The 57671-nt window shown below is 58.2% G+C and carries 45 protein-coding genes (2 of these 45 cut by a window edge); 5 read left to right on the top strand and 40 right to left on the bottom strand.

Annotation, left to right across the window (positions count from 1 at the left end):
- The 17 genes from uup to H598_RS0109175 all read right to left on the bottom strand — a co-directional run.
- Positions 1-1535, bottom strand: partial view of an ATP-binding cassette ATPase Uup gene (gene uup / locus H598_RS0109255; RefSeq protein ID WP_028112775.1) — the 5' portion only. 379 nt of this gene lie to the left of the window's left edge; 1535 of the gene's 1914 nt are visible here — the first part of the coding sequence; the start codon lies at positions 1533-1535; its stop codon lies beyond the left edge, outside the window.
- Positions 1532-1765: a glutaredoxin family protein gene (locus H598_RS0109250; protein WP_028112774.1), complete on the bottom strand. Its 234-nt coding sequence runs from the start codon at positions 1763-1765 to the stop codon at positions 1532-1534. The genes uup and H598_RS0109250 overlap by 4 nt, the downstream gene beginning before the upstream one ends.
- Positions 1758-3878, bottom strand: a complete 2121-nt coding sequence (gene rlmKL, locus H598_RS0109245) for a bifunctional 23S rRNA (guanine(2069)-N(7))-methyltransferase RlmK/23S rRNA (guanine(2445)-N(2))-methyltransferase RlmL (RefSeq protein WP_028112773.1) — start codon at positions 3876-3878, stop codon at positions 1758-1760. Before rlmKL ends, H598_RS0109250 begins: the two co-directional genes overlap by 8 nt.
- A gap of 166 nt (positions 3879-4044) precedes the next feature.
- Positions 4045-4584, bottom strand: a complete 540-nt coding sequence (locus tag H598_RS0109240) for a cell division protein ZapC (protein WP_028112772.1) — start codon at positions 4582-4584, stop codon at positions 4045-4047.
- Between the two features lie 202 nt (positions 4585-4786).
- Complete coding sequence (pyrD, locus tag H598_RS0109235; protein ID WP_028112771.1) at positions 4787-5809, bottom strand: quinone-dependent dihydroorotate dehydrogenase; 1023 nt, start codon at positions 5807-5809, stop codon at positions 4787-4789.
- A 59-nt stretch (positions 5810-5868) separates the two neighbouring features.
- Entirely contained in the window at positions 5869-10695 is a 4827-nt protein-coding gene (locus H598_RS0109230; protein WP_028112770.1) for an NAD-glutamate dehydrogenase, read from the bottom strand.
- Positions 10696-10950: 255 nt separating this feature from the next.
- Positions 10951-13314: an efflux RND transporter permease subunit gene (locus tag H598_RS0109225; protein WP_028112769.1), complete on the bottom strand. Its 2364-nt coding sequence runs from the start codon at positions 13312-13314 to the stop codon at positions 10951-10953.
- 9 nt (positions 13315-13323) lie between these two features.
- Positions 13324-14334, bottom strand: a complete 1011-nt coding sequence (locus H598_RS0109220; RefSeq protein ID WP_051252622.1) for a WD40/YVTN/BNR-like repeat-containing protein — start codon at positions 14332-14334, stop codon at positions 13324-13326.
- Between the two features lie 67 nt (positions 14335-14401).
- Positions 14402-15766: a DUF1329 domain-containing protein gene (locus H598_RS0109215; protein ID WP_028112767.1), complete on the bottom strand. Its 1365-nt coding sequence runs from the start codon at positions 15764-15766 to the stop codon at positions 14402-14404.
- 15 nt (positions 15767-15781) lie between these two features.
- Positions 15782-17857 carry a DUF1302 domain-containing protein gene (locus tag H598_RS0109210; RefSeq protein WP_028112766.1) on the bottom strand — a complete coding sequence of 692 codons (2076 nt, stop codon included), beginning with the start codon at positions 17855-17857 and terminating at the stop codon, positions 15782-15784.
- 309 nt (positions 17858-18166) lie between these two features.
- Positions 18167-18388 carry a DUF2835 family protein gene (locus tag H598_RS0109205; protein ID WP_028112765.1) on the bottom strand — a complete coding sequence of 74 codons (222 nt, stop codon included), beginning with the start codon at positions 18386-18388 and terminating at the stop codon, positions 18167-18169.
- Positions 18389-18424: 36 nt separating this feature from the next.
- Entirely contained in the window at positions 18425-21022 is a 2598-nt protein-coding gene (gene pepN, locus H598_RS0109200) for an aminopeptidase N (protein WP_028112764.1), read from the bottom strand.
- A gap of 247 nt (positions 21023-21269) precedes the next feature.
- Positions 21270-22637, bottom strand: a complete 1368-nt coding sequence (locus H598_RS0109195; RefSeq protein ID WP_028112763.1) for a sodium-dependent transporter — start codon at positions 22635-22637, stop codon at positions 21270-21272.
- Positions 22638-22998: 361 nt separating this feature from the next.
- On the bottom strand, positions 22999-25056 hold the full coding sequence (prc, locus tag H598_RS0109190) for a carboxy terminal-processing peptidase (RefSeq protein WP_156896986.1): 2058 nt from the start codon (positions 25054-25056) through the stop codon (positions 22999-23001).
- A 51-nt stretch (positions 25057-25107) separates the two neighbouring features.
- On the bottom strand, positions 25108-25752 hold the full coding sequence (proQ, locus tag H598_RS0109185) for an RNA chaperone ProQ (RefSeq protein ID WP_028112761.1): 645 nt from the start codon (positions 25750-25752) through the stop codon (positions 25108-25110).
- Positions 25742-26041, bottom strand: a complete 300-nt coding sequence (locus H598_RS23865; RefSeq protein ID WP_051252621.1) for a hypothetical protein — start codon at positions 26039-26041, stop codon at positions 25742-25744. The genes proQ and H598_RS23865 overlap by 11 nt, the downstream gene beginning before the upstream one ends.
- Positions 26042-26527 carry a GAF domain-containing protein gene (locus H598_RS0109175; protein ID WP_371878122.1) on the bottom strand — a complete coding sequence of 162 codons (486 nt, stop codon included), beginning with the start codon at positions 26525-26527 and terminating at the stop codon, positions 26042-26044.
- Between the two features lie 235 nt (positions 26528-26762).
- On the opposite strand from H598_RS0109175, the gene H598_RS0109170 reads away from it, so the two are divergent.
- The 3 genes from H598_RS0109170 to H598_RS0109160 are packed head-to-tail and all read left to right on the top strand — an operon-like array spanning position 26763 to position 30490.
- Entirely contained in the window at positions 26763-27305 is a 543-nt protein-coding gene (locus H598_RS0109170; protein WP_245595580.1) for a paraquat-inducible protein A, read from the top strand.
- Positions 27283-27906: a paraquat-inducible protein A gene (locus tag H598_RS0109165; RefSeq protein ID WP_028112758.1), complete on the top strand. Its 624-nt coding sequence runs from the start codon at positions 27283-27285 to the stop codon at positions 27904-27906. The genes H598_RS0109170 and H598_RS0109165 overlap by 23 nt, the downstream gene beginning before the upstream one ends.
- Positions 27896-30490 (top strand): MlaD family protein, encoded by a 2595-nt coding sequence (locus H598_RS0109160; RefSeq protein WP_028112757.1) that lies wholly within the window; start codon positions 27896-27898, stop codon positions 30488-30490. Before H598_RS0109165 ends, H598_RS0109160 begins: the two co-directional genes overlap by 11 nt.
- Positions 30491-30535: 45 nt before the next feature.
- Here H598_RS0109160 and H598_RS0109155 read toward each other — a convergent pair whose 3' ends face one another.
- A complete protein-coding gene (locus H598_RS0109155) occupies positions 30536-31765 on the bottom strand; it encodes a nucleoside recognition domain-containing protein (RefSeq protein ID WP_028112756.1) in 1230 nt (409 codons plus the stop codon).
- Between the two features lie 69 nt (positions 31766-31834).
- Here H598_RS0109155 and rsmF point away from each other — a divergent pair, with 69 nt between their 5' ends.
- The gene (gene rsmF / locus H598_RS0109150; protein WP_028112755.1) at positions 31835-33250 is read left to right on the top strand and encodes a 16S rRNA (cytosine(1407)-C(5))-methyltransferase RsmF; all 1416 of its coding nucleotides are present in this window, start codon (positions 31835-31837) and stop codon (positions 33248-33250) included.
- A gap of 268 nt (positions 33251-33518) precedes the next feature.
- Here the strand turns inward: rsmF and H598_RS0109145 are convergent, their stop codons facing one another.
- The 9 genes from H598_RS0109145 to apbC form a co-directional block, all read right to left on the bottom strand.
- Positions 33519-34283, bottom strand: a complete 765-nt coding sequence (locus H598_RS0109145; RefSeq protein ID WP_028112754.1) for a TatD family hydrolase — start codon at positions 34281-34283, stop codon at positions 33519-33521.
- A 42-nt stretch (positions 34284-34325) separates the two neighbouring features.
- Positions 34326-34649 carry a PilZ domain-containing protein gene (locus tag H598_RS0109140; RefSeq protein WP_028112753.1) on the bottom strand — a complete coding sequence of 108 codons (324 nt, stop codon included), beginning with the start codon at positions 34647-34649 and terminating at the stop codon, positions 34326-34328.
- A gap of 21 nt (positions 34650-34670) precedes the next feature.
- Positions 34671-35576 carry a DNA polymerase III subunit delta' gene (holB, locus tag H598_RS23860; protein WP_051252620.1) on the bottom strand — a complete coding sequence of 302 codons (906 nt, stop codon included), beginning with the start codon at positions 35574-35576 and terminating at the stop codon, positions 34671-34673.
- Entirely contained in the window at positions 35573-36205 is a 633-nt protein-coding gene (tmk, locus tag H598_RS0109130; protein WP_028112752.1) for a dTMP kinase, read from the bottom strand. Before tmk ends, holB begins: the two co-directional genes overlap by 4 nt.
- Positions 36205-37215: an endolytic transglycosylase MltG gene (gene mltG, locus H598_RS0109125; RefSeq protein ID WP_028112751.1), complete on the bottom strand. Its 1011-nt coding sequence runs from the start codon at positions 37213-37215 to the stop codon at positions 36205-36207. Before mltG ends, tmk begins: the two co-directional genes overlap by 1 nt.
- Positions 37209-38021 (bottom strand): aminodeoxychorismate lyase, encoded by an 813-nt coding sequence (pabC, locus tag H598_RS23855; protein WP_051252619.1) that lies wholly within the window; start codon positions 38019-38021, stop codon positions 37209-37211. The genes mltG and pabC overlap by 7 nt, the downstream gene beginning before the upstream one ends.
- Positions 38021-38605: a dCTP deaminase gene (gene dcd, locus H598_RS0109115; RefSeq protein ID WP_028112750.1), complete on the bottom strand. Its 585-nt coding sequence runs from the start codon at positions 38603-38605 to the stop codon at positions 38021-38023. Before dcd ends, pabC begins: the two co-directional genes overlap by 1 nt.
- 52 nt (positions 38606-38657) lie before the next feature.
- Entirely contained in the window at positions 38658-39296 is a 639-nt protein-coding gene (gene udk / locus H598_RS0109110; RefSeq protein ID WP_028112749.1) for a uridine kinase, read from the bottom strand.
- Between the two features lie 65 nt (positions 39297-39361).
- The gene (gene apbC, locus H598_RS0109105) at positions 39362-40474 is read right to left on the bottom strand and encodes an iron-sulfur cluster carrier protein ApbC (protein WP_028112748.1); all 1113 of its coding nucleotides are present in this window, start codon (positions 40472-40474) and stop codon (positions 39362-39364) included.
- A gap of 157 nt (positions 40475-40631) precedes the next feature.
- Between apbC and metG the strand changes: the two genes are divergently transcribed.
- The gene (gene metG, locus H598_RS0109100) at positions 40632-42686 is read left to right on the top strand and encodes a methionine--tRNA ligase (protein WP_028112747.1); all 2055 of its coding nucleotides are present in this window, start codon (positions 40632-40634) and stop codon (positions 42684-42686) included.
- Here metG and H598_RS23850 read toward each other — a convergent pair.
- The 13 genes from H598_RS23850 to serC form a co-directional block, all read right to left on the bottom strand.
- Positions 42679-43365, bottom strand: coding sequence for a hypothetical protein (locus H598_RS23850; protein ID WP_211227280.1), 687 nt, complete (start codon positions 43363-43365; stop codon positions 42679-42681). The two genes, metG and H598_RS23850, sit on opposite strands and share 8 nt — an antisense overlap.
- Before the next feature lie 169 nt (positions 43366-43534).
- Positions 43535-45346, bottom strand: a complete 1812-nt coding sequence (locus H598_RS0109090) for an AMP-dependent synthetase/ligase (protein ID WP_035415742.1) — start codon at positions 45344-45346, stop codon at positions 43535-43537.
- Between the two features lie 322 nt (positions 45347-45668).
- Positions 45669-47231: a long-chain-fatty-acid--CoA ligase gene (locus tag H598_RS0109085; RefSeq protein WP_028112745.1), complete on the bottom strand. Its 1563-nt coding sequence runs from the start codon at positions 47229-47231 to the stop codon at positions 45669-45671.
- A 231-nt stretch (positions 47232-47462) separates the two neighbouring features.
- Positions 47463-48317: a beta-keto acid cleavage family enzyme gene (locus tag H598_RS0109080; protein ID WP_028112744.1), complete on the bottom strand. Its 855-nt coding sequence runs from the start codon at positions 48315-48317 to the stop codon at positions 47463-47465.
- 241 nt (positions 48318-48558) lie between these two features.
- Positions 48559-49257: an orotidine-5'-phosphate decarboxylase gene (gene pyrF, locus H598_RS0109075; RefSeq protein ID WP_028112743.1), complete on the bottom strand. Its 699-nt coding sequence runs from the start codon at positions 49255-49257 to the stop codon at positions 48559-48561.
- Between the two features lie 437 nt (positions 49258-49694).
- Positions 49695-50852: a lipopolysaccharide assembly protein LapB gene (lapB, locus tag H598_RS0109070; RefSeq protein ID WP_028112742.1), complete on the bottom strand. Its 1158-nt coding sequence runs from the start codon at positions 50850-50852 to the stop codon at positions 49695-49697.
- Positions 50845-51132 (bottom strand): LapA family protein, encoded by a 288-nt coding sequence (locus H598_RS0109065; protein WP_028112741.1) that lies wholly within the window; start codon positions 51130-51132, stop codon positions 50845-50847. Before H598_RS0109065 ends, lapB begins: the two co-directional genes overlap by 8 nt.
- Before the next feature lie 142 nt (positions 51133-51274).
- Positions 51275-51562, bottom strand: a complete 288-nt coding sequence (gene ihfB / locus H598_RS0109060) for an integration host factor subunit beta (RefSeq protein WP_028112740.1) — start codon at positions 51560-51562, stop codon at positions 51275-51277.
- 66 nt (positions 51563-51628) lie between these two features.
- On the bottom strand, positions 51629-53296 hold the full coding sequence (gene rpsA, locus H598_RS0109055) for a 30S ribosomal protein S1 (RefSeq protein ID WP_035415754.1): 1668 nt from the start codon (positions 53294-53296) through the stop codon (positions 51629-51631).
- A 120-nt stretch (positions 53297-53416) separates the two neighbouring features.
- Entirely contained in the window at positions 53417-54100 is a 684-nt protein-coding gene (cmk, locus tag H598_RS0109050; protein WP_028112738.1) for a (d)CMP kinase, read from the bottom strand.
- 247 nt (positions 54101-54347) lie between these two features.
- On the bottom strand, positions 54348-55628 hold the full coding sequence (aroA, locus tag H598_RS0109045; protein ID WP_028112737.1) for a 3-phosphoshikimate 1-carboxyvinyltransferase: 1281 nt from the start codon (positions 55626-55628) through the stop codon (positions 54348-54350).
- Between the two features lie 61 nt (positions 55629-55689).
- Complete coding sequence (gene hisC, locus H598_RS0109040; protein WP_211227281.1) at positions 55690-56766, bottom strand: histidinol-phosphate transaminase; 1077 nt, start codon at positions 56764-56766, stop codon at positions 55690-55692.
- A 38-nt stretch (positions 56767-56804) separates the two neighbouring features.
- On the bottom strand, positions 56805-57671 hold the 3' portion of the coding sequence (gene serC, locus H598_RS0109035) for a 3-phosphoserine/phosphohydroxythreonine transaminase (protein ID WP_028112735.1). The gene runs 198 nt beyond the window's last position; 867 of the gene's 1065 nt are visible here — the last part of the coding sequence; its start codon lies off the right edge, out of view; the stop codon is at positions 56805-56807.

The following is a 57671-nucleotide window of genomic DNA, read 5'->3' as shown; positions in this document are numbered from 1 at the left end:
CCACCAAACCACCAGGTGCTGGTCACCGTGTTGTCGATGAACTCACGATCGTGAGACACCAGCAGCAAGGTGCCGTTGTACTCGGCCAGTTTGGCTTCCAGCAATTCCAGAGTTTCGACATCCAGATCGTTGGTGGGTTCATCCATAACCAACAAATTTGCCGGTTTCAGGAACAGTTTCGCCAGTAACAGCCGGTTTTTCTCCCCTCCGGAGAGGCTGCGAACCGGGCTGCGGGCCCGAGCGGGTGCAAACAGGAAGTCCTGCAGGTAACCCAGAACGTGGCGATCTTTACCGTTGATGGTCACCGTCTGCTTACCTTCGGCCACGTTATCCTGTACCGATTTGTCCAGATCCAGGTCGGTGCGGTGTTGGTCAAAATAGGCCACTTCCAGCTTAGTGCCCTGCTTCACCTCACCCTGCTGCGGGGCCAGTTCGCCCAGCAGCAACTTAATCAGGGTCGATTTACCACAGCCATTGGGACCAATCATGGCGATGCGATCGCCGCGGGTCACGATGCGGTCCATCGGCGCGACGATGGATTTATCCGGCCAGGAGAACCCCAGGCCTTTGATGTCGAACACCAGCTTACCGGACAGGCTGCTGCTCTCCATCTTCATGTTGGCATTCCCCTGACGGCTCAGGCGTTCGGCTCGCTCCTGACGCATCGCTTTCAGCGCCCGAACCCGGCCTTCGTTGCGGGTCCGGCGGGCCTTAATTCCCTGACGAATCCAGGTCTCTTCCAGGGCCAGTTTGCGATCAAACTCCGCCGCCTGCTCCTCTTCAACCCGCAGTGCTTCCTCTTTAGCGACCAGGTAATGGGCGTAATCGCCGGGGAAGCTGCTGAGCTTGCCGCGGTCCAGATCCACAATTCGAGTGGCGGTGCGACGAATGAAGCCGCGATCGTGGCTGACAAACACGATGCTGCCGGCAAAGCCTTTCAGCATCTCTTCCAGCCACTCGATGGCGTCGATGTCCAGGTGGTTAGTCGGCTCATCCAGCAACAGCACGTCCGGTTGGCGCACCAGTGCCCGTGCCAGGGCGGCCCGGCGCTGCCAGCCGCCGCTGAGATCGCCCATGGCGGTATCGCCATTGAGGTTCAGGCGACTCAAGGTCTGGCTGATCTGTTGCTCGGCGCCCCAGGCTCCGTGCTCCTCCATCTGCTCCTGCAACCGGTGCAGTTTCGACAGGTTCTTATCGCTGGGGTCGTCGGCCACCAGCAAACTCAGACTCTGATAGCGTTCCAGCAGTTCACCCACCTCCGCCAGGCCCTGAGCCACGTAGTGATAGACGCTGCCCTGTTGCTGCCGCGGTGGATCCTGGGGCAGATAGGCGATCTTGATGCCGGTATCGATGCCCTTGGTGCCGTCGTCCATCTCCTGCAGCCCCGCCAGGACTTTCAGCAGGCTGGATTTGCCGGCACCGTTACGGCCCACCAGACACACCCGCTCGTGGGGCTCAAGAATAAACTGGGCGTGATCCAGCAGCGGCGTGTGTCCGAAGGCCAGTTGGCCATTGTTAATTCTGATTAGGCTCATGATGTTTGGTCGTCTGTAAACTGCGTCAAGGTCAGGGCGTCAAAAGGCCAGCCCAGTTCGCGGCCGCTGCTGTGGCGCAGCACCGGAATCCGTTCGCCATACGCCGCCACCCATTCGGGGGAATCGATGATGTCCTGGCGGTGTACCTCAAGTCCGGCCTCATTCACCAGCGCCTGTGCCAGTTCGCACAGGTGGCAACCGTCGGTATGAAACAGGGTGTACTCAGGCATGGTTCACCAGCCAGGCGTTGTGAATGTGCTTGTTGCGGGCGAAGTCCGGCGACATGGTCTTATCGCTGATGTTCTGCGCCGCCAGGCCCAGTTCCGCCAAGCCGTCGAGATCCATCTTAAAGTTGCGCTTGTTGTTGGAGAACAAGATGGTCCCGCCCGGACGCAGCAGGCGTTTGAGGTCGGTCATCAGCCGCAGGTGATCCCGCTGAATGTCGAAAGTGGTGGCCATCCGCTTGGAGTTGGAGAACGTTGGCGGATCGATAAAGATAAAGTCGTATTTCTGATTACAGCGCTCCAGCCAGGCCAGGCAGTCGGCCTGCACAAACTGGTGCTGGCGCCCCTTGATCCGATTCAGCTCAAAGTTCTCTTCGGCCCAGGCCAGATAGGTCTTGGACATGTCCACCGTGGTGGTACTGCGGGCGCCACCGAGGGCGGCGTGCACCGAGGCCGAACCGGTGTAGGCGAACAGATTCAGGAAGTCCTTGCCTTTACTGTGCTGCTGTATGTGACGACGGGCCAGGCGATGATCCAGGAACAGGCCGGTATCCAGGTACTCGGTCAGGTTAACCTTGAAACAGGCGCCGTACTCCATCACGTTCAGATCGATGGAACGGGATTTCTGCTTCTGATACTGGCTCTTGCCCTTCTGGCGCTGACGGGTCTTAAGCACGATCTTATCCGGATGCACATCCAGCACCTGAGGGATCTGCCACATGATGTCCACCAGCCGTGATTTGGCCTTGGCTTCATCCACGGTCTTTGGCGGCGCGTACTCCTGCACCACCACCCAGTCCTGGTAGCGGTCTACGGCGACGTTGTAATCGGGCAGATCCGCGTCGTACAGGCGGAAGCTGTCGATCTCCTCGCCCTTGAGCCACTTAGTCCGTTGTTTGAGGTTTTTCTTGAGGCGGTTACCAAACTCTTCTCCGCCCCGCGGCTGAGCCGGTTCATTGGACTCCTGCTCCTGGCGAGCGCGAATCTGGTAGTTGGCCAGCTTCACTTCCAGGTTGGAGTTAAACAGCTTGTATTCTTTGTCGCTGCGCATCCGCAGGGCGTTGAACAGCATGTCATCGCTGCACAGCAGGCTCAGCTTCCAGTCACCCCAATGGCCCCGCAACGCGCGACCGAGATCGGAATAGAGGCCGATCATCCCGGACAGGTTGCCCAGGCGTTCGCCATAGGGGGGGTTGGTGACGATGAAGCCGGGCTCTTTGACCTCGGGCCGGGCCTTGAGGGCGTCCTGCTGGCTGAGCTTAATCAGCTTATCGACGCCGGCGCGGGCGGCGTTCTGCTTGGCAATGCCCACCACCCGGCTGTCCAGGTCGGAACCGATGAAGCGGGTCTTGCAGCTGCGGGCGCCGCGATCGCCTCGAACCTGGGCTTCGTTGGACAGCTCGTCCCACAGGGCATCGTCGTGGCCCTTCCAGGCGTAGAAACCCCAGTGTTCGCGCAGCAGTCCTGGGGCCTTGTCCGCTGCCATCAATGCCGCTTCGATCAGCAGGGTGCCGGAACCACAAAACGGGTCCACCAACGCCTGGTCCTGATGTTTGGTCCAGCCGCTGCGGATCAGCATCGCCGCCGCCAGATTTTCTCGCAGTGGTGCCTGACCGTGATCCAGGCGATAGCCGCGCTGGTGCAGCGGCGCGCCGGAGAAGTTCAGTCCTACGGAAAGGCGACCGCCCTTGAGGACACAATCGATCTTGATGTCCGGATCGGTCTTGGTGATGCCGGGGCGCTGGCCACTGTCTTCGCTGAAGCAATCGACAACGGCGTCTTTAATCTTGAGGGCGCCAAACTGGCTGTTACGCACTTCCCGGTTGGTGCCATGAAAATCCACCATAAAACCGCGCAGGCTGGAGAACAGCGACGGCCAGTGGATCTCTTTGACCTTATGGTACATGTCGTCGGCATCGGTGATCTCGAAATCACTGATCACCATCACCACCCGGCTGGCCAGGCGGGACCACAGACAGATGCGGTATGCGGTGGCAAGATCCGCCTGGAAATGGACAACCGCCAGGCCCTCGTGGACCTCTTCGGCTCCCAGCTGGTTAAGTTCATCGACCAACAGGTACTCTAGACCCTTGGGTACGGCGGCGTAAAAGCGCTTCATGGCATTCCGGCAATTAAGATACAAAACACCCATTATACCTTGATGGCGGGCGTTCGTACCGCTCAATTACCTGGATAGTGCTGCAAAATGCACCAGTTGCGCCAAGGAAGCTAACTGACTGACGAAAAAGCGGGAACGGATCGGCTGTGTGGACGCTAATCGAGGATCAGGCGGCAGAGTGAGCCCGTCGCTTGGCCTGCTGCGCTGGCACCAGCCTATCGTTCATCACTTTGATGGGCTGGAAACACGGCAGCGATTTGCTGGCAGACAGCGGCAAAGCCTCGGACAGCAGCATCACCAGCGAACTGCGCTCTTCCGATTGCACCACCACAAACAAACCACTGCCGTGATCCGTGTCCAGCTGGCACAGCTTACCCACCCGGCTGTAGACGATGCTGTTGCTGTGGTGGAAGTACCAACTCTTGGGCATTCTCGGCAGGGCAAAGAACGCCAGTGCGGTGGCATTGATGGCAATCTGCACCTGCTGTGGCTCCGACAGGGTCAACTGGTTGCCAATGTCGGACAACAGCTGGGTGTAACAGTCGGCGTGCTCGGCACTGAAAACCATGCCCTGAAGGGCATCGGGAATAATCTGACTGGCGTCGTAGGGAGTGACAAACACCATCTCATCCCCCAGGTCGAGTGCTAACCTGGAGTGTTGCGGCTCGAAGAACCAGCGCCAATTGACCGTAGGCATAAGCAACATGAGTGGCATCCTTATTTACTGGATGAAAATTATACTAATATAAATATTCAGGTTTGGGCAAGAAATAAAATAAATTATTTTAAACGATCAATTATATACCAAGGGGATCTCAAATTCGATCCTTTTTGGATCGTCGATCGCGATCGATATAAAAAAGAAAGGCCGCAATATTGCGGCCTGACTATTATTTGATCAATCCGGGTTATCTTTTAAGAAATGCCTCAGTGATCGATTTAATTAAGCACGGGCCATTATAAATAAAGCCGGTATACAGCTGTACAATTTTTGCGCCCGCATCGATCTTATCCATCCCGTCCTGGGCACTGTCGATCCCCCCTACTCCGATAATCGGCAATCGGCCGTCGAGGTACTCGGCAGCCTTGCGAATCACCTCGGTAGAGCGCTGGGTCAGGGGCGCGCCGCTGAGGCCACCCGCTTCGCTGTGCTCGGGAAGGTGCTTAACCGGATCGCGGTCGAGGGTGGTGTTGGTGGCAATCACGCCATCGAATTTATATTTCAGCAGGGCATCACACACCTGCTTTAATTCCTCATCGCTCAGATCCGGGGCGATCTTCAATGCGATGGGGACATACTTATCGTACTGTTTGGCTAACTCGGTCTGGCGATCTTTTAAGCTACCGAGAAGATCATCCAGCATTTCGCCAAATTGCAGAGTCCGCAGGCCGGGAGTATTCGGTGATGAGATATTAACCGCAATGTAGCCGGCAACGTCGTACACTTTATCCATGCAATACAGGTAATCGTTCTTGCCCTCTTCCAAAGGCGTGGTTTTATTTTTACCGATATTGACACCAATAATGGCATTGCCGGGATTACTGGCTTTAATGTTCTTAACCAGGTTATCGACGCCCTTATTGTTAAATCCCATGCGGTTGATGATGGCCCGCGCCGGCTTTAACCGGAATGCTCGAGGCTTATCGTTACCCGGTTGTGGCCGCGGCGTAACGGTACCGACCTCGATGTGACCGAACCCCATGGCCGCAAAGCCATCGATGCTTTCACCGTCTTTGTCCATGCCGGCTGCCAGGCCGACCGGGTTAGGAAAGGTGATGCCCATACACTCTACCGGTGCTGAAGGGACGTTCTGGCTGTAGAACACAGACAGCGGGGTATTAGCGGTATGACGCAGGGAGGTGATTGCAAAGTTATGAGCAAACTCAGGACTGGTCTGAAATAGAAACTTCTGCGCAATCTTATAAAACAATTTTTTTTCTCCTTCCTAAAAAAAGCCCCGGTAAAAACCGAGGCTTGATTCGCTAATGATTAACCATTGGTATCACAACGCATGATCAACAGATTGAGCTCCCGTAGGGCAACAGAGAATTTTGCAAATTCATGTGTTTTGGAGCTGTGGAACTCTGCCATCATGTGTAGCCATCTATCCAAGGTTTGTTCGTTTGCCTCAACCCAGAGGTTGATGATGTTGTCGGCCTGGCATTCGCCTTCGCAGTTGCGCAGTACCACCGAGGTCAACAGTCGCTGCTGCCAGTCCAGGTCTTCCCGGAAGGCGGCCCGCGCCAGTGCCTGCCAATGGTTGCTGACCGGCTGCTCGCTGATCTGGTTCAGGAACCAGTGCAGTTCGATGCCGGCGCCGAGCTTGAAGTAGGTCTCGGCCACCAGGGCAACCGGCTTCTGCTCCGACTTGGCCACTTCGGCAATGTCCAGCGCCGAGAACAGCGTGCTCAGATGCGACATGCGTCGTGCCAACTCAACCGATACGCCCTGTTCAACCAGTGCGTCTTCGTCCTTGGCCAGTTGCGCCACTTCATCCTCAACCAGGAAGCGATCGAATCCGGCATCCAACTCTTCCACCACACCTCGGTAGAAGCTCGATACCGCTTCGATGCTCAGGCTGCGATTACGGTGACGCAGGAACCAGCGGGTCACTCGGCGAATGGTGCGGCGCACCTGCGACAGCAGTTCGCTCTGACGGTGTGCATCCACGTCGTCCTGAGCGTTGATCTGCTGCTTAAGATCTTCGAGATCAAATACCTGACAGGCGATAGAGTAACATATCGCGACCTCTTCCACTGCGGCACCAGTCTCATCCTGCATACGCTGGATAAAATTAAGCCCCATGTCGTTGATGATGTCGTTGGCCAGGTCGGTGGCGATGATCTCACCGCGCAGCGGGTGCTTGCCCATCTGCTCGGAGAAGCGTTGCTGCAGCTCCTGTGGGAAGTAGTTCACCAAACGGCGGGCCAGGAACTCGTTGTCGGTGATCTCCGGCGACACCAGCTGCTCCTTGAGCACCATCTTGGCGTACGCCACCAACACCGACAACTCCGGACGGGTCATGCCAACACCGGCAACCAGGCGCTCATTCAGTTCATCTTCGTTGGGCAGGAACTCCAGCGACCGGTCCAGCTTGCCCAACTTCTCCAGATGCTGCATAAAGCGAATCTGCTCTTTGAGCTGATCGGCGTTGTCTACCTGAGTCACCGAGATGCTCTGGGCCTGGTCGCGGCAATCCCGCAGCACGATTTCGGCCACCTCATCGGTCATTTTTTCCAGCAACAGGTTGCGCTGCTTCACGGTCAGGTCGCCTTCTGCCACCAACTGATTCAGCAGGATCTTGATGTTGACCTCGTTATCGGAACAATCCACCCCACCGACGTTGTCGATAAAGTCGGTGTTGATGCGACCGCCGCTGATGGCGTATTCGATACGTCCTAGCTGGGTCAGTCCCAGGTTACCGCCCTCGCCCACCACCTTGGCCTTAAGGTCGCCGCCATTGATGCGCAGTACGTCGTTGGCGCGATCGCCCACATCGGCGTCGGTTTCACTCTTGGCCTTCACATAGGTGCCGATGCCGCCATTCCACATCAGATCCACCTCCATCTTCAGCAGATGACGGATCAGTTCGTTGGGCGGCAGTTGGTTCTTGGTGGTGCCAATCATCGATTTGATCTGCGGCGTCAATTTGATGGACTTGGCGCTGCGGCTAAAGATGCCACCACCGGCAGAGATCAGGGTGATGTCGTAATCTTCCCAGCTGGAGCGAGGCAGGTTGAACAGGCGCTCCCGCTCGACGTAGCTGGCCTCGGCGTTGGGCGCCGGGTCAATGAAGATGTGCTGATGGTTAAAGGCCGCCTGCAGGCGAATGTGGCGGGACAACAGCATGCCGTTACCAAACACGTCGCCGGCCATGTCGCCGATACCCAGACAGGTAAAGTCGGTGGTCTGGCAGTTCACCCCCAGTTCACGGAAATGGCGCTTCACCGACTCCCAGGCGCCGCGGGCGGTGATGCCCATCTTCTTATGGTCGTAACCAAACTGACCACCGGAGGCGAAGGCATCGCCGAGCCAGAAATCGTAGCTTTCAGAGATGGCGTTGGCGATGTCCGAGAAGGTGGCGGTGCCCTTGTCCGCCGCGACCACCAGGTAGGGGTCGTCTTCATCGTGGCGGACCACCTGTTGCGGTGGGGTCAACTCACCGGCAACGATGTTGTCGGTGATGTCCAGCAGCGCGCTGATGAAAATCTGGTAGCAGGCCTTGCCTTCCGCCAGCATGGCTTCGCGCTCCGACGGCAGGTTCTTACAGACGAAACCGCCCTTGGCACCGGACGGCACGATGACGGTGTTCTTAACCTGCTGCGCCTTCACCAGCCCCAGTACTTCGGTCCGGAAATCTTCACGGCGATCGGACCAGCGCAAGCCACCGCGGGCCACTTTGGCGCCCCGCAGGTGCACCCCTTCCACGCGAGGCGAGTAGACGAAGATCTCAAACTTCGGCAGCGGCAGCGGCATCTCCGGAATCATCATCGGCGAGAATTTGTAGGAGATGTAGCTCTTCTCTGCGCCGTTGTCGCCGCGCTGATAGAAATTGGTTCTCAGGGTCGCCTGCATCAGTTCGATGAAGCGACGAATGATGCGGTCGTCGTCGAGGTTACTGACGTCGTCCAGATAGGTGTTGGCCAGTTCCACCTGCTTGTCCAGATCCCGTTTGGTCTTCGAACTCGGGTTGAACTTACGATCGAACATCTTCACCAGCAAGGTGGCGATGTGCGGGTAGTGGCTCAGCGTCTCTTCGATGTAGCTTTGCGAGAAAGTACCGTCGATTTGACGCATGTACTTGGCGTAGGAACGCAGCACACTGGCTTCACGGCCGGTCAGCCCGGCAGACAGGATCAGGCGGTTAAAACCATCGTCTTCCAGCGCGCCGGACCACACCTTGGCAAAGGCATCCTGGAATCGCTGCTGTGAGGCGTTGATGTCGGCGTCGATGTTGCCGGACAGGGTCATGTTGAAGTCCAGCACCCAGTACACCTGACCGTCGCTGGTGTTGATGCAGTACGGACGCTCTCCGATCACCCGCAGGCCGAAGTTCTCCAGCATCGGCAGCACGTCCGACAGGTGGATGGGCTCATCCTTATGGAACAGCTTCAGCCGAACGTGGTTGCTGTCCAGTACCGCTTCCTGCGGCTGGTAGAACAGCATGCCCAGGTTGTGATCGTCGCCCAGCTTGGCCAGCTTGGCCACGTCCACCACCGCCGCCGACGGCAACACGTCCTCTTTGTAGCTGCGAGGGAAGCCAGGAATGTAGTTATTGGCAATCGCCTTACCCTTGGCCTGGCCAAAGGTTTTGCGCAGGGCGCTGTCGACCTTATCTTCCCAGGAGCGGGTCAGCTCAACCAAGTTGGTTTCCAACTCAGTGACATCAATATCCATATCGTTATCTTCGACTTTTACCAGGTAATGGGTTCGGGCCAGGGTCGACTCGGAGAAGAAAGTGGTGAACTCCACGTCTTCCTGAGTTCGGAAATGCTCCGCCAGCAACTGCTGAGTGTTGACCCGCAGTTGGGTGTTGTAACGGTCTTTAGAGACATACACCATGGCCGAGATAAAGCGACCAAACAGATCCTTGCGCAGGAACAACCGCACCTTGTCGCGGTCCTGCATCTGCAGCACGCCAAGGCCAAACTCCAGCAGTTCCTGCTCGGTGGCCTGAATCAGTTCGTCCCGAGGGTAGGTTTCCAGCACGTTCATCAGCGCTTTGTAATCGTGGGACTTCGGCGCCAGCTTGGAGCGTTGCATCACTCGGTCCAGCTTGCCGGACAGCAGCGGAATGCCGCGAGGGCTGCGGTTGTAGACGGTAGACGCATACAGGCCGATGAAGCGGTCTTCGCCGATCACCTTGCCGTTGTCGTCAAATCGCTTCACACCAATGTAATCGATGTAGGCCGGCCGGTGTACCCGACTCTTGGAGTTGGTTTTGGTCAATACCAGCGGATGCTCGCCCAGGGCTTCGCGCCGGGCGGCTTCAGGCAGGGTCGACAGCAGCAGATTCTCACGGCCGTTCTCCTTGGACCGCATCATCCCCAAGCCGGTTTCCATCAGCGGCACCAACTCGATGTCGCCGGACACCGCTTTGAGGTCGTAGCGACGGAAGCCCAACAAGGTGAAATGATGGTCGAGCAGGAACTGCATAAACTGCGAGCTTTCCTTGTGCTTACCGTCGCTGTCGGAGGCGATCATCTCTTTGACGGTCTCGCCCATCTGGGCCCGCATCGCCTCCCAGTCGTTGACCGAGGACTCGACGTCGGCCACCACCGAGTTAAGTTCATTCTCCAACCCGGAGATCTCCTCCTGGGTGGTGAGGTTGTCCACCTCAATCAAGAACACCGCGGTGCGTTCATCCTTGGGCTTGGCATCCGCCAGCGAACGCAGCGCGGTAATGCGGCCCTGCTTGTCGCGACTGATGGCCAACGGCACGTGGATCAACAGGTGCGAGGTCACCCCGATGCGGTTCAGGGCCATGGACACCGAGTCCACCAAAAACGGCATGTCCGGCTGAATCATCTCCACCACGGTGTGGTTGGACTGCCAGCCGTGGGTGCTTTGGGCCGGATTGAACACTCGGTTAAAGGCCGCGCCTGCGGTCACGGTATTGAGGCTGTTCCAAAGGCTGAGAATGGCGCCGTAAAGGTCGCTGTCACTGCGGGCGTAGAGATCGTCGCGGGACAAGGTCCCGTAGAGAGAGTGCGCGAAACTTTCCAGAAGCGCGGCTTCTTTTTTCGGCATGTTGTTGTGGATGAGGGCCACAACGTTGTCTAGAAGTACGGAAGGGATGGAATCGTTATTAGCCATGTTGCTTATTCCCTCTGCTGCAATGGCACCAGTATTTTATTATGGTTTTTTCCAGCCGCAGCGGCCCCTTCGGCCCCGCGACTTGAAGCGAAGTGTATCACCATTTTTTGGGAACTGTGAGCACAATCCACTTTCGAAAATAGCGGTTATAGGCGGTTAAACAGGAAGATCTGAAAAAAGCGTCAATAATGCACGCTTTCTATGCAACAAAGGCCGCAAATGCGGCCTTTTTATTCATGGTGCCTATTTAGGCAATCAGGCTTTTCGATTAAACCACAACAACTTAACCATTGCTGGCAGGAGAATAATCGCGGCTAACATGTTCACTAGGAACATAAACGTCAACATTATGCCCATGTCCATCTGGAACTTCAGCGCCGAGAATACCCAGGTGCTGACCCCCACCGCCAGGGTGATGCCGGTGAACACCACCGCGTTACCCCGATCGCACAGCGCTTTGAGGTAAGCCTGCTGCACCGGCATGCCCTCACGCAACAGAATCGACATGCTCGACAGGATGTAGATGCCATAGTCGACACCGATGCCCACCCCCAGGGCGATCACCGGCAGGGTCGAGACCGTCAGGCCAATCTCCAGCATGCTCATCAATGCCTGTGCCAGGGTCGACACCAGGTACAGTGGCACAATCACCGCAATGGTGGCACGGATGGAGCGGAAGCTAACCAGACACAACAGGAATACCGCCCCGTAGACGTACAGCATCATCGGCGTCTGCGCCGCTTCTACCGCTTCGTTGGTGGCCGCCATCACCCCCACCGGACCGGAGGCCAGGCGGAACTTCAGCTCGTCGGTGTCGTACTCTGACGTCAGCTTCTTGACTTCTGCCACCACGGTGTCGATGGTCACCGCCTTGTGATCTTTCAGGAACAGGTACACCGGCATCACGCTGCAGTCGTTGTTAAGCAGGCCGGTGGAGGTGGGGATCTGCGCCACCGACTGCACCAGAGTCGCGGTGGTTCTAGGCAGCACCCGCCAGCGCGGGTTGCCCTCGTTAAAGCCGCCGTTGACCACTCGCGCCACCGAGCCCAGACTGGCCGCAGACTCCACCCCGGGCACGTTTTCCATCTGCCACTGGAACCTGTCGATGCGTTCCAGCACATGGTGATAGGTACAGGCTTCCGGGAAGCCCTCCACGATCACCGTCAGTACGTCGGTGGTAATGGAGAACTTGTCGGTAATGAAGGCCGTGTCCAGGTTATAGCGACTGTCGGCCTTTAAGGCCGGCGCCCCGGCATGCAGATCGCCAATCTTCATCTGCTGCGACTTAAGGTAGCCGGCGCCATAGAGCACCACCGCCGCCGACACGATGATCACCGCCCAGCGTTTGGAGGCGAACACCGAAATTGCCTTCCAGACCGGCGATACCGAAGCATGGGCAACCCGCATCTTGGCCAGGTAACGTTCACTGAAGGTAACAAACGACAGCAGCACCGGCAGCAGCACCAGGTTGGTAAGGATGATCACCGCCACACCCAGTGACGCGGTGATGGCCAATTCGCGAATGATGCCGATGTCGATGGACAGCAGGGTCAGAAAGCCGATGGTGTCCGACAGCAGTGCCACGCCACCGGGGATCAACAGGCTGCGAAACGCCAGCTGCGCCGCCGCCTTGGCGTTATGGCCTTCGGCTACCTTATGGCCGACGGCATTGATCATCTGCACCCCGTGACTGACGCCGATGGCGAATACCAGAAACGGCACCAGAATCGACATGGGATCCAGGCCAAAGCCCAGCACCGTCAGGCCCCCCAGCTGCCACACCACCGCGATCAGCGAACACAGCAGCGGCAGCAGGGTCAGCTTGATGCTGCGGCAGAAGTACCACACCATCAGCGCGGTGATGAACAGGGCAATAACAAAAAACGCCACCACACCGGCCGCACCTTCGGCCACATCCCCGGCCATCTTGGCGAAACCGATGATGTGAATCTTTATCTGGTCATCCTGATACTTGACCCGCAGCTCCTGCTCCAGAGTCTCAGCCAGTGCCAGCACGTCCATGGGCTTGGTCATGTCCGTCAGCCCCAGGGCCTGGGCCTCGGCTCGCTCCTGCTCATTGAGGGCGATGCGGTCCAACAGTTGCGCGCTGACCATGGCGGCACTGAAATCATCGGCCACCAGCCGTCCTACGGCGCCGGCCTTTTCGATGTTGCCCTTGACCACCGCCAGCCCTTCCTCGGTCGGCCTGAAGTCGGCGGGGATCACCGGCCCCCCCTGAAAACCGTCTTCCACCACCTCGGTAAACCGGGTTGAAGGGGAATACAGGGATTTCACCAGGCTACGGTTAACCCCGGGCACGAAGAACAGCTGATCGTGAATCTCCCGCAGCACATCAAAGAACTTGGGGTTGAAGATGTTGCCACTGCTGTCCTCGACCGCCACCATGATGCTGTTGGCGCCGCCAAACTGCTCCTGGTGCTTGAGGTAGGTGGCCATGTAGGGATGATTGAGCGGTATGTTCTTGGTAAAGGCCGCATCCATCTTTAGCTGACTGGCACTGAAGGCCAACGCCACCGTGGCAAGGGCAAACACCGCCATCACCAATTTCCGGTGCCGGAACAACAGCTGTTCAATCCAATTCACCATCCTTGTGGTCATAACTGCTCCTTACTGCTTTAAGGTGATGTCTTGAACACCGTGGGAACCGACAACCCAGTACTGTCCGGGCTTCCCTTCCACCACATCCACCAGATCCTGACCTTTGGCCACCTGGTGGACGACAAAATCGTCGCTGTCTTTTTCACGGCGGGCCAGAATGCCGCCGTTGGCAACCAGAATAACGCTGCCGTCGCTCATGACCCGGCCGCCGTTGAAGGTGGACAGGGTGTCGACCTCCAGCGGGTACCAGCTTTGACCCTGATCGGTACTTTGGAACACGTTGCCGCGCAGACCGAAGGCCACCCAGTCGCCTCCCTGAGTCTCTACCATGTCCAACAGAGAACCAAAGTAGATCTCCGGCAGACGGGTCCAGGTCCTGCCCTGATCGCTGGAGCGGGCCATCAGCCCCATCTCACCGACGATAAACAGTGAGCCGTCTTTGAGTTGGGTGATGCCGTTGATGTGAGGCAGCATCGCCGCCCGCTCGGCCAGGTAGTCCTCCTCACTCTCGGCGCGAATCTCCTCCAGATAGAGTCGATCGTCTTCGATGAGCAGTGAGTCGAGAAACTCGAACTGCCAGTGTTTACCGCCATCGGCGGTGCGAAACAGCTGGCCGTAGGCGCCCACGGCGATGCCGTTGTCGACATCGAAGAAATGGGCATCGAGCAGGGGAATCTCAACCTCAGGCAACCACTGCTGCAACTGCCAGCTGGCACCGCCGTCGTCGGTGCGCAGTATGGTGGCGTCATGGCCCAGAGCCCAGCCCTGGTTATCGTTCACCATCACTACCCGGGTCAGCATGGTACTGACCGGCACCTTGGCCTGTTGCCACTCTCCCTTAACGCTTGACGAATACAGAACGTGACCCCGGTTGCCCACCGCAATCATCCCAGCCGAAGTCTGAGCCAGGCTCATCATCGGACTGACGCTTGCTTTGGTGGCATGAATTGCCGGATTGGGCAATGGAGTGGGGACATCCGCCAGGACGGGCGTTCCGATCAGCACAAGCGGAAATAACATTGTATACCGCATAGTTATATTCCATAGCGGGGGCACCGGGGTGCCCCCTATTCTTATTGTGATGTGATTAGCGACGTCCGCTGCGACGCAGTGAGTTGGTAGTAAACTCCTTCTTGACGCTGAACTCCTCATCGAAGCTGGCGACACCGTCTTCGTTATCCAGCCCCATGGCCAGGTAACGACGAGAACTCAGATCGTAGAACACTTCCAGGGTGGTCCAGACCGTCGGCAGGTCGTAGTAGTTGACCGCGTGCGCCATGCCGACGCGATACAGCTCATCACGCTTGTCGTACAGGTCGACCATGCTTACCTGCCAGCTGTCCTCATCCAGATAGAAAGTACGGGTCTTGTACAGGTGGCTGATGCCATCTTTCAGTGTGGCTTCCACCTCCCATACCCGGTGTTTTTCCCAGCGCACCAGATCCATGTTGATGTGGCCCGGCTTGAGGATCTCTTTGTACTTGATGTCGGCACCGTGCAACTTGTAGTTGTTGTAAGGAATCAACAACTCCTTCTTACCCTTGAGGGTCCAGTTGTAGCGGGACGGCGAGCCATTGTACATGTCGAAATCGTCGGTGGTACGCATGCCATCGGAGGCGGTGCCCGGAGTATCGAAGGCCACATTAGGGGCCCGGCGAACCCGGCGTTGTCCGGTGTTGTAAGTCCAGGCCTTACGCGGTTCTTTCTCCTGGTCCATGGTCTCATGCACCAGCAGCGCGGTTCCCGCCAGGCGAGCCGGAGAGGTCACCACCTGCTTGAAGTAGAACAGCAGGTTGTCTTTTTCCAGCGCGGCGGCGTTGGCGTCCGGACGCGAGTAGAGGAACTTAATCTTCTCGTCGGTCTTCACCAGGGTGTAGCTGCCGCCGGCAGTTGGTGCCGCCTGCCCCCGAAGAATGTGGGCGTCGGTACCGCGATAACGCAGGATGTGGTTCCAGATCGCTTCCAAACCGTTAGCCGGTATTGGGAATGGCACTCCGATGGCGGCGTTCTTCAGGCCGTTGCCCCCGGCCACCAGTTCGGCGGTGGTGGCGTTGGCCACCGACGCGTCGTAGATGAACTGAGGGTAAGAGGCGCTACGATGGGTCGGAAACACATCCATCTTGAACGTGTCCGGGTACATCTCGAACATCTTGATGACACCGGGTGTCAGCAGCGCCTTATACTGATCCACGTTGGCGGCGGTAATGGAGTACAACATCGCATCGCCGGCGTAAGGATCGGTGTGGAATTGGCCAGGCTGATAGCCTGCGGGCGCCTGAGTGATGCCGCCATCCCAGGCCGGAATGGAACCATCGGCGTTACCCGCTTTCTCTGCACCCACCGGCGTCAGCGTGGAACCCAAAGCCTTGGCCTGCTCCGGCGTCACCTTGGCGGCGACCCCAAAGCTGCACGATACGGCGAGTGCTGCGGCAATAATACTGAATTTTTTCATTTCCCCTCTCCCCCGTTAGATAGAGAACTTAAGGTTAAAGGAGACAAAGTCTTTGTCTTCCATGGAGTTAGTAGAACCCTTTCCGTCCCAGAAAGCGTTGTAACTGAGATCGGCTGACCAGCGGCTCTGGTAGTCGAAGCTCAGGGTGGCCGAGGCCGACTTGCGCTCTTCCACGAACAGGAACAGTGGATCCGGTGTGGTACCGCTGACGTCGTGAGAGAACACCACTCGTGGCGACACGTTCCAGCCAAAGGCGACGTTGGAATAATCCCACTTAGCCACCAGACGGTAGCCCCAGGCGGAGTCGGTTGGGAAGGCGTCTTCTTCCGGGCCGTTATGGAGAATGTCCAGCACCGCCAGGTTATCTTCCCGTCCGGCAGAGCCGGCACGCTCGGTGCCAGGACCATTCATCCGCAATACCGCTTCGTCGGGCATGTCGTGCAACCACACGCCGCCCACTTCAGCCAGCATCAGGAAGTTGTCCGCGCCCATGGTGGGGCCGAAGATGTGGGTCAGGGTCATCTGTACCTGGGTGCTGTCGGTCAAGACGTAGCCCGGAGCGCTCTCACCGGGTCCGGCTTTAGAGCCGTCGGGCAGCGTGTACTGCGACAGGTCCTTAAAGATGGCGTAGGTGACCGGATCGGCGTTGTACAGCTGCTCGGGCATGGCGGCAAACAGCAGTTCTACGTCATCAATCTGCAGCGGTTCATCCTGACGGTAAGCCACTTCACCGGCCACCGAGGTATCACCAATGGTGGTGTTAAAGGACACGCCGTACAGTTTGATGTCTTCCGGGTACTCCAACTCGGCTTTGGAGAAGGTCTGCAGATCCAGCAGGTCCTGACGGCTGACGTCGCCATTCAGTGCAGCCAGAGTCGCCAGATCCGCGGCCACGGCGTCGGCACCGAAGTTGGCGGTCTGACCGCTGATCAGCGGACGACGGCTGTGGTAGTTCATGAAGTAGAAGCCAAATTCGGTGTCGTTCCACTGCGGCGCAAAATAGCCCAGTTTCAAACCGAACTGGCCCTGATCATCGGGCTCGTTTTCATGGCCGATGAGCGTGGCTTTGGTGGGGTAAGCCAGCGCAAACGGCGCCAACTGCGCCAGGCCAGCCGCCCCGCCCGCTTCCGCAGCCTGTCCGGCAACCATGCTGAGCTGGCTGTATTGCTGCAGCAACCAGTCCAGGGTGTTGTCCGGGTTGGAGGTGAAGCCCAGCTGGGCGTTATTGACATAGCCGCCGGCGCCGGCGAAGTCATTGCTGGAGAAGTAGGTGCCGGTCACCGGCAGACGAGTCTGCTCCCAGCGATACTGGTAGAAGGCTTCGAAGTTGAGGTTCTCGGTGATCCCCAGCGACGCCCATACCATCCCAACCGGAATAAAGGCTTCCTTCAGCTCCGAACCCGGCGCCTGCAAACGCGCCAGATCCACCGGGTTGATGTTGTTGATGCCGTGGGCAATCAGGGTGCTTTCACCCCAGCTGACCACCTGCTCACCGATGCGAACCGACAGCGGCATGTCGCCGATGTCCCAGTCGGCAAAGAAGTAGGCATCGAGCAACCGAATGTCGGAACAGGCGTATTCGGACGCCTTATCATCGGCACAGACGTCGTATTCGGCGCCGGATACCGGGTTGCGGTAATCAAAGTCGGAGTCTTCCATGCGCTTGTCATAGAAGTACATGCCCCGGACGAAGATCCCCATGTTGTCGTACACCAACTCGAGTTCGTGCAGACCTTTGAAGATTTCAGAGAAGGTATCGCCCTGATCGTACAGAACGTTTGCCAGGTCGCCGTTGGCCGAGTAGGAACCCGGCATGGCAAACAACTGGTCACCGCCGTAGATCTCGTTAAAGCGACCGTTGGCAAAATCGAATCCGTAACCGGTCCAGTCCAGGCCTGGCTGGCTGGACTTGGCAATGTTGCTGTAGTTGCGGTCTTCGACCCGCCACGCAGCACCCACTGTCCAGGTTGAATCGAAACTCCCCTCTATCTCTCCCCAATTGAAAGTGACGGCTGCAGCCGGGCCTGACAATATCAATCCGATACTGGCAGCCAACGCTGAGCGGCGAAAAACCAATGCGCCTTGTCTCATTATCGCGGTTCTCCCTTCCCTGAATTTGTTGTTTTGGCATGCATCGCCAAGTAACGACACATTAACCCCATTGTTACAACAACGCCCACAGGGCCGCAACCTTTTTAAGGGAGAGAAACAGGTTAATTTTTAGGGAGTTAACTCAACTTTACTGCCACAGCGGGAGTCTCAATTTGATTCTTAGGCACGCGGCCCCGGTCTGCGGTGCGTAAGCTCTTGAATTTATGGTTTTTTGCGACATCAATCAAAATGCGCCAAAAATGCAACACGCGTTTGAAGTAATAACTCTAGGCTGGCAACGGCAGAAAGTTAGCCGATTTTTATCAACTCGTTAAATTGGCCACTTGCGTCCAGAGTCAATCTGAAACGGCCATGAATGCCGGTGGCGGAAACGAAGGGGCGTAAGAAACGGGGGTGCAGGTGAATCACTTTGCCCTGCAGACTGCGCACCACCACCACCTGGGCCTGGCCCTGATAGTAGCGCTGCATCTGGCTGGCAGTGACAGAGAGATCGAAGATGTATTGACTCATAAAACACCGGCGGCGGCCGAAGCCGCCGCCACTTCCTTAACTCAGACTCTTGGAAACCTTCTCATACAGATCCCGGGACAGATCGCTCATGGCCATCAACTCGGTCAGGCCGGCCTTCATCGCCTGCTGGCGAACGTCATCGTGACGCTTAAAGCCGATCAGCGGCGTGATGATACGGGCGGCACACTGAGGGTTGATGCCGTTGAGGATTTTCAACTGGCGCACCAAAAAGGCATAGCCTTTACCGCCGGCATCATGAAACGCCTTCGGGTTGGCCTCGGCAAAAGCACCAATCAGCGCCCGCACCCGGTTAGGGTTGGCGATATCGAAGCGAGGATGACTCATGGCGGCCTCGATGGCCTTGAGTGCATCGTCCACCCCTTGCGGCGCCAGCGCGGTCTGGGTAAGCCACTTGTCCATCACCAGCACGTCGTCGTGCCAGCGCGCCTCAAAACGGCTCATCATCGCTTCTCGGCTTGGCAGCAGCGCGCGGTTGGCGGCGGTCAACGCCCCCAGGCTGTCGGTCATGTTGTCGGCCTCGGCAAACTGGCGACTGACCCGCTCGTCGTCGCCATCCAGGGCCAACAGCTCCAGCAGGGTGTTTTTCAGGCTGCGCAGGGCGGCATTCGCCTGCCCCTGTTGCTGCTGACGTTGGCAGGAATCGTAGCGATGGGTGATCACCGTCTTCAGGGCGCTGACCAACTGACGCTGAACCTGAACCCGAGCCTGGTACAGCTTCACCACATCACTACCCGGGCGACCGTCCAGCAAGGTCGCCACCGACGGCAGATTCAACAGTTCTGCCACCAGCGCCGCATCGACCTGGTCATTGGCCAGCACCAATTCAAAGGCGCTGATCAGTGACGGCGACAACGGCGCATCGAGGTTGTCAAAGGCGCCGTAGATGGCACCACTGAGCAAGCTTTGCGCGGCATCCCAACGGGCAACGGCATTGTTGGCGTGGGCCATCAGCAGACACAGTGCCTGTTCATCCTGGGCAAACTCCAGTTTCACCGGCGCCGAGAACTCCTGCAGCAACGACGCAACCGGCAGCTCCTCGACGCCTTCGAGCACCAGGGTGCCCTGCTCGTCCATCAGGCTGTAGAGACCGTCAAACGGCTGGCCGTTGACACGGGCGGCGATGGTGTTGCCCTGACTGTCCAATAGCTCCAGTTTCACCGGAATGTGCAGCGGCTGCTTGTGTTGCTGATCCGCCGTCGCTGGCGTGTGCTGACGGAACATTAAGGTGTACTGGGCCTTGGCCGGGTCATAGTGGTCGGTCACGCTCAGGTGCGGAGTGCCAGACTGGCTGTACCAACGGCGGAACAGGGTCAGATCCACACCACTGGCGTCTTCCATCGCCTGAACAAAATCGTCACAGGTCACCGCCTGACCGTCGTGACGCTCGACGTAGCACTGCATCCCTTTCTGGAACCCGGCCTCGCCCAGCAGGGTGTGCATCATGCGGATGATCTCCGCCCCTTTGTCGTAGACGGTGACGGTGTAGAAGTTATTCATCTCGATCACCTTCTCCGGGCGGATCGGATGCGCCATCGGCCCGGCGTCTTCGGCAAACTGGACCCCACGGATGGTCTTCACTGCGGCGATGCGGTTAACCGCCCGAGAACCCAGATCCGAAGAAAACTCCTGGTCCCGGAACACCGTCAGTCCCTCTTTAAGGCTCAACTGAAACCAGTCGCGGCAGGTGATGCGGTTTCCGGTCCAGTTGTGAAAATACTCATGGCCGATGATGGACTCAATGCGGTCAAACTCGGCATCGGTGGCGCTGTCGCCATCGGCCAGCACGCACTTGGAGTTAAACACGTTCAGGCCCTTGTTCTCCATGGCGCCCATGTTGAAGAAGTCCACGGCCACGACCATGTAGATGTCCAGGTCATACTCCAGACCGAACCGCTCCTCGTCCCATTTCATCGCCGCCTTGAGGCTGGCGATGGCATGGTGGCCTCGATGCTCCTGGCCTTTGTCGACAAACAACTGCAACGCCACCGTGCGGCCACTGCGAGTCACGAACTGGTCATCGAGGCGGTCGAAGTCACCGGCCACCAGGGCAAACAGGTAGCTGGGTTTCGGGAACGGGTCTTCCCAGGTGGCGAAATGCCAACCGTCGTCCAGGTCACCGCTGTCGACTTTGTTGCCATTGCCCAACAGGTAGGGGTAATCGGCTTTGGGCGCCTCAATGCGGGTGGTGTAGCGGGCCAGCACATCGGGACGATCGAGGAAATAGGTGATGCGGCGAAAGCCCTCGGCTTCGCACTGAGTGCAGAACACCCCTTGAGATTTGTACAGTCCTTCCAGGGCGGTGTTATTGGCGGGATCGATCTCGGTTTCAATCACCAGCTCAAACTCCGCCAGATCCGCGGCTATGCTCAGCTGATCGTCCTGCAGCTGATAACCACTCTGCGGCAAGGGCTGACCATCGATGGACACCGACAGCAGTTTCATCGACTCACCGGTCAGCACCAGGGTGGTGGCGGCGTCATTCTGACGACGCACGCGGCTGCTGGCGACAATCCGGGTTAGGTGATCGTCCAGACGAACGTCCAGCTTGAGGGTGTCGATGGTAAAGTCACTGGGGGCGTAATCCAGTCGATGGCGCGCTGTCGGTTGAGACATGCTGCGTTTCTCCTTGCGTGAGTCTGTGCCTTCGCGGCGATAACCGAACCCGCACTCTATGGGACCGGTTCCCTCCCTGTCCTCAGAGCGGGAAACGGCCGGTGCCGGTCTGAATAATGGCGGTCAGTATACCAAGAAATTGGCCGCTGCCAGTGCCAAAGCCCTCAACCGCTGGACAATTAAGCAGTTTTACCCGGCCACAAAAAAGCGCCGACGGGCGGCGCTTTGCTGGTTGGCTGGCCGGAACTCAGAGATCCAGCACACCAATGAGGTTGAGGAACACCGCCACAATGGCCACCGGAGCCACAAATCGCAGCGACAGTTGCCACAGCCGGTACAGGGCTGGCGTGGTGTCCAGCGTGCGGCGACTGATCTCCTCGGACACCGCCCAACTGGCGAATACCGCAATGATCAGCCCGCCCAACGGCAACATGATGTTGGCGGTAATGTAATCCAGCAGATCAAAGAAGCTGATGCGAATGTCCCCCCACAGAGACACCACACTCCACTCGGCGCCGGTCAGGGAGAACACCGTCAACAGGCTCACCAGCCAGATGGCAAAACCGGCACTGAACGCCGCCTGCCAGCGACTGAAGCCGCGGTTTTCTACCAACCAGGCCACGCTGGACTCGATCAGCGCGATGGAAGAGGTAAACGCCGCCACCACCACCATCAGGAAGAAACTGCCACCAAACAACTGACCCAGAGGCATCTGGCCGAAGGCGATCGGCAGGCTCTGGAAGATCAGACCGGGGCCGGCGCCGGCCGGCAAGCCATTGGCAAACACGATGGGGAAGATGGCCAGGCCCGCCATCAGTGCCACCAGGGTGTCCATAATGGCGATGTACACCGAGGTTTTAACCAGTGAGGTGTTGTCCGGCAGGTAGGCGCCGTACATGATCATAATGCCGGAGGCCAGCGACAGGGTGAAGAAGCTGTGGCCCAGGGCGATCAGCACGCCATTCCAGCTGAGTTTGGAGAAATCCGCGGCAAACATAAACTGCACCGCTTCACTGAAGTTGCCGGTGGTGGCGGCGTAACCCACCATGATCGCCAGCAGCACAAACAGCACCGGCATCATGTAGTTCACCGCTTTTTCCAACCCCTTTTGAACCCCCTTGCCCACCACCAGCACGGTGCCAAGCACGATGAAGCCGCTCCAGCCCATCAGCGCCCAGGGGCCGGCATTCAGTTCGGAGAACAGGATGCCGATTTGTTCGGCATTCTGGTTTTCAAAACTGCCGTTGAACCCGTACCAGGTGTAGGCGACCGCCCAACCGGCGATCACCACGTAAAAAGAGAGGATCAAAAACCCGGCCAATACTCCGCCCCAACCGGTCACCTTCCAAGCGGAGGAACGCCCGGAGGCCTTGGCCATCAATACCGCCGATCTAGCCGGAGTCTGACGACCAAACTTGCCGATCATCACCTCGGCCATCATGACCGGAATGCCGATCAGGGCGATGCACACCAGGTACACCAACACGAAGGCGCCGCCACCGTTTTCTCCCATGATATAGGGAAATTTCCAGATGTTACCCAATCCCACTGCGGCGCCGGTGGCCGCCAGTACGTAACTGAATCTGTTGGTCCACTGTCCATGATTTTGTGACATCCTTGCTACTCCCTAAGCCGATGCAATGGCTCTGTATTTGAGGGGTAGGTCCCCCCTAGAGCTCTGTTATTGTTAATATATTGTTGCTCAACCTCTAGATTTAGCACAATCACCAGCGGATGCCCAGTCCCGACGACGCGGGACGGGCCGCTGTCAGCAGCACAATCCACGCTAAAGGGCGCCGCTGACCTGAATTCGAACCAGTCGACCTCCCTGCACCTGAATGACGCGCCAAAGTGGCCAGCAATGGCAGCCATTGATCGCGTTAGTTCAGCCACGGCCAGCCGCGATTTGGCCGATAGCGGGAATTTCAGACACAAAAAAACCGCCCGAAGGCGGTTTTTCTAATCAAAGCTCAGGGTTACTTCTGCTTGGCCAGACGGCTCCAGTCCACCATATCAAAGGTGATGTTGGCCGACTCAGCCAGCAGGTAGTCGTTGTCCTCGTCGCTGTCATCCGCCACCAGCTCATCGTCATCGCCGGCGTCTTCCAACTGCTTCAGTGGCTCCAGCCCCTGACGCTGACGCCGCTCGTTGGTGCGCGTGAGCTCGGTGGCGTCGTCCGCTTCCCGTTTGGCCTCACGCTCAGATTCCACCAGGCTGACATAGCCTTTGTCTTTCTCGGCGCGATACTCACGAATGTCTTCCTTCAGGTAACCAAACTCCGGATTGGTGTCGGTACGCTTCAGGTAGTTGGCCGTCAGGGTACTGACCATGGTCTTAGGCACTTCATTGACAGTATCGTAATGGGCCTTTGGCACCGTGTCCCAAGGCAACGCATTGTCTTCCTGGGATTCACCGTACTCGCCGGGCACGAAGAAGCTTGGGTACTCGATGTCCGGGGTTACCCCCTTCAACTGAGTACTGCCACCGTTGATTCGATAGAACCGGGCGATGGTGTACTGAACGTGCCCCATGGGCTTCTCAAACAGATCGTAAGCTTTGCCCAGGCTGCGGTGCTGCTGCACAGTGCCTTTACCAAAGGTCGGCTCACCAATCACCATGGCACGACCGTAGTCCTGCATGGCGGCGGCGAAGATCTCCGATGCCGAGGCGCTGTAACGGTTAACCAGCACGGTCATCGGACCGGCGTAGCTGATGCGACCGTCGCTGTCGCGATTGATGTTGATGCGGCCCCGCTGATCACGGATCTGAACCACGGGTCCCTGCGAGATAAACAGGCCGGTTAACAGGGTTGCCTCGCTGAGCGAGCCACCGCCGTTATTGCGCAAGTCAATGCTGATGGCTTCAACGTTTTCCGCCTCCAGCTTTTCCAACTCTTTGGCCACATCCTGAGAGATGTTGACATAGAAACTCGGGATTTCGATAACACCGAGGCGACGCCCCTGATAGGGACCGTCACTGGGCACATAGACTTCCGATTTTACCGCCCGGTCTTCCAGTTTCACCTTGTCACGAACGATGACAACGGTTTTCGGTTTGGCATTGCTGCCGCCCTTCTTAGGAAGAATTTCCAGGGTCACCTTGGAGCCTTTCGGCCCTTTAATCAACTCGACCACATCATCCAGACGCCAGCCGATGACATCGACGATCTCTTCCCCTTCCTGACCCACACCGGTGATGCGGTCTTCCGGTTTGATGCCACCATTGCTGTCTGCCGGCCCACCAGGAACCAGAGAACGAATGGTGGTGTAATCGTCGCGTACCTGCAGCACCGCACCAATTCCTTCCAGAGACAGGTTCATCTCGGTTTGGAACCGATCGGCGTTGCGGGGAGACAGGTAGCTGGTGTGAGGCTCAATGCTGTAAGCGAAGGCGCCCATCACGTTCTGAAACACGTCTTCGGAGTGGGTCTGACTCAGGCGCTTGAGGGCATTGTTGTATCGCTTACCCAGCATCTCCTTGATCTCAGGCCACTCTTTACCGGTCAGTTTCAGATTGAGGGCATCGTTCTTGACCCGCTGACGCCACAGTTCATCCAACTCAGATTCTGACTTGGCCCACTGGGCGTCTTCGCGGTCGAAGTAATACTTATCGCCGGCCTGATCGAAGTTAAACGGCTTGTCCAGCAGGCTAAGCGCGTAGCTGAAGCGGGTATAACGCTTCTCCAGGGCCACTTGATAGATGCTGTAGGCATCCTTCATGTCGCCTTTTTGAATCGCCGCCGCAAAACCATCGCGATAGCGGTTAAAGCCATCCACCTCGGACTGAGTAAAGATGCTCTTGTTGAAATCGAGCTGCTCCAGGTAGCGATCAAAGATCTGCTGGGAGAACTCGGTGTCCATCGCAAACTTTCGATAGTGAGAACGAGAAAAAAGGTTCGTAACCCGCTTGCTTGCTACCTTGTGCTGGGCTTCCTGTGCCAGTACGGGAATCTCATCTTGAGTGATTACCGGGCTCAGTGCCAGCGCTTGGACGCTAAACAGCGCACCAGCAAACCAGGTTGCCAATCGGGTCATTTTAGGACTCGTTTTCACCATCAATACTTTACTCCTTTAGACCACTGTGGTTCAGATGCGAATGTGTGAGGCCTTCACTTTAACCGTCATGCCTGAATCCAGACGGACCTGAACGTCATCTTTGTTGATATCAACAACAACACCGCTGGCCGGCGCTCGGCCCAACTGAACTTTAACCTTCTGGTCAACGCTCAAAGCCGCGGCTTCAACCGTCTTCAGTTCAGGACGAGGCTTCTCTTCACGCTTGGCTTCAGCAGCCTTGGCGCGAGGGGCAGAAACGGGTTTACTCTTCAGCTTAGACCGTTTCTTTGCCTCAGGGTTTCCTTTGTTTTGCTTGCCCTGCTCAATTTTACGAGCCTTGGCTTTTTCCTGACTCTCTTTCAGCGCCTGTTGAGCATGCTCAACGTGCTGTGCGTCGATTTCGCCACAAGCTTCACCTTGCAGATCAACACGCTGAGTGCCCGCTTTAACGCAACGCAGGTAACGCCAGCTGTTGGTGTAGCGACGCAGCGCCTGACGCAACTGGGTTTTACTCACAGTTTCGTCATCGGCCAGGGCTTCAGCCAGGTCCTGGAACAAGCCAACTTTTAATGGTTTGGCGTCGCCCTCAAGGCTAAAACAGTTTGGAAACTTCTCACACAGAAAGGCGATTACCGCCTTGGTGTCGGAAAGCTTGGTTTGGTTCTCAGTAGTCATTAAACTCTTCCTGTCCCGATTGGTTGGCGAAATGCTCAAACAGGGATTCAACGAACCCTGCCATCATATCCTCGTCCAACTCGACTAATTCGGGATTGTGTTGCCAATACGGCCAGATGGCATCCAACATGGCTTCCAGGGAAGCGGGCTCCATGTCGTCATCGGCCGCGTCATAAACTGCATGATAGAGGCGATTGAGGTTATCTGCAGCAATCTCCTCTTCACCTTCCCAGTCGCCAATGCCTTCGGCATCGACTAGGTAACTGTGGATTGTGACCAGTTCTTTCACTTACAAACCCACCTTTTCTAGATGCGCTTCTAACTCGGTAATCAAGGCTTCAAAGCCGATCTGTTCCTGTTGCTGGAATCGCCCAATCAACGGGCTGTCCAGATCGAGGACCGCAATCACTTTGCCTTGGTAATGGATCGGAACCACCAGTTCAGAGTTACTGGCTGCATCGCAGGCGATGTGGCCGGCAAAGGCGTGCACATCATCGATTCTCTGGGTGCTGTCGGTGGCCACCGCGGTGCCACACACCCCTTTGCCAATCTCGATGCGGACACAGGCAACCTGCCCCTGAAACGGTCCCAATACCAATGTCGTATCACTGTCCACCATATAGAATCCGGCCCAGTTCAGATCCGGGACCGAGTTATAGATAAGGGCGGAAAGATTGGCCAGATTGGCGATAAGATTGGGCTCATCTTCGATCAGGGCGCGGCCCTGTTTGACCAAAGTTGAATAGGAATTGTTAATAGGGGTCGACATCATCATAGTGGTTAAGTCACATAAGGTTGCCATTAACCCAATTTCTCAAAGCCCAGTCAAGTCCGCAGGGCTGGTTAGACCAATTTAAATGGCTTTCCGAGCAAAAAATGGCGAATTTCCTACGGGTTTCGCTATCATAGGTGCTAATACTTCATCTAAGTGGCGGTAAACTTTGTCGAATTGCTCCCTCCTCTGCCCTCATTGCGACCAGATTGTTCGTCGCCGGGCACTCCCCAAAGGGATGCGGCTTTTCTGTCCTCGCTGCCAAAGTCGACTGGCCGATTCACCCTACTGCGACCACAGCGCCCTGGCGGCGCTGACCCTGACCGCGCTGATTCTGTTTATCCCCGCCAACCTGTTGCCCATTCTTGAAGTTAACTTGCTGGGCAGCGTGCGCCAGGCCACCATCGCTTTTGGTGCCGTCATCACCTTTGAGCAGGGGTTCTGGCTGGTGGGTATCGCCATCTTTACTGCCGGCGTGCTGGCACCGCTGTTGGTGCTACTGTCGATCCTGGGCCAACTGGTCCTGCTTAAACTCAAGATCGGCAAGTCGCTGGCCCGGCAGTTAATCAAGTGGCACCCGATGCTGGATCAGATCGCCATGCTGGAGGTGTACCTGATCAGTTTTCTGGTGGCGGCATTCAAGCTCGGCGATTTTGCCGACCTGCACTACGGCGCCGGCACCTTCTGCTTTATGTTGCTGTTTGTGATTACCTTTTACGTGCAATATGAATACAACCGTGACCTGATGTGGCAACGCTATGACCAAACCTATCGACAGTGAGCGCGGCATCGACCGCCAGTGGAAGCTGTGCCGCGGTTGCCACAATGTGGTGGCCGAGCTCAGCCACTGCCCGCGCTGCCACACCCCGGTGCACAGGCGCAAACCCGACAGCTTGCAGCATGCCTGGGCGCTGCTGATCACCGCCATGGTGATGCTGGGACCCGCCAACTTCTACCCCATCACTCAAACCACCAATCAAGGGGTGATGGTGCTGGACACCATCTACACCGGCATAGTGTCGCTGGTGACTTCCGGGATGCTGGGGATCGCCATCATCGTTTTTGTGGCCAGCATCGCGGTACCGGTACTGAAGGTTGTCGGCCTGACGGTGATATTGCTGACCATTACTCTGAAATGGCGAGTCGGCCGTAAACGGCTGATGTTTTTCTATCACGTCATCGAATTCATCGGCCGCTGGTCGATGCTGGATCTGTTTGTGATCGGCATCGTCGCCAGCCTGATTAACATGGGGCAACTGCTGGACGCCAAACCTGCCCCCGCCGCCACCTTTTTTGCCATGGTGATTCTGTTCACCCAGTTTGCGGCAAAATCCATCGATACTCGTTTACTTTGGGATCTTGAAGACGAACATGAACACTAACCAGTCCCCTCGTGTGAGGCGCAAGAAGCTACTCTCTCCCATCTGGATTCTGCCGATTCTGGCGGTGATCCTCGGAGCCTGGCTGCTGTTTACCTACATCAAGGAGCAAGGCACCGAGATCCGCATTCAGTTCCCCAATGCCAACGGCATTGAAGCCCGCAAGACTCTGGTTAAGTACCAGGGCCTGGTGGTAGGGATGGTGCGGGAGGTCGACCTCAGTGGCGACCGCTCCTCGGTGAATGTGCTGATCAAGATGGATCACACCGTCGACGACCTGCTGCGTCAGGACACTCGCTTCTGGCTGGTCAGCCCCAAGGCGTCCATTACCGGGGTCGAAGGTCTGGATGCGCTGTTCTCCGGTAATTACATCGCCATGAAGCCCGGCGAAGGCAAACGACGGGTGCGATTCAATGCCGACACCATGGCACCGGCCTCCGTCGACGGCGCCACTATCATCCACCTCGAGGCCGACAAAGGCGGCTCACTGGATGCCGGTTCCAGCGTCTACTATCAACAAATGAAGGTAGGCGACATTCTGCAGTCGGTGCTGGATCCCGACACCAAGAAGGTTCAGGTAACCGCTCAGATTGACCGCAGCTACGCGCCGCTGGTCAAGGAAAACTCCCACTTCTGGAACGTCAGCGGCCTCAAAGCCGACGCCTCCCTGTCCGGAGTGAAAGTGGAGCTGGAGAGTCTGGCGTCACTGCTGACCGGCGGCATCGCCTTCGATTCCCCGGAAGTGGGTGAAGCGGCCGTCAGCGGCGCTCGGTTTAAGCTGTACCCGGATCGCAAAGCCGCCACCCAGGATCACTTTATCAGTTTCAGTGCCGACAGCGCCGAAGGACTCAAGCCCGGCAGCAAGATTCGCCTGCGCGGCGTCGACATCGGCGAACTCACCGACGTCAGCGCCAGCGAGGATGGCGTGCGCCTCAACGCCGCCATTCGCGACAACTACCGCCACCTGCTGGTCAGCGGCAGCGAGTTCTGGCAAGTAAAAGGGCAACTCTCGTTTACCGGCGCCAAGCACATCGGCAACCTGCTGCTGGGGGACTTCATCAGCGTCGAGCCCGGCAGCGGCGATCCCCAGTACCGCTTCGAACTTGGCAGTGAAGCGCCGGACAGCAGCCGCGACGGCATTGCCCTGACCCTGTACCGCGATGATGCCGCCGGCCTGGATGTGGGATCGCCGGTGCGCTTCAAACAACTGCCCGTGGGGGAAGTCATCGGCCTCGACCTGGAGTCGGAAGGCAGCATCGGCATCGAGGTCTGGATTAACGCCCCGTATCACCAGTTGGTGGGCGGCGACAGCCACTTCTGGCTGGCACAGGGGCTGGACATCAGCGCCGACCTGAAAGCCCTGTCGGTCTCCTCGGCGCCATTCGGTCAACTGCTTAACGGTGGCATCAGTTTCTCCCGCGCATCCGCGGCCAAGGCCACGGCAAGTGCCCGCTACCCGCTGTTGGATGATTTCGAACAGAGTCAGGCGCCCAAACCGTTCTGGGTTAGGCTCAACACCGACAAGGCCGATGGTCTGGCCATCGGTGCGCCGGTCTATTACCGACAGATGGAGGTGGGCAACGTCCGCGACCTGCAGCTCAAGGGGGACCAATTTGAGATCAAACTGGCGCTGGAGGGACGGTACCAACACCTGATCTCCGACAAGACCCGCTTCTGGAAATACAGTGGCGTTCGCATCAGCGGCTCCCTGACTCAATTTGAGATCGACACCGCCGCCGCCATGGCCTTGCTGCGTGGTGGCATCGCCTTCGACAACCTCGATGGCGACGGCAGCGGCGAGCGGGACAAGTGGCTGTACCTCAACCGCAACGACGCCCTGAGTCCCAAGGTACGCGCCACCGTCTACCTGGATGCCGATGCCGACATTCAACAAGGGGCACCGGTGAAATACCACCAGCAACAACTGGGCCAGGTGGAGCGACTGCAATTGACCCCGGATCTGAAACGGCTCAAAGCCACCCTGACCCTGGATCCTCAGTGGCAACAGCGATTCCTGGTGGAGGGCGCCCGCTTCTATGTCGCCGAAGCCCAACTGGGCCTGACCGGCACCAAGAACGTTGCCAACCTGGTGCTGGGCAACCACTTGTCCGCCCTGCCCGGCACCGACGGCGGCCCACGTCAACGGGAGTTCCAGGCACTGACCGAAGCGCCGGTTCCCGATGAACATGAGCAGTCACTGCGGCTGGTACTGACCCAGTCGCAACTGGGCTCAGTCAAAATCGGCAGTCCGGTACTGTATCGCCAGATCACCGTCGGCGAAGTGGTGCGCCATGGCCTGGCCAGTGACGCCAGCCGAGTGGAGATCACCATTGAACTCAAGCCTCAGTATCGCCACCTGGTCAACACCAGCAGCCGCTTCTGGAATGCCAGCGGTCTGTCGGTCAAGGTGGGGCTGTTCAGCGGCGCCGAGATCCACACCGAATCTCTCGACACGCTGTTGATGGGCGGCATCGCCTTTGCAACCGAGTCCAGCACCAACGACAGCAACCAGGTCAAGCCTCTGACCCGGTTCGCCCTGTATGAACAAGCCGAGAAACAGTGGCTCAACTGGCAGCCCAGCTTCTAAACTCAAAAAAGGCGCCCATCGGCGCCTTTTTTGATGTCCTGCCGCTCAGCCGTAAAACAGGTAGGCCACGGCAATGGCGGCGGAGATACCGGCAAAATCGGCGGTCAGGCCACAAAATACCGCATGGCGGCCGTTGCGAATCCCTACCGAGCCGAAATACACCGCCAACACGTAGAAGGTGGTTTCCGTCGAACCCTGGAACATCGCCGCCAGGCGTCCGGCGAAAGAATCCGCCCCATGCACCGCCATGGTTTCTACCATCATTGCCCGGGCCCCGGAGCCGCTCAGCGGCTTCATGATGGCGGTGGGCAGCGCATCCACGAAACGGGTGTCCATCCCCAACCCATGAAACAAGGCGGCACAAGCCGACAGCACCGTATCCAGTGCACCGGAGGCCCGAAACCAACCGATGGCCACCAGCATCGCCAACAGATAAGGCAACAGGGTCAACACCACCGACACCCCCTCTTTGGCGCCACCAACAAACGCATCGTAGGCGTTGACCTTGCGCCGACTCGCCAGCCCCAGGAACGCCATCACCACCCCGGCCAGAACCAGGCCACTGATCTGCGACGACACCTGCTCCAACGCCTGCGCCGACAGCGTCATCAGGTAACTGATGGAGGCCAGCAGCGCCGCCAGAGCGACGCCGCCCCACAGCACCACCACCCGATCCAGCAATCGAATGCGCTGGATGCTGGCCACCGCAATCAGACCCGCCAAGGTCGACGCCAGGGTGGCCAATAAGATAGGAATGAACACATCGGTGGGATTGGCCGCGCCCTGCTGGGCCCGGTACATAAACACCGTCACCGGCAATAGGGTCACCGATGAGGTGTTCAGCACCAGAAACAGGATCTGGGCGTTGGTGGCCACATGGGGGGTGGGGTTGAGGCTTTGCAGATCCCGCATCGCCTTCAGCCCCATGGGGGTGGCGGCGTTGTCCAGTCCGAGGGCGTTGGCCGCCAGATTCATGGTCACCGAGGCCAGTGCCGGGTGCCCCGCCGGCACCTCCGGCATTAGCCGCGCAAACAGCGGTGACAAGCGAGCGGCCAGCCACTCCATCAGGCCACACTGTTCGCCGATGCGCATCAACCCCAGCCACAGCGCCAACACCCCGAGCAAACCGATGGCGATCTCCACCGTCAACCTGGCCATCTCAAACAGCGAGTTGGTCATCTCGGTGAAGATCAGCGCCTGGTCGTGCATCAGCCACTGCCAGATCCCGGATGCCGTTCCCAAAACAAACAGCCCCAACCACAATCGATTTAACACCCGGATCCCCTTTTCAAAACCGCTTTATGCTATATTTGGCGCCGTTTTTTCACGATATTGGTACAGACCATGGCGCACATAAGACAGGATTTCCTCAATTCCATCAGCGAGATCCTACCAGAACACCTTAACATGGACGACTTTGTCCGTTACAGCCAGATGCCACTGCGCCGCTCCATACGCATCAATACCCTGAAAATCGATTGCCCGTCGTTCATTGCCATGATGCAGCCCAAAGGCTGGCAGTTTGAGCCGGTTCCCTGGTGCGACTGCGGCTACTGGCTCACCCGGGACGACGAATCCACCATGCTGGGTAACACCATCGAGCACCTGGCCGGACTGTTCTACATTCAGGAGGCGTCGTCGATGATGCCGCCCACCGCCATGGCCAGCCTGGTGATGGCCCCTGACGCAGTGCTGGATGTGGCGTCGGCGCCCGGCTCCAAAACCACCCAACTGGCGGCCTGGATGGGCAATGACGGGGTGCTGATCGCCAATGAGTATTCGGCTTCTCGGCTCAAAGGATTGCACGCCAACCTGCAGCGACTGGGGATCGGCAACGTCAACCTGACCCACTTCGACGGCCGGGTGTTTGGCCCGACGCTGCCGGAGTGCTTCGATGCGGTGCTGCTGGACGCCCCCTGCTCCGGCGAAGGCACCCTGAGAAAAGACCCCGACTCTCTCAACAACTGGTCGCTGGCCTCCACCGAGTCCATCGCCGCCATGCAGCGCGACCTGATTGAGTCGGCGTTTGTGGCCCTCAAGCCCGGCGGTGTGTTGGTGTACTCCACCTGCACCCTGAACCACAGGGAAAACCAGGATGTTTGCCATCACCTGAGCCAGCGTTTCCCGGATGCGGTGAGCTTTGAAGATCTGTCCAGCCTGTTCGACGACGCCCACAAGGCGATCACCCCGGAAGGCTTTCTTCACATCTGGCCACAGGTGTTTGACAGCGAGGGCTTCTTTATTGCCGCCATTCGCAAGACTCAGTCGGTGGACAGCGACTACCGCAAGCCCCGCCTGGGCCGGTTCCCGTTCGGCTTTGCCAACCGCAAACAAACCGCAGAGCTGGAGGCACACCTGCACAGCCAGTTTGGTCTGGCACTGCCGGACAGCCATACCCTGATGAGCCGGGACAATGAACTGTGGTTGTTCCCAAGCGGCAGCGACGCCTTTATCGATAAGATCCGCATGCAGCGCCTGGGACTCAAAGCGGCGGAGTGCCACAAACACGGCATCAAAATCAGCCATCAGCTGGTGATGCTGCTGGGACAGGACAGTCCGTTGGCGATGGCACTGACTGACGACCAGGCGGTGCAGTACCTGCAAGGGCGGGACCTGGCCATGGACAATCCGGACAAACGTAAGGGAGAGGTGATCGTCAGTTACCGAGGATTTCCCTTGGGCCTAGCCAAATGGGTGAATAACAAGCTGAAAAACTCGCTACCGCGGGAACTGGTCAGGGATAAGGTGGCACTGAAGTAACGCCGCAAAAGGCAGCAGCTAAACCGACACTGAATCAGGGTAAATAAATATGATTCATTGATTGGTCAAAGCTGCTTTTTTCAGCTACCTTTAGATGAGATTTTATACCGGTGCGCTGCGGCGTGCCCGAACAGTTCCCCTAAGCCTGTGACAACTTGGAGTGGTTATGGGCTTTTTTTTGCCTGCAATTTGGCCCGCCGCACCTCTGCGCTGTCCCAGCGCTAATGGCCACGGCTCAATCACCATCGCCATTAGCGCGACTGTCCGATCAACGACGACCGAACAGGGCGTGGAAATTCTCTCCGGTCTGCTGGCACAGGGCATCGTAGGACAGGTGCTTGAGATCCGCCACAAACTGGGCCACCTCTTTGACATAGGCCGGTTGATTTTGATTACCCCGGTACGGCATCGGCGCCAGGTAGGGAGAGTCGGTCTCCACCAGCAACCGATCCAGCGGCAACTTGCGCACCACGTCCCGCAGTTGCTCGGCATTGCGAAAGGTGACGATACCGGAGATGGAGATGTACAACCCAAGATCCAGCGCCGCTTTTGCCATGGCCCAATTCTCGGTGAAACAGTGCAGCACCCCTTGAACGCCCTGCCCCTGCTTGAGAATCGCAATGGTGTCCTCTCGAGCATCACGGGTGTGGACGATCACTGGCTTGTTAAGCTGGTTGGCCACCTCGATGTGCTCGGCAAACGCCTGCTGCTGATCGGCGATGTTGTCTTTGCTGTAGTAGTAATCCAGCCCGGTCTCACCGATGGCCACCACCCGAGGATCTGCCGCTTCCTGCTGCAGCCAATCGCGACAAAACCCCTCTTTGATGTCCAGTGGGTGCACACCGCAGGAGAGCAGCACATCCTGGTACGGCGCCACCATGGTCTTCATCTGCTGATACCCGGCCTGGCTGACGGAAACGCACAACATCTGCTGCACACCGGCGTCCCTCGCCCGCTGCACCACCGGTGCCAATGACTCTGGGGTGGGTTGTTCGGCCAGTCTGTCCAGGTGGCAATGGGAATCTATCAGCACGGGGTTACTCCGGTATAAAATAAGGCGACAGAGCTTAAGGGCTTATAGGGTTGAGGTCAATTGAGAAGAGGATAACTGATCGGCCAATACCTGCTCGATGCGGTGGCGGTGACTGCTGTGATCGGCGCCAAAACGCACGCCGACCCCCTGAGCCCGCTCTTTATCGGCCACCGGATTGACCCACACCACCACCCCTTCGAAGCGATACTCCAGCGGGTCATTGGGCAGGCGATAACTGACACTGACGCTCTGGCCCAATTGCCAGGGTGACAGCGAAGCAAAGAACAGCCCGCCTTCAGACAGAAACCCCATGTACGCCAGATACAGCTGGTTGGCGTTGGCGAACTGGCATTGCAATCGCTCCATTCACGCTCCTGTAGTCCCGAATCAGGGCGAAGCGTGGCTCAGCAGGTGCTGGAACACCGCCACATGATTCAACCCCGACTGTAACTGAAAGGTTTGGTAGGCGTCTGCCACGGCCCGAGCCAGTGGCAATCGGCTGTATACCTGATTGATATAGCTTTTTTGATCCGCTACCAATTCAATATAGAGCAGTTTCAGCGCCAGCGCCGCGTCATCGGCATCCAGTTTTATCAGGGTGTCATCCAGTAACCCGTCGGCCAGGCTACGCTGCCAGGCCAGTTGCCAGGCATCGATGCGCTCCAGCCGTTGTTGCTCCATCGCCTGATGCAGCGCCAGCGGCCCCCCCAGCAACTTCAAATAGCGGCTCAGCTTTTCCGTCGGCAGCGACGGCTGACCAAGGTAAGCCTGGCTCTGGCTCAGGGTTGGCGTCGCCACCAGCAACCGCTGACAGCGGCTGGCTATGGTGGGCAGCAAGCGGTTAACGTGATCGCTGACCAATAAGATGTGCACCCCGGGCGCCGGTTCTTCCAGGGTCTTAAGCAGCGCGTTGGCGGAAGCGCCATTCATGGCATCGGCCTGATGCACCACCACCACCCGGGCTCCCCCCTGGTGAGCGGTGTGGGACAGCTCCTGCAGCAAGGCTCGGATCTGCTCCACTTTGATCACCTTGCCGTCAGGCTTAAGCTCGATGAAATCCGGATGGTTACCGGCGGCCAGCAACTGGCAGCCGCGGCACAAGCCGCAATCTTTGCCCTGTTCACACAACAGACTGTGTGCCAGTGCCAGCGCCAGACGGTGTTTGCCTATCCCCTCGCCACCGCACAGCAGCCAACCGTGGCTGAGACGGTGACCGGCGCGAGCCTGTTGCCACAGCTGCCAGCTTGGCTCCAGCCAGGGCATGGCCGCCAATGATTGCGGCAGGGTATTCACAGCAGCGCCTTGGCCAGGGCGGCTTCGATGTCGGCCTGCACCTGGTCGATGGGCTGAGAGGCATCGATGCTGACGGTATTGGGATCCGAGGCGGCGTGGTCCAGATAGCAGCGACGAGCCCGCTCAAAGAAATCCAGGCTCTCCAGCTCGATGCGATCCAGTTCGCCGCGGCCGCGGGCCCGCTCCAGGCCCAGCTTGGGGTCGATGTCCAGATACAGGGTGAGGCAGGGTTTGAACGCCCCCAGGGTGATGGTCGACAGCCCGGCCACCTCCTGCTCCAGGCCTCGACCGCCGCCCTGGTAGGCCACCGACGACAGGTTGTGGCGGTCGCCGATGACCACCTTACCGGCGGCGATGGCCGGTTTGATCACCGACTCCACCAGTTGCGCCCGGCAGGCGTACACCATCAACAGCTCCGTCAGTGGCGCCATCGCCTCTTCCCGGGGCCGTTTCCAGATTTCACGAATCTCTTCCGCCAGCGGCGTGCCCCCCGGTTCGCGGGTGTTGACCCGCTCCAGATCGGGAAAGTGGCGTGCAAACCACTGGTTAACGCGCTCGATGGCCGAGCTCTTGCCGGCACCTTCCAGGCCTTCGATAACCACAAATGAGGGAATTTTCGGTTGATTCATTATCGCTTTCTTATGTATCGGTTAACGGCCCGGTTGTGTTGCTGCAGCGTTTCAGAAAACTGATGGCTGCCGTCTCCCCGGGCGACGAAGTAGTAGTAGTGACTGCTGGCCGGCTGAGCCGCTGCCATCAGCGCTTCGCGACCGACGATGGCGATGGGCGTCGGTGGCAGACCATCGATGCGGTAGGTGTTATAGGGCGTCTTCTGCCTCAGATCCTGCTTGCGAATGTTGCCCTGATAGGCGTCGCCCATGCCGTAGATTACCGTCGGGTCGGTCTGCAACCGCATCCGCTTATTGAGGCGGTTGACAAACACCGAGCCGATCAGCGGCCGTTCGCTGCCCAGTCCGGTCTCCTTCTCGATGATCGACGCCAGGATCAACATCTCATAGGCCGAGCCGATAGGCAACGCCGACTGGCGGGCGCCCCAGGCGCGGTCCAACTCCTGAGTCAAACGCTCGGCGGCACGTTTCAGCAGGCTACGATCGCTGTCGCCGGCATGAAACTGGTAGGTATCCGGGAAGATCATCCCCTCCGGGTTGGCACCGTCAAAGCCGATCAGCGCCGCCAGTTGCTGCGGCGACGTCACCGTCCGTTGCAACTGTGGGTGGGCGTCGATCCGCTCAAGCACCTGGGCGACGGTCTCTCCCTCCACCAGGGTGATGCGAAACGTCTTCTGGTCGCCGCTGACCAGCATCGCCAGTGTCTGTTTCAGCGATTGCGACGGGTCCAGGTCATAGGTGCCGGCTTTGATGTGGGCCAGAGTCGGGTCCAGCTTCACCGCCAGCTTTATCCAGAATGAGGTCTCCACCCAGCCGCGACCGGACCAGTTATTGGCTACCCGGTTTACGCTGTAACCCTCGGGCAATCGCCACTCGGTGACCTCACTCAATTGCAGCGGCTGATTCAATTTGGCGTCCAGCTGATGCACCAGGTAGGCGGCCCCGATGACGGCAGCCAGCATCAGGCTGAACAGAGAAAGCACCACCTTAGCGGCCAGGGATTTCAACATAGTAATAGACGCTGAATGTCAGAAATGGAGGGTGAAATGGGCACAGGGCGGTCATCGATGCGGATCACCGGCACCGCGCCCATCAGGGCGTTGGTCATAAAGGCGGCGTCGCAGTGTTGCAGTTCATCCCGCGCCACATCCCGGACCTCAAGGGTCCAGCCGTGATCGGCAGCACTGCGAAGCAACTGATGGCGCATAACCCCGGCCACGCCGCAACGGGCCAGCGACGGCGTGATCAGGCGCTGTCCTCGAATCAGAAACAGATTGGCGGCACTGGCTTCAATCACCCGGCCATCGTTATCCAACACCAGCAAGTCGTCGGCGCTGTACTGAGACAGTTCGCGGCGCAGTAGCACCTGCTCCAACCGCCCCAGGGTCTTCATGGCCGCCAACGCCGGTTGCGCCCCTAGGCGCAGTCGAGCGGTGACCAGCGTTACCCCATGCTGTTGCCAGTTCAGGTAGTGCTTGGGGTAATCAAAGGTGGAGACTATCACCGTCGGTGGCCGATCCAGAATCGGATCGTAACCGCGACCCTGACAGCCTCGGGTGATCACCACCTTGATCACCGCCTCGGCGGGATCACAATGGCTCAGTGCCTGATCCAGGGTGTGCTGAAGCGCCGTCCAGTCGGGCTGTCCCATGGACAGCCGCCCGCAGGCGTGTTGCAACCGCTGCCGGTGCAGCGGCCAGGCCACAATGCGGCCACCGCTGACCCTCAGGGTGCTGAAGTGGCCATCACCGAGATTCAGACCTCGATCTGCGGCTGCCAGCTCGTCCGTGCGCTGGCCATCGACCCAGGTCGGCATCAGCTGTCCTGGGTGATCCGGCTGGCCACGGCACCTTGCTGATCCCGGTACTTGGCGTTGCTGCGCTTATTGTACGGTCGGGCACACGCCATATTCAGCTTTTCAAAATTGAGGGCTCCGATGGTCATGCCCGGGCGCAACGCCAGCGGCAGTTTGCCGCTGTTGTAGAACTCCAGCACAATCTGACCAGACCAGCCGGGATCGATGCGGTGCGCGGTTACGTGCACCATCAGGCCGAGCCGCGCCAATGACGAGCGGCCATCGAGCCAGCCGACGATGTCCGCCGGCAGAGTCAGGGATTCCAGGGTCGCGCCCAGGGCCAGTTCGCCAGGGTGCAGGTAGAAAGCTTCCTCTTCGCCGATGGCAATCTCGTCGCTCATGACGCTGTTCAGCGCCCGCTGAACCTCGTCTCTGGGACCAGACAGGTCGATGGAGGCGCAGGTGTGGTCTTTAAACACCCGAAACTTATCGCCCAGGGTCACATCCACGCTGACTCCGGAAATTTTGTCCTGAGTTGGCCGCGGCTCGATCACCACCAGGCCGTCGTCCAGATGCTGTTCAATCTCAATGTCGGTAAGACGCATAGTTCTATCCCTTAAACCTTTGGGTACACTTTTATTATTATTGCCGTGACCGTTAACTGGCCAGCTGGCGGATTTTGGCTTTGAGGAAATCAATGGCGATGCGGTTTTTACCACCGCGAGGCACAATGATGTCCGCATGTTGCTTAGAGGGCTCGATAAACTGCATGAACATCGGCCGTACGGTGCGCTGGTACTGCTCCAGCACCGAATCCATGGTCCGGCCCCGCTCCTCAACGTCGCGACGCACCCGGCGCAGCAGACAGATGTCCAACGGCGTGTCCATGAAGATGGACGCGTGCATGTGCTGGCGCAGGTTCGGGTCGGTCAGCAGCAGAATTCCTTCCAGGATGATCACCTTCTTAGGGGTGACCTGGGTGCTGTCCTGCATTCGGGTGTGCTCGGTGTAGGAGTAGTTCGGTACCTGCACCGACTCGCCGTTACGCAGCGCCGCCAGGTGCTGACACAGCAACTCATGGTCGAGGGCGTTGGGGTGGTCATAGTTGGTTTTGACCCGCTCCTCCATGGACAGGTGACTCTGATCCTTGTAATAACAATCCTCGGTAATCATGGCGATCTGATCGGTGCCCAGATCCTGGCGCAGATCGTCGCAAATGGTTCTGGCGATAAGGCTCTTGCCAGAAGCTGAGGCACCGGCGATGCCGATGATAACGCATTGTTGTTCATTAACCATGATGTGTACTTCAGATAAAAAGTGAAAGAAATAATACTAGTGTGAACCATAGGCGCTCAAGGCGCCTACTCGTCGCAAATCTCGATCTCCAGCGCCGTTGGCTCCGACAAGTTCACCAGGGCCGCGGCGGTCTTATGGGCGATCGCCTTGTACTGGGCGCTGATGTCGCCGTCGGGATCGGCCACCACGGTGGGGTTGCCGCCGTCCACCGCTTCACGAATCGCCACATTCAGCGGCAGTTCGCCCAACAGCGGTACGTCGTAGCGATCCGCGGTAGCCTGACCGCCGCCGGTGCCAAACGGGTGCTCCTTGCTGCCACACTGACCACAGATGTGGTAGCTCATGTTCTCGACAATGCCCAACACCGGAATGTTGACCTTGTTGAACATGGTGATCCCCTTACGGGCATCGGCGGTGGCAATGTCCTGCGGCGTGGTCACCACCACGGCGCCGGCCACCGGCACTTGCTGAGACAGGGTCAGCTGAATGTCACCGGTGCCCGGTGGCATATCAATGACCAGGTAATCCAGATCCGGCCAGTTGGTTTCGTTCAACAGTTGCACCAGCGCCCCGGCCGCCATCGGTCCACGCCAAACGGTGGCCTGATCTTCGGTGACCATAAAGCCAATGGACATGGCTGCCAGGCCATGGGCAAAGGCCGGCTCCATGGTCTTGCCATCGGTGCTGACCGGTTGGAAGTCGTTCACGCCTAACATGATCGGCACGGACGGGCCGTAGATGTCGGCATCCAGCAGTCCCACTCGGGCCCCTTCACTGGCCAGAGCCAGGGCCAGGTTGACAGCGGTGGTGGACTTACCGACGCCGCCCTTACCGGACGACACCGCCACGATGTTCTTCACTCCCTTAACGGCTTCGGCCTGCCCCTCGGCTTGCACCTGAGGCACGCTCAGACCGATCTCGCACTCCACCTCGTCGATCTCGTCGAGTTTGGCCAGGGCATTGGTCAAGGCCATTACCCGCTGGCGGTACTTACTCTGACAGGGATAGGGGTACACCAATCCCAGCTTCAGGCAGCGACCGTCGAGGTCGAGGCTGCGCACCAGACCGGCTTCAACCAGGTTCTGATTCAGGAAAGGATCGATTTGGGTGGAAAGGATGGACAAGACCTTGGCAGACAAGGCCTCGGGCAGCTGATCGTTAATGGGATTCGGATTCACGCTCACGCTCCGTACTGAGAGATTGCGCCAAGTGTACCAGAACTCTCCTCTTTCGCGTGTGCAATATGCAAGCAACAACACACTGGATGGATGAAAATGCGCCGTCTATCGGTTAAACTTGCCGTTCTTCCGTAATTCACTGCATGCAAGAGATAAAATGGCATCTCCACAAAGAAAGATTCTGGTCACCAGCGCCCTCCCCTACGCCAACGGTCCGATTCACCTGGGACACATGTTGGAGTACATCCAAACCGACATCTGGTCTCGTTTCCAGAAACTCAGAGGGCACCACTGTACCTACGTCTGTGCCGACGATGCCCACGGCACCCCGATCATGTTGAAAGCCCAACAACTGGGGATGACCCCGGAACAGATGATCGCCGAGGTGGCCAAGGAGCATCAGGCGGATTTCGCCGAGTTTCAGATTGGCTTTGACAACTACCACTCCACGCACAGTGAAGAGAACCGCGAATTTGCCAGCCTGATCTACACCAGGCTGAACGACGCCGGCTACATCAAAACCAACACCATCAGCCAGTTGTATGACCCTGAAAAAGAGATGTTCCTGCCGGATCGTTTCGTCAAGGGCACCTGCCCTAAGTGCGACAGCGACGACCAGAACGGTGACAACTGCGACAACTGCGGTGCCACCTACAGCCCGACGGATCTGAAAAACCCCAAATCCGTGGTCTCCGGTGCCACCCCGGTACTGCGTGATTCCGAACACTTCTTCTTCGACCTGCCGGCCTTCAAAGAGATGCTGCAGGCCTGGACCCGTTCCGGTTCGCTGCAGGAAGAGATGGCCAACAAGCTGCAGGAGTGGTTTGAGCAGGGTCTGCAGAAATGGGACATCAGCCGCGACAAGCCCTACTTCGGCTTTGACATTCCGGGCACCAACGGCGAGAAGTTCTTCTACGTCTGGCTGGATGCCCCTATCGGCTACATGGGCTCGTTCAAGAACCTGTGTGACCAGCGCGATGACCTGAATTTCGATGACTACTTCAAGGCCGACTCCGACGCCGAGCTGTACCACTTCATCGGTAAAGACATCATCTACTTCCACAGCCTGTTCTGGCCTGCGATGCTGGACGGCGCCGGATTCCGTAAACCCACCAGCGTTTACGCCCACGGCTACGTCACCGTTAACGGTGCCAAGATGTCCAAGTCCCGCGGCACCTTCATCAAGGCCCGCACCTACCTGGATCACCTTAACCCCGAGTACCTGCGTTACTACTACGCCGCCAAGCTCAACAACCGCATCGATGATCTGGATCTGAACCTGGACGACTTCACCCAGCGAGTGAACTCCGACGTGGTCGGCAAGCTGGTGAACATCGCCTCCCGTACCGCCGGCTTCATCAGCAAACGCTTCGACGGCAAGCTGTCCGAGCAGATCGATGCCCCTGAGCTGCTGGCCGAGTTCCAGGCCGCCCAAGACAGCATCGCCGACTGCTACGAAGGCCGCGAGTTCAGCCGCGCCATGCGCGAAATCATGGCGCTGGCAGACAAGGCCAACGGCTACATCGCCGACATGGCACCGTGGCAGCTGGTGAAACAGGACGGCCAGGAAGACAAGGCGCATCAAGTCTGCTCCATGGGCATTCACCTGTTCCGCATTCTGATGACCTACCTCAAGCCGGTATTGCCGCAGATGGCCAGCGACGTCGAGGCCTTCCTCGGCAGCGAGCTGACCTGGGATGGCATCACCACCACCCTCACCGGTCACGGCATTAACAAGTTTAAGCCGCTGATTCAGCGCGTAGAGAGCGACAAAGTGGCGGCCATGGTCGATGCCTCTAAAGAGAACCTGGTGGTGGAAGCGCCCAAGGCACAAGCCGCCGAGGCCGAGGGTGACAACGACGAGCTGGCCAAAGATCCCATCGCCGACACCGTCAGCTTTGACGATTTCATGAAGGTGGATCTGCGGGTCGCCCGCATCGCCAAAGCCGAACACGTCGAGAAAGCCAAGAAACTGCTGAAACTGCAGCTGGATCTGGGCGGAGAAACCAAGCAGGTATTTGCCGGCATCAAGTCAGCCTACGCTCCGGAAGATCTCGAAGGTCGACTGACGGTAATGGTAGCCAACCTGGCGCCCCGCGAAATGAAGTTCGGTGTTTCCGAAGGCATGGTCCTGGCCGCCGGCCCGGGTAAGGATGAACTCTACATCCTGTCGCCGGACTCCGGTGCCAAGCCCGGCATGCGCATCAAGTAAACCGAGTCTCCTCAAGCCCCGCCACCGTGCGGGGCTTTTTAATGGCACTCGCCTCGGCCGGTTGCAGCGCCATGGCCGCCATTCTGGCACTGAAATAGAGCCAGGTGACCGCCCCAATGAACTTGAACCCCTCCTCCACCACTTGCACATGGTCATAGGCCATTGGCAGCCGATGCTGAATCAGATCAGTGACGATGGACAGCGCCAGCAGACCACCGGCCAGCACAAAGGCAAAGCCCTGACTGGACACGATGGTGCGAAAGTGTCGCGCCACCAACGCCAACGCAAACAGGGCGTAGGCCAGATAGCAGATCTTCTGGTTGATGTAACGGTCGTGAATCATGAAGAAATCGTCGATGGCCAACATCGATGACAACGCCGCCATCAACAGCAACAATTCAGTGTAGCGACGCCCCTGGCCACACCACAGGGCAAACAGGGTAATGGCGGTGGCCGATACCCAGACCCAGGTACCGATGTTGGATAGAAAGCCCAGGAAACTGGACTGGCCGCTCTGCTGAGCCGGATCCCGCAGTATCTGCATCAGTTCAAATCCGGACGCGGACAGGGTCATCAACGACAAGGCGTAAAACAGCAGAGCAGGAACACAGGCGTACAACAGGCAAGACAGCGCCCGATCACGGCGCAGCAGCAGCGAGAGAATCTGTTTTGGGGGCATGGTCACTCATCCACAACTCAGGCAGTGCGGCATCCCGGCCTTAACAGTTTGAAACGACGTTCCCAAAATGACGCCTTGAGTATGTCCGCAGCTTCGGGGTTTCGCCAATTCAAAGTAAAAAAAAGCCCCCGCCGGTTGTCACCGGCGGGGGCGTTGTCTCAAGCCGTGATCAATGCTTACGGTGGTACATCGCCTCGATCTCTTTGGCAAACACCTCGCTAATCACCTTACGGCGCAGCTTCAGGGTAGGCGTCAGCTCGCCCTTATCCATGCTGAACGGCCGCGGCAACAGGCAGATCTGTTTAACCCGCTCGTAGCGGGCCAGATCGGTCTGCAGGGCGTCGATGCGCTGCTGGATCTCCGCTTGCGCCTCGGGCAGGCTAACCAGTTCATGATCGCTGCCAAAAGACAGCCCCTGGGCGGTGGCCCACTCGGTGAGCAGCTCGAAGTTAGGCACAATCAGCGCCGACACGAAGTTGCGGCTGTCGGCAATGATCGCCACCTGCTCCACCATGGGTTCCAGGGTCACCACGCCCTCGACCCGCTGCGGCGCGATGTACTTGCCGTTGGACGTTTTCATCAGCTCTTTGATGCGATCGGTAATGTGCAGGAAGCCGTCGTTGTCGAGGTAGCCGGCATCGCCGGTCTTGTACCAGCCATCCACAAACGCCGCCTTGGTGTCCTCTGGGCGATTGTAATAGCCCGCCATCACGGTGTCGGCTTTTACCAGCACCTCATCGTTCTCACCGATGCGCAGCTGCAGATCCGGCAGTGGCAGCCCCACCCCGGAGGTGGCGATGCGATCCAGGCGGTTGCAGGTGGCGGTGGCGGTGGTTTCGGTGGCGCCGTAACCGGCCAGTACCGGAATGCCGATGTGCTGGAAGAAGGCGTTGACCTTATCATCCAACCGCGCCCCGCCGGCCGACATAAACTTCAGGTTGCCCCCCAGAGCCTCGCGCAGTTTGCTCAGCACCAACTTATCAGCCAGGCGCAGGTACCAGGCTGAGATGCTGGCGCGCTTGCGTCCGGCCTGATCGGCCTGGAACTGACGTCGGCCCTGGCGCAGCGACCAGGCGAAGATCAACCGTTTGTGCCAAGGTGCACTCTGCACCTTCCCCATTACCGCACCGTGCACCTTTTCAAACAGGCGCGGTACTGCGCACATCACTTCGGGTTTGACCTCCACCAGCGCCTGCTGTACCGCCGCCGGGTCGTTGAGGTAGGCATTACAGCCACCGCAGCACAGAATGTACAGGCTCCAGCCTCGCTCATAGACGTGGGACAGAGGCAGGAACGACAGCGACAGGGTACCGGGCTTCACCGGCACCACCAGTTGGTGCTGCTGCACCAGCGCGGCAAAGTTGCGGTGATTGAGCATTACCCCTTTCGGCTCGCCAGTGGTGCCTGAGGTATAGATCAGGGTAAACAGCTCCTCCAACTCCGGGTTCTGCTGCAGGGTACGCAGGGTATTGAGGTGCTGCAGATGGGCATCGGTAAACAGCTCGGACAGAGTCAGGACCTTGAGCGAAGTGGCGGCGGGATCCACCTCGATGGCGTCGCTCATGGCCACAACTGTGGTCAGGGTTGGGCAATCGACCGCCACCGCCAGGGCTTTGTGGTACTGCTCCTGATCCCCCACAAACAAAATGCTGATGCCGGCATCGTTGACAATGTAGCCGGTCTGCTCTTCGGTGTTGGTGGAGTAGATGGGCACGCTGACGGCCCGCAGTTGCAGCAGCGCCAGATCCGTTTGCACCCAGGCCAGACTGTTGGCACTGAAGATGCCGATGCGATCCTGAATCCCCACCCCCAGTTCCAGCAGAGAACACGCCAGTTGATTGACCTGTTTGGCCAGCTCGGACCAGGTCAGGGTCCGCCACTGGGTCTGATGCTGATATTGCAGTACCGGCTCGTTGGGTCGCTCGGCAATCTGTTTCTGGATCAGGCGGGATAAGTGAAAAGGATTCAATGAAGTAGGCATAATCTGTCCCATTTGGTGAGTACAGGAATGCTAAGTAATGTCGGCGCCGAAGCCCACCCCATCTGGACCGAGAACCGATCCAGATCACATTCGAGCCGGTCGATTGCTGCCATCGCACACAATATGGCCGCCATCGGCGGCGTCGCTGCGCAATCGGCCTAAGCGCTGACCAACACAGAACCTCTGGCCAGCGCGGTCCAAACACGGCAATCGAGGCCGGTTCGGCGCGGTCTGCGGCGGCAAGCCAACCTGGTCGAGGCGCCGACACAACCCTGCCCTCAGGATCATCACCGACGGCACCACAGCCGCGCCCGGGCCAGGCTCAGTTCACTCGGCGTCGATGCCCCTGCCAGTACGGCGCACGCAGATCCGCTTTTCGCAATTTGCCGGCACCGGTCATGGGAAAGGGATCGCTTCGAAACTCCACCGAGCGGGGCGATTTATAGTGCGCAATCTGCTGCTGACAGAAGGCGATCAGCGCCGCTTCCGACACCGTCTGGCCGTCCTGCAGCCGAACGATGGCGTGCACCTGTTCCCCCCACTGCTCACTGGGAATGCCTATCACCACCACTTCGCTGACGGCGTCGTGGCGGGACAAGGCACTCTCCACCTCCGCCGAATAGACGTTTTCTCCGCCGGTGACAATCATATCTTTAACCCTATCCACCAGGAACAGGAAGCCGTCTTGATCCAGGTATCCGGCGTCCCCGGTAAGAATCCAGCCGTCAATCATCACCGCCTCGCTCTCTGTGGGCTTATTCCAGTAGCCCATCATGGTGTTGCCACCGCGAACCCGCACTTCACCCACCGTCCCCACCGCGCAAGGGCGATGCAGCGGATCCACCACCTCCACCTCGACACAGACACCGGCCCGTCCGGCGGAGCGGATTTTACCCGCCTTTGGGCCCTCCAGTACGTGGTACTCCGAAGGCAAAATGGTGGCGATGGGCGCCAGTTCAGTCTGGCCGTAGGCCTGCATAAAGGCCACCTTGGGCATCTGCGCCATCGCCTGGCGCAGGGTGCCTTCCGGCATGGGTGAAGCGCCATAGACGACCGATTGCAGGCTGCTGATGTCGGCACCCTGCAACTCGCCACTGCTCAGCAACATGGTGATCATGGTTGGCACCAACAGGGTGTGGGTGATTTGGTGGGCGGCGATGGCCGCCACCAGCGGCTGGCAGGCAAAGGCCGGAATGAACACCTGGGTGGCACCGCAGATGGTGCTGGCATAGGACATGGCGATGTCGGCGGCATGAAACATCGGCGCCGCATGCAGGTACCTCATTCCGGGTTGATTCATCTCCAATCCCAGCGCCGCAGACACGCTCGAAACCCACAGGTTATTGTGCGACAGCATCACCCCCTTGGGGAAACCGGTGGTGCCACCGGTGTAATAGATCCCCGCCAACTGCTCTTTGCCCCGGCACTGGTCGTCGATGGCCGATGTGGTTGCCAGGGCCTGTTCGCTGTTGATCATTCCCGCCGGTGTAGCCTTGTCACCGATGTACAGGCAGGTATGCAGAGCGTCCACCTGATGGCGGACCTGCTCTGCCGCAGCGGCAAAGGAATCGTCCACCACCAGCACGGCGGCGCCGGAGTCTTGCAGCGAATAGACGTTCTCCTTTATCGACCAGCGAATGTTAAGCGGTACCAACACCGCCCCAGCCCAGGCGACGGCAAAGAAATACTCGTAATAGCGATCGCTGTTCAGCGCCAGTACCGCCACCCGGTCGCCTTCTGACACGCCGCTGGCCTGCAGCACCGCCGCCAGGCGGGCCACCCGTTGCTGCAACTGCTGCCAACTGTGGTGACGTTCACCGTAAATTGTCGCCGTCCCATTAGGCTGAATCTGCGCCGCTCGCTTGATCATCTGGGTTAATTGCATCCTTGTCTCCATAGTCGAATGCCACGGGACGGAAACGTAACCGCTACGGCTAAAGTCGGCCTATTCCCCTCCGAGGTCGATGTCCATTTGCTATTGCCATCATCGGCCCGAGGCGGGGTAAAACGGCGCCCCATTGCCCCGGCGGTTACCTTGACTCCTAAACGGCGCCTACCTTGCCAGCGCCTCGCGTTCTGCACTGTGTACCCGTCGATGCTGTGGCTGGGCCCCTACTCACAGGAACAGCGCCCGAGCCTCGTCCGGCGACGCCACCTGCCGCCCCGCCTGCTCCGCGAGTCCGGCCATGGCGGCAATCAAATCGCCATTGCCCCTGGCCCGTTCGCCACTGGGCAGATAGAAGGTATCCTCCAGACCGGTTCGAAGCTGTCCGCCCATCTCTGCCGTGGCGCGGTGAACGTCCCAGATCTCCTGGCGACCAATCACCGTCGACTGCCACAAGGCACCGGGTTTCATGTACTTATGCAGCAGTGGCAACAATTCGGCATCGGCGGGCATTCCCGACGCCACCCCCAGCACCAGATTGTAGTTGGCGCTATCGATCATGCCCACGTCTTCAAACATCCCCACCGAGCGGACAATGCCCAGATCGAAACACTCGAACTCGGGCCGAACCTGATGCTGCTGACACACCTCGAGCAGTTCCTCGATCTTTTCCACCGGGTTTTCAAACACCATCGGCGCCCAGGCCCAGCGGCCATCACGACGGGTTTTGAGGTAGTTGAGGCTACCGGCGTTACAAGCGGCGATCTCAGGCCGGCCGGCACGGATGCACGCCAAAGGCCCCTGCTGATCGCGGCTGATGGTACCGGTGGAGAAGTTCAGAATCACCCCTGGACAGGCCTGGCGAATGGCGTCGGCGATGGCACAGGCCACCTCGGGTTCCCAGCTTGGCAGGTGACCTTTTCCCGGCTCCTGGCGCCGAAAATGGATGTGCATAACACTGGCCCCCGCTTCAAACGCCTGGCGGGCTTCCTCGGCCATCTCATTCACCGTCACCGGCACCGGGTGCTGGCCGGGATCGGTCAGCACCCCGGTGAGGGCGCAGGTAATCACTACCTTGTCGGACATGACACGTCTCCTTGTTAATTGCCCTCAAGATACCAAGCGCTTGCTTGGGAGCGCAAGTGCTGTTCACCCATCGAAGCGTCAACGGCCTCATCCTCCCTGTCGGTGGTGGCCGCCTTAGTGATGACCGGACATCTCATCAGCAAGGGTTACCACCGGTTTGGAACCGCGAAGGGGGCTGGTCGCACTAAACCGGCACAAAAAAAGGGAGCCCTTAGGCTCCCTCTTTCGGGGTTCGCTACCCTCAGTTCAAGCTGGCATTAATCGCCAACAGGGCCTGGCCGGGATCCGCAGACTGGGTAATGGGACGACCAATCACCAGGTAATCACTGCCGGCTGCAACCGCTTTAGCCGGCGTCATCACCCGTTTTTGATCCCCTTTGTCGCTGCCCTCGGGGCGAATGCCCGGGGTCACCAGGCAAAACGCCTGCCCCAGCTCCGCCTTCAGGCGCGTCGCTTCCTGAGCCGAGCAGACGACGCCATCCAGGCCACTGGCTTTGGCCAGTTTAGCCAGCGCCAGCACATGCTCCTCGGCGCTGCGGTTGACCCCCAGTTCAGCCAGTTCAGACTCCTCCATGCTGGTCAGCATGGTCACGGCAATCAGCAGCGGCGCTTTATCGCCATAGGGGGCCAGTGCCTCGGCGGCGGCACGCATCATGCGGCTGCCTCCGGCGGCATGCACATTCACCATCCACACCCCCAGCTCGGCGGCGGCGGTCACCGCTTTGGCCACCGTATTGGGAATGTCGTGAAACTTAAGGTCCAGAAATACGTCGAAGCCGCGCTCAACCAGCTGGCTGACAAACTGCGGACCAAAGGAGGTAAACAGCTCTTTACCCACTTTTAGCCGGCACTGTTCGGCGTCAATGCTGTCTACAAACGCCAATGCGTCGTCGATGTTATTAAAATCCAGAGCAACGAGTACCTTAGGGTTCACTTGCATCAATGTCTCCAGGTTGTAGGGTAATAGTTATTGTATTAGGGGCTGTTGAGCTTTGCTGATGAGAATTTGGTCCCGTAGGGCGCGACGAAACTCTTCTAACACGCTCTCACCTTAAGCAATCTCTGAGCGCCTAGGTTTTGCAGCACGCAAACCTTGGCGCAAAAATATTCAGTAACGTTCAACAGGCCCTGGGGCGTGTTTATCTTTGGTGTTTAGAATTTGGCCAAGGATGACGGCAACCAATCAAGAAGTTCGATTGTAGGCATAGTGGTTCTACGTCAAAATCGAACGACGTCGAGTGGTTGTCGTCAGTCCGGCCCCGTAGGGCGCTCATATCAGCTAAATTTCTAGCTCATTTAGAGCGAACACCCAACATCCTGATACAACAATGGTCAGATGCTGCGCAATAATAATCAGCAAAGTTTAACACGCCCCGTTCATTCGCCGTCCAAACCGCGAATGCGCTTGCCTTCGCCCCAGCTTTTGCAGGAGGGACAGTGCCAGTACAGGCTGTGTGAAGGAAAGCCGCAGCGGTGACAGCGGTAGATGGGGCGCAGTTTAATCTGGGCTTCCACCAGCTTCGACAGCAGGTCTACCCGCTCCCGCCCCTGGCCCAGTTGCAGCTGGTCCAGTTGCAGCTTCATCAGGTGATGAAAACCTCGCATGGTGGGCTGGCGCTTGAGTTGATCCAGCAGCAACGCCTCCGCCTCCTGCGGGCCGACGTTTTCGGCGGTGCGATCCACCAACTTCAGCAGGCAACTGACGTTACCATCGCGCTCCAAAATGGAGTGCAGCAACGTCATAAATTGATCGTCCAAATCAAGGGCGGCGTAAATCGCCTCCGCCTGGTCCAGCACTTCCGGCATCATCTCCGGCGCGGTAGCGGCAATCTGGTTCACTACTTTCAGCGCCCCGGCGGTATCCTGCTCCTTAAGCAGCGGCACCTTGGCAATCATCGCCCGCACACAGTGGCTGTCCGTCGACAGCGCCTTGTCCAGCAACTTACACTGCTCCGCAGTATCGCTGGCCAGCTGGGCCAATTCGCAGTAGTAGTGGGCAACGATGGGCTTGAGCTCCTTGCGGCTGACCCGGCCAAACTTGCGGGCCACCTTGATCGCCTTCCACCACTCCTTGGTGGCCTGGTAGATGTGCAGCAACTGACGCTCGGCGTCTTCGCTGTGATCCGGCTCTTTGATCAGCTTCAGGAACAGGTCCTCGGCGCGGTCGTACAGTCCGGCGGCCAGGTAGTCTTTGCCCAACTCCATCATGGCGGCGTCACGCTGCTCCGGCAATAGGTGCGGCCGGGCGATGAGGTTTTGATGAATGCGGATGGAGCGGTCGACCTCACCGCGTTTGCGGAACAGGTTGCCGAGGGACAGGTGGGTTTCAAAGGTCTCTTCGTCCACCTGCAACAGCTCGATGAACAGATCCACCGCCTTGTCCGGTTGATCCGACAACAGGAAGTTCAGGCCTTCGAAATAGTTTTTGGAAAATACCTGAGCTTTCTTACGCTCTGACTGACCAGCACTGCGCTGGCCCATGTACCAGCCATACGCGGCGGCAATGGGCAACAGAAGAAATACCAGTTCAAGCATCAGTATCGATAGACTCTAGCTCAGCAAGGCGCTTTTCCAGCTGTTGGTTCTTGGCGGTCATTCGGTTGAGCTTGAAACGCTGCCGCACCATCAGCAACATGGTGATCAGCCAGCTGACCAAAAAACCACCGAAGAAGGTCACCGCCATAACCATCGGCAGAGAAAATTCACCGCGGGCAATGAAGTAGTTCAGTGTCACCAGCTGATCGTTACGGGCGCCAAAGGCCATAGCAACCAGAAAAAAAACAGCCACCAAGGCAGTGATAAGCAAGGCTTTCACAATGGCTCCTTTAGAGCGTCATGGAATTAGAAAGATTATCTAATAAAAAGAAATATATGACCAGCACGATCTGGTCTCGCCCCGGCAGGGACGATTACGGCAGATACAAAAAGCCCTCGCAGATGCGAGGGCTTTCAATCAATCAACCTAGGTTACTGTTTACGCGTTCGCGTAACTCCTTACCCGGTTTGAAATGAGGTACGTACTTGCCAGTCAGCTCAACCGCATCCCCAGTTTTGGGGTTACGGCCAGTCCGTGGAGCCCGATAATGGAGAGAAAAGCTCCCGAAGCCGCGAATCTCAATGCGATCGCCTTGCTCCAGGGTGGTTGCCATCTGCTCCAGCATCTCTTTAATTGCACCTTCCACTTCTTTTCCGGATAGGTGCGACTGTTTACTGGCCAATCTTTCGATAAGTTCGGATTTCGTCATCCTCGCTCTCCTACAAGCCAATTACAGTCGCCTAATGGGGAGACGCGCTCCCCATACAACAGGCGATTATTGTTTAGCAGCTTTGAACGCTTCTGCCATAGCGCTGGAGAAGGTAGCTTCTTCACGCTGGTTCAGAGTGTCAATCGCTTCCTTCTCGTCAGCTTCGTCTTTCGCGCGGATAGACAGGCTAACGGTACGGTTCTTGCGGTCAACGCCCATGAACTTGGCTTCAACTTCTTCACCGGCATTCAGCACGGTAGATGCGTCTTCGATGCGATCGCGAGAGATATCAGCTACACGGATGTAACCTTCAACGCTCTCACCCAGCTCTACGGTTGCGCCTTTGGCGTCAACTGCAGTGATGGTACCAGTAACAATAGCACCTTTTTTGTTATCAGACAGGTACTTGTTAAACGGATCTTCTTCGATCTGCTTAACGCCCAGGCTGATACGCTCGCGCTCAGGATCAACAGACAGTACAACTGCAGAGATCTCTTCGCCTTTCTTGTAGTCGCGAACAGCTTCTTCGCCAGCTACGTTCCAGGAGATGTCGGACAGGTGAACCAGACCGTCGATGCCGCCTTCCAGACCGATGAAGATACCGAAGTCAGTGATAGACTTAATCTTACCGGTAACTTTGTCGTTCTTGTTGAAGTTGGCTGCGAACTCATCCCATGGGTTAGCTTTGCACTGCTTCAGACCCAGGGAGATGCGGCGACGCTCTTCGTCGATGTCCAGAACCATAACTTCCACGTTGTCACCCAGGCTAACAACCTTGGATGGGTGGATGTTCTTGTTGGTCCAATCCATTTCAGAAACGTGTACCAGACCTTCAACGCCTTCTTCGATTTCAACGAAGCAACCGTAGTCAGTCAGGTTGGTTACGCGACCAGTCAGCTTAGTGCCTTCTGGGTAGCGACCAGCGATAGCAACCCATGGATCTTCACCCAGCTGCTTCAGGCCCAGAGATACGCGAGTACGCTCACGATCGAACTTCAGAACCTTAACGTTGATTTCGTCACCAACGTTTACGATTTCACTTGGGTGCTTAACGCGCTTCCAAGCCATATCGGTGATGTGCAGCAGGCCGTCAACGCCGCCCAGATCTACGAACGCGCCGTAGTCGGTCAGGTTCTTAACGATACCTTTAACTTCTTGACCTTCCTGCAGGTTAGCCAGAAGCTGTTCACGCTCAACGCTGTTTTCAGATTCGATAACCGCACGACGGGAAACAACAACGTTGTTGCGCTTCTGGTCCAGCTTGATTACCTTGAATTCCAGCTCTTTGCCTTCCAGGTGAGTGGTGTCACGTACTGGACGTACGTCAACCAGAGAACCTGGCAGGAACGCACGGATGCCTTCCAGTTCAACAGTGAAGCCGCCTTTAACTTTACCGTTAATGATACCGGTAACAGTTTCTTCGTCTTCGTAAGCCTTCTCAAGACGCAGCCAAGCTTCGTGACGCTTCGCTTTCTCACGAGACAGTTGAGTTTCACCGAAGCCGTCTTCTACGGCATCCAGAGCTACGTCAACAGATTCGCCAACGCTGATTTCCAGCTCGCCTTTGGCGTTCTTGAACTGCTCGGCTGGGATAGCGGACTCAGATTTCAGGCCAGCGTCAACCAGAACGATGCCGTTCTCGATAGCAACAACGGTACCTTTAACGATGGCACCAGGACGAGTTTCCAGATCCTTTAGGGATTCTTCAAACAGTTGAGCAAAAGATTCAGTCATGTTTAAGTTAATTTCATTAGTCATCCATGGCCATCCTGGACATGGGGTAGTTGTCTAAAGCCTGCCTCATCCGTGAAGCTGGCACCTCTTAGCCAGAATTAGCTAAGTTTTTCAAAGCCATTATTGGCCAAGTTTTTCAACGACAAAGCGTAATGCATGATCAACAACTTGATCAATAGTCAGCTCTGTCGTGTCAATAAGTAACGCATCTTCGGCGGGCTTCATGGGAGCCACCTTACGGTTGGCATCGCGCTCATCGCGCTCACGTATCTCCGCCAAAAGGCGGTCAATACTACCACCTAAGCCTTTCTCCTTCAACTGTAAGTACCTACGGCGCGCACGCTCTTCGGCACTGGCAGTCATATAAAGCTTAGCGTCTGCATCGGGGAACACCACTGTTCCCATGTCGCGGCCATCGGCAATCAGCCCCGGGGCCACCCGAAACGCGCGCTGGCGACGCAATAACGCCTCCCGTACCCGGGGAAACGCGGCCACTTTTGACGCGGCATTGGCGCACTCCTGAGTGCGGATCTCGCGGCTGACGACCTCGCCTTCCAGCACCACCTTGATGCCACCGTTGTCATCCGGGCTGAACACCACATCCAGGTGCGCCGCGGTCAGGGCCAGGCCCTCTTCATTGTCGAGTTCAATATTGTGATGCAGTGCGGCCAGCGCCAGCACCCGATAGATGGCGCCGGAGTCCAGCAAGTGCCAGCCCAGTTTCTCTGCCAGCAGGTGGCACACCGTGCCTTTGCCTACGCCGCTTGGTCCATCAATGGTAATCACAGGGGCCTGTCCAGGCATGGTACTCTCCAATTGTCGTTCTATTCGGTCGCTTCACGAAACCGGCTCCGCGAAAGCGCGCCTATTATACAGATTCCCCAGCTAAAGTAAGCCTTTATAGAAACGGGATCCGGGCCGCTGCCACAGCAATACCAGAACAGTGATCCAGGCTGGCTCGCCTTAAAGCGCCACCACTGCCCGGCAGCCACGGCAGGTAATAGAGTGTAGTCAAGGGAGCCGGCGACTGCGGCTCCCTAATTGGAGGTAACTACTGGCTCACCGACGCCAAGCGTTCGAAGTAATCGGGGAAGGTCTTGGCAGTACAGCCGGGATCCAGAATGGTCACGCTCTGTCCCCCCACCGCCAACATTGAGAAGCACATGGCGATGCGATGGTCGTTGTAGGTCTCGATGTCGGCGTGACGCAATTCGGCCGCCGGCTCGATGCGAATGTAGTCTTCGCCCTCCTCCACCACCGCGCCCACTTTGCGCAGCTCGGTGGCCATGGCGGTCAAGCGGTCGGTCTCCTTGACCCGCCAGTTGTAGATGTTGCGAATGGTGGTGGGGCCGTTGGCAAACAGGGCCGTGGTGGCGATGGTCATGGCCGCATCCGGGATGGCGTTCATGTCCATGTCCACGCCGTTCAGATCGCCCTTGCTGCAACGAATGAAATCCTTACCCCACTCCACCCTGGCGCCCATGGCTTCCAGTACGTCGGCAAAATGCTTGTCCCCCTGCAGGCTGTCGGTACCGACGCCCCGCACCTCGATGCTGCCTCCGCCGATGGCCGCCGCTGCCAGGAAGTAGGATGCCGAGCTGGCATCGCCTTCGACCAGGTAATCCCCCGGACTGACGTAGTGCTGGTCGGCGGCAATCACAAACTCACGGTAGTCACGGTTTTCCACCGTCACCCCAAAGCGGGCCATCATCCCCAGGGTGATGTCGATGTAGGGCTTAGACACCAGCTCGCCCTTAACCTCGATGGTCAGATCACTGCCGAGCAGCGGAGCCACCATCAACAGCGCGGTTAAAAACTGCGACGAGATGGAGCCATCGATGCTGACCCGGCCACCGCTCAGGTCGCCGGCGCTGATCTTCAGCGGCGGATAGCCGGGGTTTTCTAGGTACTCGATGTTGGCGCCCAGGGGCTGCAGCGCATCAATCAGGTGACCGATGGGCCGCTCCTTCATCCGCGGTTCGCCGGTCAGCACGAATTCGCCGCTGCCGATGGCCAGCGCCGCCGCCAACGGTCTCATGGCGGTTCCGGCGTTACCCAGATACAGCTCCGCCACCTGCCCGCGCGCCAATCGGCCTCCCAGGCCCTCGACTTCGATGGTGGCTTGCTGTTTGCAATAGTCATAGCTCACGCCCAGTTGATCCAGGGCGGTCAACATATGACGGATATCGTCGGAGTCCAGCAGGTTGGTTAACCGGGTGCGGCCGCTGGCGATGGTGGCCAACAGCAAGGCGCGGTTTGAAATGCTCTTGGACCCGGGCAGCTGAATCACTCCCCCGACACGTGAAATTGGCTCTAGGCGTAACTGCTCCATGACTCTTCTTCCCCACAATAAAAAGGGGCCGCAGCGGCCCCTTTTCAAACGTTCAATTCATTTAGGCCAGTATCTCATCCAACGCGTCCATAAATCGGGAGTTTTCAGACTCCAGACCGATGCTGACACGCAGGTGAGAAGGCATACCATACCCCGCAATGGGGCGCACTATCACCCCTTTTTTCAGCAGAGCCTCATAAATCTCACCGGCGGCGCCCACTTCGATGGTAATGAAGTTGGCGACACTGGGAATGTAACGAATGCCGCGCTGGTCAAAATAGCCTTGCAACCGAGCCATCTCACGCTCATTGAGGGCGATGCCTGCGGCCAGGTATTCGCCATCATCCAGCACCGCCTCGGCCGCCGCCAGGGCCAGCGAGTTGTTATTGAACGGCTCCCGCACCCGGTTCAACAGATCGGTGATGGCGCTGGACGCCACCAGGTAGCCGACCCGCAGTCCGGCCAGACCGTAGGCCTTAGAGAAGGTACGACTGACCATCAGGTTCGGATACTGGGCCAGCCAACCGATGCTGTCGGCGCGCTGGTCGGCCTTCAGATACTCGTAATAGGCCTCATCCAATACCACCAGCACCCGCTCCGGCACTCGGGCCATAAACTCAGCCAGTTGCTGCGGCGCCAGGAAGGTGCCGGTCGGATTGTTGGGGTTGGCGATGCAAATCAGCTTGGTGCGCTCGGTAATCGCCGCCAGCATCGCCTCCAGATCGTGGCCCCACTCTTTGGCCGCGGTCTTGACGGCGGTGGCGCCGCAGGACTGAGTCAGCAACTGATAGACGATAAAGGCATGGGCATCGAAGATCACCTCATCCTCGGCGCCGACGAAGGTGCGGAACAGAATCTCCAGCACCTCATTGGAACCGTTACCCAGGGTGATCTGGTCACTGCTGCAGTGAAGTTTTTGCGCCAGCTTCTGTTTCAGGTAGAACCCGTTGGCATCCGGGTAACGGCACAACTCGGCGGTGGCGGCCTCGATGGCCTGACGCGCCTTGGGGCTCAGGCCCAACGGGTTCTCGTTGGACGCCAGCTTGACGATGTCGCCAATCCCCAGTTCCCGCTCCAGCTCCTCGGTGGGCTTGCCTGGCTGATAGGGCATCAGGCCATCCACACCGGGGTTGGCCATAGATAATAGATCAAGTGACAAAACGTTCTCCCTTGTAGTTATCGGTTGTCGCTTTCAAACTGCTTCATAAAGTCGACCAGGGCCTGGACGCCCTCCAGTGGCATGGCATTGTAGATGCTGGCCCGCATACCGCCCACACTGCGGTGCCCTTTCAACGCCATCAATCCGGCCTGCTCCGCCTGGGCAAGAAACGCGCCGTCCAGGCTGGCATCGGTCAATTGGAAAGGTACATTCATCTCACTGCGATGGCTCGGCTGAACCCGGTTTTGGTAGAAGCCGCTGCTGTCAATAAAATCATACAGCAGGGCTGCCTTGGCCCGGTTCACCTCGGCCATGGCGTCGACACCGCCCTGGTGCTGCAGCCACTTAAACACCTCCCCGGCCAGGTACCAGGCAAACGTTGGCGGGGTGTTGTACATGGAGCCGTTGTCATCCAGCAACCGGTAGTTGAGGATCGACGGCAACTGCGGCTGCCCCTCACCGAGCAAGTCCCGGCGCACGATCACGATCGCCAGCCCCGCCGGACCGATGTTTTTCTGGGCACCGGCGTAGATCAGGCCGTATTTACTGACATCGATATGGCGCCCGAGAATGCAGGAGGAGTAATCGGCGATCAGTGGCTTATCGGTGACCGGCTCATCGAACATCGCCACCCCGTCGACGGTTTCATTAGGGCAATAATGCAGGTACTCGCCCTCGCCGGCCTGGCTGAGGCGGCTGAGATCCAGGCCACCGCCGTCGCGCAGGTCGATGGCGTTGACGCTGGCGTACTTGGCCGCTTCTTTGGCCGCCCCGGCAGACCACTGGCCACTGATGAGGTAATCCACCTTGGCACCGGCGGCCACCAGGTTCTGGGGAATGGCAGAGAAATGAGCCCGGGCACCGCCATGGGTAAACAACACTGC

The organism is Ferrimonas kyonanensis DSM 18153 (genome assembly GCF_000425405.1).
GTDB classification, from domain to species: Bacteria; Pseudomonadota; Gammaproteobacteria; order Enterobacterales; family Shewanellaceae; genus Ferrimonas; species Ferrimonas kyonanensis.
This window is presented reverse-complemented; position numbering and strand designations above follow the sequence as displayed.

Bases quoted from the DNA above. Each gene is read 5' to 3' on its own strand.
- H598_RS0109250 (WP_028112774.1), bottom strand. From the start codon at position 1,765: ATGCCTGAGTACACCCTGTTTCATACCGACGGTTGCCACCTGTGCGAA.
- rlmKL (WP_028112773.1), bottom strand. From the start codon at position 3,878: ATGAAGCGCTTTTACGCCGCCGTACCCAAGGGTCTAGAGTACCTGTTG.
- H598_RS0109240 (WP_028112772.1), bottom strand. From the start codon at position 4,584: ATGTTGCTTATGCCTACGGTCAATTGGCGCTGGTTCTTCGAGCCGCAA.
- H598_RS0109230 (WP_028112770.1), bottom strand. From the start codon at position 10,695: ATGGCTAATAACGATTCCATCCCTTCCGTACTTCTAGACAACGTTGTG.
- H598_RS0109225 (WP_028112769.1), bottom strand. From the start codon at position 13,314: ATGACCACAAGGATGGTGAATTGGATTGAACAGCTGTTGTTCCGGCAC.
- H598_RS0109220 (WP_051252622.1), bottom strand. From the start codon at position 14,334: ATGTTATTTCCGCTTGTGCTGATCGGAACGCCCGTCCTGGCGGATGTC.
- H598_RS0109215 (WP_028112767.1), bottom strand. From the start codon at position 15,766: ATGAAAAAATTCAGTATTATTGCCGCAGCACTCGCCGTATCGTGCAGC.
- H598_RS0109210 (WP_028112766.1), bottom strand. From the start codon at position 17,857: ATGAGACAAGGCGCATTGGTTTTTCGCCGCTCAGCGTTGGCTGCCAGT.
- H598_RS0109205 (WP_028112765.1), bottom strand. From the start codon at position 18,388: ATGAGTCAATACATCTTCGATCTCTCTGTCACTGCCAGCCAGATGCAG.
- pepN (WP_028112764.1), bottom strand. From the start codon at position 21,022: ATGTCTCAACCGACAGCGCGCCATCGACTGGATTACGCCCCCAGTGAC.
- H598_RS0109195 (WP_028112763.1), bottom strand. From the start codon at position 22,637: ATGTCACAAAATCATGGACAGTGGACCAACAGATTCAGTTACGTACTG.
- prc (WP_156896986.1), bottom strand. From the start codon at position 25,056: ATGACCCGATTGGCAACCTGGTTTGCTGGTGCGCTGTTTAGCGTCCAA.
- proQ (WP_028112761.1), bottom strand. From the start codon at position 25,752: ATGACTACTGAGAACCAAACCAAGCTTTCCGACACCAAGGCGGTAATC.
- H598_RS0109175 (WP_371878122.1), bottom strand. From the start codon at position 26,527: ATGATGATGTCGACCCCTATTAACAATTCCTATTCAACTTTGGTCAAA.
- H598_RS0109170 (WP_245595580.1), top strand. From the start codon at position 26,763: ATGCGGCTTTTCTGTCCTCGCTGCCAAAGTCGACTGGCCGATTCACCC.
- H598_RS0109165 (WP_028112758.1), top strand. From the start codon at position 27,283: ATGACCAAACCTATCGACAGTGAGCGCGGCATCGACCGCCAGTGGAAG.
- H598_RS0109160 (WP_028112757.1), top strand. From the start codon at position 27,896: ATGAACACTAACCAGTCCCCTCGTGTGAGGCGCAAGAAGCTACTCTCT.
- rsmF (WP_028112755.1), top strand. From the start codon at position 31,835: ATGGCGCACATAAGACAGGATTTCCTCAATTCCATCAGCGAGATCCTA.
- H598_RS0109140 (WP_028112753.1), bottom strand. From the start codon at position 34,649: ATGGAGCGATTGCAATGCCAGTTCGCCAACGCCAACCAGCTGTATCTG.
- tmk (WP_028112752.1), bottom strand. From the start codon at position 36,205: ATGAATCAACCGAAAATTCCCTCATTTGTGGTTATCGAAGGCCTGGAA.
- mltG (WP_028112751.1), bottom strand. From the start codon at position 37,215: ATGTTGAAATCCCTGGCCGCTAAGGTGGTGCTTTCTCTGTTCAGCCTG.
- pabC (WP_051252619.1), bottom strand. From the start codon at position 38,021: ATGCCGACCTGGGTCGATGGCCAGCGCACGGACGAGCTGGCAGCCGCA.
- dcd (WP_028112750.1), bottom strand. From the start codon at position 38,605: ATGCGTCTTACCGACATTGAGATTGAACAGCATCTGGACGACGGCCTG.
- udk (WP_028112749.1), bottom strand. From the start codon at position 39,296: ATGGTTAATGAACAACAATGCGTTATCATCGGCATCGCCGGTGCCTCA.
- metG (WP_028112747.1), top strand. From the start codon at position 40,632: ATGGCATCTCCACAAAGAAAGATTCTGGTCACCAGCGCCCTCCCCTAC.
- H598_RS23850 (WP_211227280.1), bottom strand. From the start codon at position 43,365: ATGCCCCCAAAACAGATTCTCTCGCTGCTGCTGCGCCGTGATCGGGCG.
- H598_RS0109090 (WP_035415742.1), bottom strand. From the start codon at position 45,346: ATGCCTACTTCATTGAATCCTTTTCACTTATCCCGCCTGATCCAGAAA.
- H598_RS0109085 (WP_028112745.1), bottom strand. From the start codon at position 47,231: ATGCAATTAACCCAGATGATCAAGCGAGCGGCGCAGATTCAGCCTAAT.
- H598_RS0109080 (WP_028112744.1), bottom strand. From the start codon at position 48,317: ATGTCCGACAAGGTAGTGATTACCTGCGCCCTCACCGGGGTGCTGACC.
- pyrF (WP_028112743.1), bottom strand. From the start codon at position 49,257: ATGCAAGTGAACCCTAAGGTACTCGTTGCTCTGGATTTTAATAACATC.
- lapB (WP_028112742.1), bottom strand. From the start codon at position 50,852: ATGCTTGAACTGGTATTTCTTCTGTTGCCCATTGCCGCCGCGTATGGC.
- ihfB (WP_028112740.1), bottom strand. From the start codon at position 51,562: ATGACGAAATCCGAACTTATCGAAAGATTGGCCAGTAAACAGTCGCAC.
- rpsA (WP_035415754.1), bottom strand. From the start codon at position 53,296: ATGACTGAATCTTTTGCTCAACTGTTTGAAGAATCCCTAAAGGATCTG.
- cmk (WP_028112738.1), bottom strand. From the start codon at position 54,100: ATGCCTGGACAGGCCCCTGTGATTACCATTGATGGACCAAGCGGCGTA.
- aroA (WP_028112737.1), bottom strand. From the start codon at position 55,628: ATGGAGCAGTTACGCCTAGAGCCAATTTCACGTGTCGGGGGAGTGATT.
- hisC (WP_211227281.1), bottom strand. From the start codon at position 56,766: ATGGCCAACCCCGGTGTGGATGGCCTGATGCCCTATCAGCCAGGCAAG.